Raw genomic sequence first — 53,581 nt, forward strand, 5'->3', positions numbered from 1 at the left:
GCGCTGCAATCCGCATATCGCTTCACATACCTGCACTACGGCTTCCACGCCTGGGCGATCTACGTGGTAACCGGGCTGTCGCTGGCGTATTACGCCTATACGCGCAACATGCCCCTGACGATCCGCTCGGCGCTGACGCCTCTGTTTGGCCGCCTGATGAACGGGTTTCTGGGCCACACCGTGGACGTTCTGGGTGTTGTGGCGACTATTCTGGGTGTCTCGGTCACCATCGGCTACGGCGTCAGCCAGTTCATCGACGGTCTTTATGCCATCACCGGCATGCAGTGGATCATGGATATGGGCGGCGAGGTGCCGACCCCCAGCAAGGTCGGTCTGATTTCGGGCCTGGTCGTCATCATGGGCCTGTCGATCATTTCGGCGGTTTCCGGTGTTGGCCGGGGCGTCAAGTACCTGTCGAACCTGAACCTTGTGCTGTCGATCATCCTGCTGGGCACGTTCATCGTCTTCGGCTCGTTTGTCTTCGCCATGACCACCTACGGCTCGGCGATGGTGGACTACATCCTGCACTTCCTGTCGCTCAGCTTTAATGCCTATGGCCCGCTGTCGGCCGAAGCTTTTGCAGCAGCTCTGCCCGTCGAGGCGCAGGCGCATGCGGCTGACCTGATGGGCGGCGCAACCAATGCCTGGGGCAGCTTTGACGGCTTCAAGGGCGGTCTGGAAGGTGCAGCCGCCGAACTGGACGAAGCCACGCTGACTGCGGCCTATGCAGCAGGCGAGCAGGGCCGTCAGTTCGGCTGGCAGGCAGGCTGGACCACGTTCTACTGGGCCTGGTGGATCGCGTTCTCGCCCTTCGTGGGCCTGTTCCTGGCGCGCATCTCCAAGGGTCGCACCGTGCGGGAGTTCATCCTGGGTTGCGTCTTCGCACCGGCACTGGTCTGCTTTGCATGGATGACCGTTCTGGGCGGCACCGCGATCGATCTGGAACTGGCAGGCGCAGCGGAAGGCGCGATCATCGGGGCGTCGAATACGAACAAACTGTTCGTGACGCTGTCCTACATGATCGACGGCGGGCTGCTGTCCATGCTGAACGTCATGTGCGTGATCCTGATCATGACCTTCCTGGTGACATCTGCGGATTCGGGCATTCTGGTGATGAACACCATCATGTCGGGTGGCAGCCAGGAAACCGGTATCAAGCACCGCATCATCTGGGGTGTGATCCTAACGGCAGTGATCGGTGCGCTGGTCCTCGCTGCGGGGGAAAACAACCCGATGGATGCGCTGCGCAATGCGATGATCATCGGTGCGCTGCCCTTTACCATGGTGATGGGCCTGATGTGCATCGCGCTGGGCAAGGCGTTGTTCCGCGACGGACAGCGTGAAAAGCACGGTGTCTCTACCCAAGCCGCCGAATAATCGGATAGCGACAGACAAGATCAGGCGCCGCCCCGACAGGGGCGGCGCTTTTGGTTTTGAAACGGTGTCGGTTCCTGCAAACAGATTTCGGAATCAGTGAGGTGCGCGACCTGCGAATCCCCCATTCTGTCTAACAAGATTGGAGGATTGCCCCATGAACATTCGTACCGCAACGCGCTCGGGCGGACGCTCGGCCCGCCGCGCCAAGCGAACCGCGCCAAACTTTGAGATGTTGCCCGGACTGACCCGGGGCATCCCGCTATGCGAGGTGATGGACGGCGCCCAGGTTGAGCGCATCGACAACGCCTCGATGGACATTCTGGAAAATGTCGGAGTGCAGTTCCGCGACCCCATTGCGCTGGAAGACTGGAAAAAGGCCGGTGCCAGGGTCGAGGGAGAGCTGGTCTATCTGGATCGCGGATTGGTTCGTGAACTGATTGCCACGATCCCTTCGGATTTCACCTATCACGCCCGCAACCCGCAAAAGAACGTGCGGCTGGGTGGCCGACACTCGATCTTCGTGCCGATGACCGGCGCGCCGTTCCTGCGTGATCTCGACGACGTGCGCCGCAATCCGACGCTGGACGATCTGGCCATGTTCCACAAGCTGAGCCACATGATGCCCGCGTTGCATTCGTCGGCCCATCATATCGTGGAACCCTACGATCACCCGATCAGTCAGCGCCACCTGCGCATCACCTATTCGTCGATGAAACATTCGGACAAGACGTTCATGGGCATGACCACCAGCCCCAAGAACGCCGAGGACGTGATGGACATGTGCGCAATCCTGTTCGGGGAAGAATTCCTTGAGGATCACCCCGTCACCACCGGCAACTGCAACGGCAACTCGCCACTGGTCTGGGACGAAACCATGCTGGGCGCGATGCGTGCCTTCTGCCGCCGCAAGCAGCCGGTACTGTGCTCGCCCTTCGTGTTGGGCGGTGCCAACACGCCCGCCAGCGTACCCGCGACCGTCGCGCAGCTGAACGCCGAGGCGCTGAGCGCGTTGGCCTACACACAGGTGATCCGCAAGGGCGCGCCCGCGATTTACGGCCACTACCTGTCAACCGTGTCGATGAAATCCGGCGCACCGATGGCGGGCACGCCCGAAATCAGCCTGATGAATTTCATGATTGGTCAGATGGCGCGGTACTACAACGTGCCGTGGCGTACCTCAAACACGCTTGGCGGGGCCAAGACCTTCGATGCACAGGCCGGTTACGAATCTGCCACGACCCTGCAGGCTGTGATCCATGCCGGGGCCAATTACATCTGGCATTCGGCAGGCTGGAACGAGGCCGGGATGCACTGTTCGGTCGCCAAGTTCATCGTGGATGCTGAACAATGCGCCATGGCCTATCGCATGGCCGAAGGTCCGAAATGGCACGATTTCGATCAGGCTCTGGCCGCGGTGCCGGATGTGGGGCCGGGCGGTCACTATCTGGGTCATCCGCACACACAGGACAATTTTCAGACCGCGTTCTTCATGCCCGAAATGTTCGACAACAATTCGATCGAGCAATGGACGGCTGAGGGCGAGGTTGAGATCACCGAACGCGCCCTGAACCACGCCCGCAAGCTGCTGGCCGAATATCAGGAGCCCACGCTGGATCTGGCCAAGAACGAGGAACTGCTGGACTACATCGCGCGCCGCGAACGGGAAATACCGGCAGCGGACGAACTGAACCAGACGTATTGATGATCTCTCCCCCCACTGGCCCGCCTGAAATTGGCGGGTCTTTTTTTGATCGGGAAATTGAAATGGAAATGAATGGAAGAAAGGCGCTGGTTACTGGCGCTGCCGGAGGGATCGGCGCAGCAATTGTCCGCCAATTGCGGCAGGCCGGCGCGCATGTTGCCGTGGCGGACAGATCAGTTGACGGGATCGAGGCCGAAGCCCACCTGCCCGGTGATCTCAGGGACGCTTCGTACAGCGACGCGCTTCCCCAAGCGGCCGCGGACCTTCTGGGCGGGCTGGACATCGTGATCAACAATGCGGGCGTGATAACGCGGGGCACCGTCACCGAAACCACGGATGATGACTGGTCACTGTCCCTGGGTGTCAATGTCGAAGCACCGTTCAGAATCTGCCGGGCCGCGATTCCGATCCTGGCCCAATCCGGGGGCGGGGCAATCGTCAATACGGCATCGTGCTGGGGCTTGCGGCCGGGGCCAAACCATGCGGTTTATTGTATGACCAAGGCGGCCATCGCCTCGCTGACGCAGTGCATGGGAATGGACCACGCGCATCAGGGCATTCGCATCAACGCGGTGTGCCCGAATGAAGTGAACACGCCCATGCTGAGGTCCGGTTTTGCAAAACGCGGGTTCGATCCGGATACTGCCGTGGCCGAATTGGGGGCGACGGTCCCCCTGGGACGGATTGCCGAGCCTGATGACATCGCAGATGTCGTTCTGTTTCTTGTCTCGGACGCGGCGCGTTATGTCTGCGGCACATTGATTGAGGTCAACGGAGGTAAGCCAGTCACATGAACCGATTCCAAGGCAAGGTTGCCCTCGTCACCGGCGGCCGCAGCGGTATCGGCCGTGCCATCGCGGTCAGGCTGCAGCAAGAAGGCGCGCGCGTCTTCACGGCCCAGCGTGGGGCGGATACAGAATTTGAAGGCATCGCTGCGGATTTCACCAGACCTGACAGCCCGGCGCAGGTGATCGATGAACTGATTGCGAAGGCCGGGCGCCTTGATGTTTTGGTCAACAATGCAGGGATGATGCAGGAAGCCTCGGTCGAGGACATAAGCCTGGACGACTGGCAGCGGACCCTGACGGTCAACCTGACGGCACCGTTTCTCATGATCAAGGCCGCCTTGCCGCACCTGCGTGAAAGGCGCGGCAATATCGTCAATACCGGTTCGATCGAAGGTTTGGGCAGCAACCCCGGACATGCGGCCTATGGGGCGTCCAAGGCCGGACTGCACGGGCTGACCCGCGCGGTCGCGGTCGATCACGGGCCCGAAGGCATCCGGTGCAACGCAGTCGCGCCGGGTTGGATCGACACGGACCTGAACGAGGATTTCATCGCCTCGATGCCGGATCCCGAAGCATTTCGCCGGAATATCGGGCGCATCCACCCCGTGTCCAGAACCGGAGCACCGGAAGAGGTTGCGGCCCTTGTCGCATTTCTGGCATCAGATGACGCGGCTTTTGTCACCGGACAGGTTTATACCATCGACGGCGGACGCATGGCAAAGCTCAGCCTGCCGGGATAGGGCAGATCATTCCTTGCCTGACCGCCATTCCTTCCACATCAGGTAGGTGTTGGCGCCCAGCGAGGCGAAGGGTTCGGGCGGCAGGCGCGGAAGCTCCGGTTGGGCCAGAAAATGACTGGCAATGTCCGACCCGCCCTGCAGGATCAGCTCGGCAATGCCCATTCCCTGCAATGTCCCGCGGGCAATGCCCAGCCCGTTTTGGCAACAGGCGGAATAAACCCCGTCGTCCAGTTCGCCAAAAGCGGCCGCGCCATTGCGGCTGAGGCACAGCATTCCGGCCCAGCGGTGTTCCATTTTCACGTCCGGCAAATGCGGAAATCTCTCGCGGAACTTGCGGTCATGCACCCAGCCCGCATTGCGCAGGCGCATGTTTGTCGTCTCGATCGAAGGATGAAAGCTGGAACAGGTCCGGATCAGGATCCGGTCGCCATAACTACCCGAGATGCGCCGCACGGATGTTCCCATCGGATCCGCCGGTGTAACCGACCAGCGCGATAGCCCACCCAGTGTTTTGATCTGAGCGTCGGTCAGAGGCGCTGACAGTGACGCGTAAAGGCAAATATGCATCAGCCGACGTTGGTAGAACCCAAAGCTTTCGACATGCCCATTGTTGGCCAACACAATCCGTCCGGTCGTCACCCGGGCTTTTGGGGTCGTGACAACCCAGCCGTTTCCCTGTTTTTCAAAGCCTGTAACCGGCGAGTTTTCGAACACATCAACCTGCCCGGCCAGATGTGCTGACAAGGCCCGGACATAGGCTGCGGGTTGGATCATGACAGTCCCCGGCGCAAACAGGCCCGAGGTGTAATGTGGACTGCCAGTGAGTTCCTGCATCTGTTGCTGATCGAAAAGGGTGCAGGGTTCGCCCAACCGTTCCAGATGCGCGGCATATTCGCGGTTGTGCAGATCGCCTGACGGGGTGGCAGCGGCGTTGAATTTGCCGCAGGGATCGAACACCTCATCGGACAGGACACAGTCCTCGGCCACCTGCTGCGCAAAAGCTATGGCCTTTCGGTTCAGCGCGATGGTGGCCCTGTCGGCCTCAAGCCCGTCGCCCGCGTAATTGTCCGAGGCCAGATCATGCGGCAAATCGATCATGAAGCCCGAATTCCGCCCGGCTGACCCTTCCGCGAACCGCGCGGCCTCAAGCACGGCAATCTTCAGGGAAGGATCAAGCTGGTGCAGGCGTCGCGCCGTGCTGAGGCCCGCAAACCCGCCGCCAACGATGGTGAAGTCGGTGCTCAGGTCCTGATGCAGCTCAGGGTGCGGTGTCTGAGCGGGCAGAATGGCATTCCACCCCGCCGCGCCGGTTTGGCGCGGCAGCCGTTTTGCTTCGTACCGGCTCAATCCACTGCCTCGTCCGCATCGTCGGCCAGATCGATCCAGATTGTTTTTAACTGAGTGTACTGGTCGTGTGCGTGGACCGAGTTGTCGCGGCCGCCAAAGCCCGACTGCTTGTATCCCCCGAATGGTGTGGTGATATCGCCTTCGCCAAAGCTGTTCACCGTGACTGTTCCCGCCCGGATTGCCCGCGCGCCACGAATGGCGCGTTTGGCATTGGCTGTGAAGATCGAGGCGCACAAACCATAATCGGTGTCGTTGGCGATCTTGATGGCCTCATCAAAGCCCGACACTTCGATTACCGACAGAACCGGGCCAAAGATTTCTTCCCGTGCCAGGGTGGCGTCGTTGCCGGGGACTTCGACGACCGTGGCTTCGACAAAACCCTTGTCCGCCTTGCCGCCAATCACGACGCTCTCGGCCTGATCCAGATAGCTGCAAACCTTGTTGTAATGGCCTTCGCTGACCAGCGCACCCATGCGGGTTTCCGGGTCCAGCGGGTCGCCGATGTTCCATTGTTTGGCGTGATGGGCGATGCGCTCCAGCAGCTCGGCCTTCACGTCCTTGTGCACGATCAGGCGGGACGAGGCCGAGCAGTTCTCGCCCATATTCCAGAACGCGCCATTGACCACGTGCGCCGCCACGCGGTCGAGGTTTTCGGCATCCTCCATCACGATAGCGGGGTTTTTGCCGCCCATCTCCAGCACCACTTCCTTGGCGTTGCTTTCGGCCGAATAAGTCAGGAACCGCTTGCCGGTGGCGGTGGAGCCGGTGAAAGACACCATGTCGATATCCATATGCCGCCCGATGGGCTCGCCCACGTCGGCGCCACCACCCGGAACGATGTTCAGAACACCGCGTGGCAGTCCGGCCTCCATCGCCAGTTCGGCCAGGCGCAGCGCGGTCAGCGTGGTTTCTACCGCCGGTTTCACCACGACCGAACAGCCCGCCGCCAAAGCAGGCCCGATCTTCCACGCCAACATCAGCAGCGGGAAGTTCCACGGCAGCACCAAGCCCACAACACCGATCGGCTCACGCACGACCATGGCAATGTGATCGTCGCTGGCAGGGCTGACCTGATCGTAAATCTTGTCGATCGCCTCGGCATGCCATTTCAGGCAGTGGATGGTTTCAGGCACGTCCACGGTTTCGCAGTCATAGATGGTCTTGCCGCTGTCGATGCTCTCCATCACCGCCAGTTCGCGGGCGTTGCGCGTCATCAGCTTGCAAAGCCGGATCAGCACGTCCTTGCGCTGGGACGGGTGCAGTTTCGACCAGCGCCCATCGTCAAACGCCGCGCGCGCCTTTTCGACGGCGAAATCCACATCCTCGGTTCCGCAGGCCGCGATATCGGTCAGCTTATCGCCGGTGGCCGGGTTTACGGTCTCAAACGTCTTGCCGGACATCGCCGGGCGGAATGCGCCATCAATGAACGCGCCGGTCGGCAGCTCCAGATTGGCAGCAATGGATTTGTATTCGTCCCTAGTGTGCAATCCCATGCGTTAACCCTCCGCCACAATGTCTGCGATTTTTTGTCTGAGAACGCGCGTCACCTGTTCCAGCGCGCGCTTGTCGTCCTTGTTGAGACCCTTCAGCGGAGGCCGCATCGCGCCCGCGTCGATCCCGTTCATGGTCACGCCATGCTTGATGGTTTGGATAAACTTGCCACCCTGTTCCAGCACTCGCATCAGCGGCATCATCGCGGACATGATCCGGCGGCCCTTGGCAAAGTTGCCTTCGATCACACAGGCGTTGTAGAGCGCAACATGCTCGGCAGGCAGGAAATTCGACCCACCACAGACCCAGAACGGTGCACCCCAGGCAAAGAACTCGAGCGCCTGATCGTCCATGCCGCATCCTAGCTGGATATGCGGATAGTCCCGCGCCAGCAGGTGGACCCGGTTGATATCGCCCGAACTTTCCTTGATGCCGCAGAAATTCCGGCTGCGGCCGACGCGGTCGAGGAACTCTTCGCCCATCATCGTGCCGGTGCGATGCGGATAGTTGTACAGCATCACCGGCAGGTCTGCCGCCTTGTCGATGGCCAGTGCGTTCAGCGCGTTTTCGCGGTCGGTCGGTACCGAATAGGGCGGGCTGGCCAACAGGATGGCGTCTGCGCCAATCTCGCGCGCGCCCTCGGCCAACGCAATGGAATCCGGTGTCAGCATCGCACCGGTGCCGACCACAAGCGGCAACCGGCCTTTCAACTGCTCATTCGTGAACTTCGCCAGTTCCAGCCGTTCCTCGACAGTCTGCGCATAGTTCTCGCCGGTCGAGCCGCCCGAGATCAGCCCGTGCACGCCATGGGCGATCAGGTATTCGATCACGTCGGACAGGGCGTCCCAGTTGACCCGGCAATCTGGGTGGTAGGGGGTTACGACAGGGGTGTAGATCCCCTCAAATCTGAAAATCGGGTTCATTCCGTCCTCATGCAGGTTTCGACAGGGGCGGGGCACCCATCGGGACATTCAGCGCCTCAGGCATCACAAACAGTTCGATCTGATCGCGCGACAGGTTCCAGTGATCGGTCGCCAGCTGCGAAGCAGCCGCTTCATCGCGCGCTTCGATGGCGGCGATGATGGCGTCATGCTGGCGGCTCGCCTCGGACAGGTTTTCCGTCATTTCAACACCTTGGGGGCGATAAAAGGTCATACCGATGCGGGCATGATCGATCAGCAGCCGGTTGAACGACGGCAGCAGATAGACATTCGCCGACATCTCGCCGGTCACTTCGTGAAAGCGGTTGTTGGCCAGGGCACGATCTTCGGGCGACCCGGTCCGCAATGCCTCTTTGAACTTTTGCTGCGCCACCTTCAGGTCATCGATCTGCCGGGGCGTTGCGTTCAGGGCCGCCAGACGCAGAATTGCCCCATAGACCATCGGCGCGGCCAGAAAGAAGTCGCGCAGGGTGGTACAGGACATCTCGGACACGCGCGCGCTGCGGTTGGTGCGCAGATCCAAATACCCTTCGCCCGCCAATTGCCTGAACACCTCGCGCAGCGGGGTCCGGGACAGGCCAAAGGCATCCGACAGATGCGCCTCGTCAAGATCGGCACCTGGACGCAGGCGCAGGGTCAGAATGGACACCTTCAGGTGCTCCCTCAGGTCTGCCTTGCGTGATTTGCCGTCTTCTTTCATCCCAAATCCTTTGCCAAGCCCCGATGCATACCCTTGCGAATCGCGTGGGCGCCGAGTAGCCGGCCGATTTGTATTCGATAAAAATACAACTTGTATACAGTAAAAAATAGTGCAGCATCACCTAAACTTCGCCACGGGGTCGCAGGCCGACGCCCAGCAAACGGAAACCGACATGCAGCAGACGCAGCACATCACCTTCATATTGGTTGAGGAATTTTCGCATCTGGCGTTTTCATGTGCCGTCGAGCCATTGAGAATCGCCAATCTGGAAAGCGGGAAAGACCTGTACGAATGGTCCTTTGCCTCGGAACATGGCGAACAGGCGGTATGTTCAAACGGGTCGGTGACGCTGGTCCATTCCGGGCTGGATAAACTGCCTAAGACTGATCAGTTGTTCGTCTTGTCCGGTATTCACATGCGCAAACACGTCACGCGCCCGTTGCTGGCTGCATTGCGTCGCGAGCGTGCCCGGGGAACGCGGATCGGCGCGCTGTGTTCAGGCGCCTGGGTGCTGGCCGAGGCCGGATTCCTGGACGGAATGCAGGCCGCCATTCACTGGGAATATCACGACGCTTTCATGGAAGCCTTTCCCGAGGTGAATCTGGTGCGTAGCGTATTTACGGCTGACGAAAAGCACATCACGGCATCGGGTGGCACCGCCACTGCGGACCTGATGCTGCACCTGATCGAAAAGGAACATGGCCGGGAACTGTCAGTCGCCGTTGCCGATCAGATGGTCTACAACGCAGTGCGTAATGCCACCGCAAGACAGCGCGTTTCGCTCCAGTCCCGCAACGGGATGCGAAACGCCCATCTGGCCAGAGCAATACGGATCATGCGCGACAGCATCGATGCACCGGTTTCGCCCTCGCAAATCGCCGGAGAAATCGGGATTTCCGCACGCCAGCTGGAGCGGTTGTTCGGGAAATACCTGAACACGTCCCCCAAGAAGTACTACATGGAGCTGCGCCTGGAACGGGCCCAGAACCTGCTGCTTCAGACCGAGGCCTCGGTCACCGAGGTTGCGCTGGCCTGCGGGTTCGAAAGCCCCGGGCATTTTTCGCGCGTGTACCGATCCAGTTTTGGCGTAACCCCGCATATGCAAAAGACAAAAATCAACTGATTACAAACAACGGCCGCTGCGCCTCGGACGGAATGGAGAGGATAATTGGGCGGGGGGAGCCTCATGACCAGATGACAATCAGACCGGTCAGGCGCTCACCCCCTGACCCTGCCCAGTTACCCCCTCGTTAAAACTGTACTGGTCAAATGGCAGGCAGGATTGATTGTTTTTGTCTCAGGAAAGGGGCGCAACTATTGCCAGATCGTGTCAGTTCTATGTAATTTTTTGTCGTATTTCTTCGAACTGTGGCATCTTCTTAAGAAATGCAGTCAGAAATTGAACAAGTGGCCTTCGTTTCGTGCAAGCAGTTGGGTGAGACGGGTCACTCCGCTTCAGAATCGCCACTCTTGGATTTGCTGTAGCTCTCCCAGATTTCCGGACGCCTATCCCGGGTCAACTTCTCGGCCATGCTGTGACGCCATTCAGCGATTCGGCCGTGGTGCCCTGACATCAGAACGTCGGGGATCGGCCGCCCCTTCCATTCGGCTGGGCGGGTATATTGCGGATGTTCCAGCAGCCCCGACGAAAAACTCTCATCCTCGGTCGAAGCCTGATTGCCCAGCACGCCGGGGATCAGCCGGACAGTCGCGTCAATCAGGGCCTGTGCTGCAATCTCGCCCCCGGTCATGACGAAATCACCAAGCGAAACCTCCTGAACGCCGTAATGCTCCAGCACCCGTTCATCGACACCTTCGAAGCGGCCACACAGCAAGGTCATGCCATCACATCGCGCCAGCGACTGCATCATGGCCTGGTTCATCGGCCGGCCGCGCGGGCTGAGGTAGATCAGGGGCCAGTTGCCCTGAACGCCCGCCATCGCGTGTTCAATCGCATCGCCCAGAACATCCGGGCGCAGGACCATTCCGGCCCCGCCGCCGGCCGGCGTGTCATCGACATTGCGGTGCTTGCCGACCCCAAACCGGCGCAGATCTATCGTTTCCAGCTGCCACAACCCCTCTTGCAGGGCTTTGCCGGTCAGGCTTTCGCCCAACACGCCGGGGAAGGCCGACGGGAACAGCGTGATGATCCTGGCCTTCCACACGCCATGCAGATCGGGTGTCGGCGTTATCAATTCGCGCGGTTTCAGCGTGGGCCGGATCGCCTTGCGACCATGGGATTTGTTGGGCTTGTCAGTCATTGGGTCCCGTAGATCTCGTCCTGCACAGATTGGATGATCGCCGCTTTCTGACGGGTCAGCGCGGCCTCGTCCAGTCGTGACCGGTTCAACGCCAGAAGCTCGGTCAATGTGTCTTCCGGCAGGCTGGGATTGACCTTGTTCGGCGGTACAATCCGGGCGGTTTTGTCTCGTGACAACCTGAGGAACTCTGCAAATGGCGCACCGGGGCCAAAACGGCGCTGTAGCATGTCTTCTAGCCATTCCGACTGCACGGTGACCGATGGCAGCTTGTCCCGAATGCTGTTCACCGTGTCCTCAAGCGAAGGCAGTTGATCAAGGTTGGAACGGAAGGTTTCGAAATCCTGCACCATCCGCGTGCGTTGCAAATCATGCGCCCACAGGCTGCGCAGCCACGCGCCGCGCTGGCGCAGCGACAGATAGAGCGTTATGTCCAGATCCTCTCCGACCAGCCGCTGTCGGATCGAGTCGACGATACACGCGGCCAGATCCGGGGCCGCAGCGTAGCCCTGGCTCAGGTTGCGACTGGGGCGCAGGCCGCTGAAGTTCTCTTCGCTCAGGATCAGCCCGCGTTTGGTTCCGAATTCCAGTGTATCCAGATATTCGCGCATCTGGCCGCCAAACTCGGCCAGCGTTCCCACTGTCCCATAGACCGAGTGACGGGTGGCCGCACCGGACAGCCCTGTCTTGCGGGTCTTGTAAGGCAGCACCAGCGCGAAATGGGGCCAGATCAACTCGCGGTTTTCATACAGGAAGGACTGCGCCGCAGTGGTGCCTGTTTTATGCAGACCCAGATGCAGCATTATCCGCCGCATTACAGCAGACCCTCCGGCGGGTCGGCGATGATACGCCCCTGATCCAGATCGACCGTCGGCACGACCTCAAGCGTGAAGGGCAGCAGAACCGTGGTGTTCATCCCCGACCCCTGCAGTTCCAGCAGGTCTGCCGCGCCATGGTTCTGCACCGATTTCACCCGGCCCAGAAGCGTGCCGCCGGTGTCATAGACCTCAAGCCCGATCAGGTCCGTATGATAAAACTCGTCATCCGGCAGCGAGGGCAACTGATCACGTCGCGCAAACAGGCGCAGACCTTTGATCGCGTCGGCCTGCTCCTTTGTTTCAATTCCGCCCAGCCGCGCGGCAAAGCCGTTCTTGATCGTCCGGGTCAGCACAAGCGGATACCGTTCCGCGCCGCTTTCGTCGGTCAGCGGAGAATATGATTCGATGTCTTCAGGGGTCGCGCAGTAGCTTTTCAGCCGCACTTCGCCCCGCACGCCGTAAGACCCGGCGATACTGCCTACACAGATCAGATCAGTCATTGGACCCTTCCACCGTCACACAAACTCCGTCCTGCCAGTCTCCGCGCGTGGCACAGGCGTCGCGCTGATTGCTGCGTTCGAAAAACACGCCGACAATAAAAGCGATCATCAGCAGGATGGGAAGCCGCATCAGCCCAAACATAAGTCTATCGCACCTCGACGGTCAGACTGTCCTGACGGTTTTCCCAACCTGCACGCTCCAGTTCCGGCGTGTCTGACAACGTCTCGGGCCAGCCGATGCAGAAATACCCGATCAGGCGCCAGCTGTCCGGCACTTTCAGGTCCTGCGTCAACCGGTCGGGGTCCAGAATGGACACCCATCCCAGCCCCAGCCCCTCGGCCCGAAGGGACAGCCAGAACAGTGTGATCGCGGTGACCACGGAATACCGACGCATTTCGGGCATCGTGCCTGCGCCCAGCCCCAGACCCTTGTCCGTGGCATCGTCGCAGAAGACAGCCAGTTGCACAGGGGCCTCGCGCATGCCCGACAACTTGAGGCTGCTGTAAAGCTGCGCCTTCTCGCCGGAATATCCGGCAAGGGCCTCGGCATTCGCGGTCTGGAAATTCTCAAGCGCCGCAGTGCGGGCTTTATCGCTTTCGACACGGATCACGCGCCAGGGTTCGCTCAGCCCCACCGATGGGGCCAGCCGAAACGTGTCGAGGCAGCGCGTCAGCACTGCCTCGTCCACGGCATCGGTGCGGAACCGGCGCACATCGCGCCGGAGCCGCATCAGCAGATCGAACTGCGTGCGGAAATCATCACTGAAGGTCTGATCCTGCACGCGCCCGCCTTGCTTATTCTTCAGCAGCAGCTTCTTCAGCCGGTGCGGCAGCGGCTTCGGCAGCTTCAGCAGCCTTTGCAGCTTTCTCTTCCGCGCGCTCCTGGGCTTTCTTGCCCGGGGTACCCTTATTGGGGTTGTTGCGCTCGGCCTTGTCGCGTGCGCCGGCTGCTTCCAGCATGCGTGCAATACGGTCGGTGGGCTGAGCACCCTGGTCCAGCCAGTACTGAATGCGCTCCATGTCCATTTTCACGCGCTCTTCGCTGTCTTTCGGCAGCAGCGGGTTGTAGGTGCCCAGTTTCTCGATGAAACGGCCGTCGCGGGGCATGCGGCTGTCAGCAGCCACGATGCGGTAGAAAGGACGCTTTTTCGAGCCGCCGCGGGCGAGACGAATTTTCATTGCCATGGTGGTATCTCCTTTGAATGGCATCACGCCAAAGGCGTGTCTTGTGAAAGCCGGGACAATCCCGGTTTAGTTCTGGTGTTTCTTATGGTGTCGGATGACTTCCTGAATGATGAAGTTCAGGAAAGCCTTGGCGAAATCGGGGTCCAGATCGGCCTCTTTCGCCAGGTCTTCTAACCGTGCGATCTGCGCAGCCTCGCGCGAGGGATCGGACGGGGGAAGGTCGTGTGCGGCCTTGAGCTTGCCAACGGCCTGCGTGTGCTTGAACCGCTCGCCCAGCGTATAGACAAGGATCGCGTCCAGCCGGTCGATGCTCTCGCGGTGATCCTTCAGCAACGCAGCAGCCTGTGTCACGGGGTTGGTCATTGGCCGGTCCTTTCGGAGGTCATTGGGTCAATCTGCGGGTGGCGCCAGATCTGGGCCTTTTTGCCCAGCAATTCACCGTCGCGCTCGTAGGTGGCCCCAAGCCGCCCGGCCAGGGCGCGCGAGCGGTCGTTCGCGTGGGCAATGTACGAAATGACGCCGTTCAGGCCCTGGTGCCGCGCCGCATAGGCACGGGCGGCCGACGCAGCCTCATAACCCAGACCTTTGCCTTCGGCCTCGGCCATCAGGGTCCAACCCAGTTCGGGTTCGGCCCAGCCGGGGACATCGATCATACCGGCCCATCCCACGAAGGCGTCACTGGCCTTTTCGGTCAGATGCCACAGGCCATAGCCTCTCAGTGCCCAGTGCCCCAGCCGGTGTGCCAATGAGCTCCAGCAGGCAAATTCATCCTTGGGTCCGCCAACCATATGGCTGCGTTCGGTCGCAAAGAATGCGGTCATTGCGGGCAGATCACCCAATTCGGGCGCGCGCAGGATCAGGCGCTCGGTTTCAATCGAAGGGATGGTGAATGTCGTCATGCGAGCCCCTCTGAAATCTGGTCGGGGCCGGGATGGCGGTACACCAGTTCGGTGCCGTGCGAGACGTTTTCGAAACTGCGCTCGTACTGCGCGCCCAGCCGTTCGGCCAGCGCGATCGAGCGTTCGTTGCCCGGAAAGATGTTCGAGCTCAGCGTTTCGAACCCCAGAACCTCATAGGCATAGAGGCGCGCCTCTTGAGCGGCCTCACGGGCATAGCCTTTGCCTTCGCTTCCGGCGAACATGACCCAGCCCAGTTCCGGTTCGGGCCAGCCCTCCGGCGACCACAGTCCGACAAAGCCCACGGGCTGGCCGTCATGCGTTTCAACGGTCCAGAAGCCGTAGCCGTGCAGAACCCAATGGCCGATCATGCTGGCAAACCAGCGCCACGCCTGATTGCGGTCCAGCGGGCCGCCAAAGCCCCAGCTGCGGTCCTTGTCGGCAAAGAAATCCGCGACATTGTCGAAATCCCGCGCCTCGGGTCCGCGCAGGATCAGGCGTTCGGTTTTCAGGGTAGGAATGCAGAGGTCTATCATGCGTAGGCCTCCATCCCGCCATTCACCAGATCAGCCGGGGCAGGGTGCCGCCAGATTTCGGTTTTGCCGAACTTGGGGTGGTCATAGTGATATTCGAACTGCGCCCCCAGACGTTGGGCCACCGCCTTGCTAGCGTGATTGTCCAGATCGATCAGCGAAATCGCCGTTTCCCATCCCAGCACGTCATAGGCATATGCCCGAGCAGTCAGCGCGGCTTCGGTCGCATAGCCCTTGCCGGTGGCGTGGTTCATCAGCGTCCAGCCGACCTCGGGCTCGGGCCAGCCTTCCGGACACCAAAGCCCGATACGCCCGACATAGGTGCCGGAGTCCTTTTCATCGACACTCCAGTACCCGTAGCCGCGCAACGCCCAATGGCCCAGAAGCGAGGCGACCAGACGCCATGTCTCATCCCGGCGCAGCGGGCCGCCGACATATCGCGCGGCATCGCTGGCGAAAAACGCTGTATCGGCGTCAAGATCCGCTTCCGACGGCGCACGCATAATCAGGCGCTCAGTCTCAAGGGTGGGTATGGCCAACGCAAGTGTCATGCCTGCACCTCGCCATAACGCCAGACATGCTGATCCGCGCCAAACGCGTGCTCTGCATTCACGTCCCGCACAGCGCCCAGCCGTTTGGCAAGTGCATTTGATCTGGTGTTGGATGCCGACACATAGCTAACGAAACAACCCGATCCGAGAAGATCAAAGCCGAAATCGCGAACCGCGGCACAAGCTTCGGTCGCATAGCCTTGCATGCGATGATCGGCTGAAAACAGATAGCCAAGCTCGGGTTCCTGATCGTCCCATTCGAGACCCAGAACGACAAAGCCAATGGCCACTTCCTGATCTCTCAATGCGGCCGTGAACAGGCCATGGCCATGCAGAAGCCAACCGGATGAATAGTACGAGAACTCGGTCCAGGCTTCCTGGTCGGTATCGCCAAAGCTTTCCTTGCAGATCGCTGTCCATACCGGCAGATCATTCAGGGTAGGAGTACGCAGAACCAGCCGCCGGGTCTCAAGGACCGGCAGAGCCGCGCGATACTGCGCTGCTGCCATCGCCGCCTTTCCGGACGGGGGCTGGGTGCAGCGTGCTGGCGTCACTTTTTCTTTCCGAACCCGCTCAGGCCCGGGGGCAGAGCCATGCCGCCACCCATTCCAGGCATTCCGGGCATCTTGCCGCCCATTGCCTTGGCGGCCTGTTCCAGCGCCTTGGGGTCCATGCCAGCGGCCATTTCTTCGGGCGAGGGGCCACCTTTGCCGAACATGCCCTTCATGGCTTGTTTCAGCATCTTGCCTTTGCCCATCTTACCCATCTTCTTCATCATGTCCGACATCTGCCGGTGCATTTTGAGCAGCTTGTTGAGGTCGCTGACCTCCATCCCCGAACCGGCGGCGATGCGCTTTTTGCGGCTGGCCTGCAGCAATTGCGGGTTAGCGCGTTCGCGTTTGGTCATCGACTGGATCATGGCGATCTGCTGGCGCAGGATCTTGTCGTCCAGACCGGCCTGATCCATCTGCTTGGCCATCTTGCCCATGCCCGGCATCATGCCCATCATGCCCTGCATGCCGCCCATCTGGATCATCTGTTCCAGCTGCATCTTCAGGTCGTTCATATTGAACTGACCTTTGACCATGCGCTTCATCATGCGCTCGGTCTGTTCCATCTCCATCGTTTCCTGGGCCTTTTCGACCAGGGCAACGATGTCGCCCATGCCCAGAATTCGACCGGCGATCCGGTCCGGCTCGAAGGTTTCGAGCGCGTCCATCTTTTCGCCCAGGCCGACAAAGCGGATCGGCTTGCCGGTGACCGCCCGCATCGACAGCGCCGCACCGCCGCGCCCGTCGCCGTCCATCCGGGTCAGAACCACGCCCGAGATGCCGACCTTGGCGTCAAATTCTTCCGCCACTTCAACAGCGACCTGACCGGTCAGACCGTCGACAACCAGCAGCGTCTCACGCGGGTCGACCACGTTGCGGACTTGCTCGACCTCGTCCATCAGCACTTCGTCGATATGCAGACGGCCCGCAGTGTCGAGCATGTAGACGTCATAGCCGCCCAGCGTTGCCTGCTGTTTGGCGCGCTTGGCGATATCGACGGGTTTCTGACCGGGAACGATCGGCAGGGTATCGACGCCGACCTGCGTGCCCAGAACCGCAAGCTGATCCATCGCCGCCGGGCGATAGACGTCCAGCGAGGCCATCAGGACCTTCTTGCCCTCTTTCTCTTTCAGGCGTTTGGCGAGCTTACCGGTGGTGGTCGTTTTACCCGAGCCCTGCAGACCTACCATCAGGATCGGGGCGGGCGGGTTGTCGATCTTCAGCTTGCCGGGGTCTTCCTCGCCGCGCAGGGTATCGACCAGCGCGTCATGCACGATCTTGACGACCTGCTGGCCGGGGGTGATCGACTTGGTCACCGCCTGCCCGGTCGCCTGTTCCTGCACCTTCTTGACGAATTCGCGGGCCACCGGCAGCGAGACGTCGGCCTCAAGCAGCGCAACTCGGACCTCACGCAGGGCGGTCTTGACGTCTTCTTCGGACAGAGCACCTTGTTTCGTCAGCCGATCAAAGACGCCAGAGAGGCGTTCGGATAGATTTTCAAACATGCCTTCGGCCTCCTTAGCCGGTTATCTGGTGGCGTCTCCTAGATAGGATGCGCCGGTTAAATGCACAAACGCCCCCACGGGCGAAACTCGCTGGTGGGGGGCGATCCCTGATCGACTCAAGGGACCGGAAGATCGAGAGGCTTCCGGATGTTTGAGGGGGCTTTAGGCCGATTGGCTGGCAGAGTCAACCTTGCGGGTCGGCAACCAATCGTTGACGGCGTCAACCATTCGGTGTGATCCGCGCCCGCTGGCATAGGCTTCGACAATCGGGTGGCGTCCAGCGCTCATTCCTTGGTTCAAAATCAGCACCGGTCGGTGAAGGTTGGAAGACCCGTTTTTGCCGGATGATCGCGTGGTTTCGATCTCTGCGTGGGACAGGTCCGACAGCTTGTGCTCGACAGTGTCATAGCCAAAGACGGACTGACGGCGGATCAGGATACTGTTGGTGCGGCGGTCCAGTATGACCTGTACGCGGCGGACAAACGCGCAAAAGGCACCGAACCCCATCCCGCCACCGAACAGGGCGAAGAAGATACCGAATATGATCCCCTCGCCGCCTTCGCTGACCATGAACAGGCCGGCGCCGACAAAGGCGAGGATGAAGAAGACCAGCATAACACCAATAAACCAGGGCGTGTTGGACAGGATCAATTGGTCCGGGGTATTGCGCGTCACCTTCATGGCGGCACGCTAACACCGAATTCTGGCACTGTCGTGGCTTGAATTTGCCCTCGTGTTGCGCGATGAGCGCCAAACAGGAGGTTCCCATGGACGCATCATCCGCCTTTCAGGACACGCTACCGCTCAGCTCTGACGCGTTGCTGGCGCAGTTGGATGATTGGGGGCTGTCCTACCGCCTGCATACCCATGTGCCACTGCGCACGGTCGAGGAGTCTCAGGCGGTCGAGGACCAGTTCATGATGCCGGGTGAAAATGCACTGCGGCTCAAAAACCTCTATCTGCGCGACAAGAAAAAGCGGAACTATCTGGTGACGCTGGAACAAAGCCGCGAGATTGATCTCAAGGAGCTGGGCGCCGAGCTTGGTATCGGGAACCTGTCCTTTGGCTCGGCGGATCGCCTGATGCAGAACCTAGGCATCCGCCCCGGCGCGGTCAGCCCGCTGGCGATGATCAATGGCGTTCAGAACAACGTTCGGTTTTTCATGGATGGCGCCGCGCAGCAGGCCGATGTGATCTACCTGCACCCGCTGGTGAACGACCGGACTGTGGCAATGGAGCGCGCCGACCTGATGGCGTTCTTCGACAGGATCGGCTGCCAGGTCACCTGGCTGCCCTGAGCGCAGGCCCGACGGCGCGGGCTTCCGGCAAAGGAACTAGGGAACAGAAAAAGCTAAGGGCTTCTTGCGGCGGGCTCGCGGTTTCTGCCCATCAAAAAATGTCCGGCCTACGCTTTTTGGACGAAGGCCGGACGTCTCGTTTGCGGCGGGCGACGGCCGGTCAGGCTGCCAGTTCCTGAACCGCCTTGTGGGCGTTGCTAAGCGATGTTTCGGCGTCCAGAGCCAGTTGGTCGGCAGCAACGACATCGACGTCATGGATGCCGACAAAGCCCAGCACATGCTTGGCGTAGTCGGTGGCAAAGTCGATCTCGGAGCCGACGGCAGTACCGCCCGAAGCAATGGCCAGAATGGCGCGCTTACCGTCCAGCAGGCCTTTTGGACCGTTTTCGGAGTACGAGAAAGTAAGCCCGGCTCTGGCAACCAGATCGATCCAGGCTTTGAAAGCGGCCGGAACCGAAAAGTTGTAGATCGGCAGGCCAATCACGATGATGTCGGACTGCTGAAGTTCGTTCACCAGTTCGTCCGACAGGGCCAGTTGGTCACGCTGGACCGCGTCACGCTGATCGGCGGGGGTGAAGTTGGCATTGATCCAGTCTTCGGTCAGCAGCGGCAGCGGCGAGGCCAGGTCGCGGCGGATGATGCGGCCGGCCTTCAGGTGGTTGACGATCCGGTTTGACAGGTCGCGGGTGGCGGATCCTTCGCGGCGGGCCGAGGCGTCGATATGCAGGATGGTCTTGGTCATGTCAGGGTGTCCTATTGATGTGGAATTCGCGTCTGACGCCAATATGAGCGTTGCGTGGGTGAACAAAACTCTGATAAGCCAACAGTCATTGTTGGAATTTGCACAGTGGATTTGATGCAGTGGACAATTGGGACGAAGTCAGAACCGCCTATCAGGTGGCACGCATGGGCACCGTCAGTGGCGCGGCCGAAGTTTTGGGTGTGCATCATGCGACCGTCATCCGTCACATCGACGCGATCGAGGCGCGGCTGGGTGTAAAACTGTTCCAGCGTCACGCGCGCGGCTATACGGCAACGGACGCGGGCGAGGATCTTCTGCGCGTCGCACAGGCGACCGAAGATCAGTTCAATCAGCTGGTCGGGCGGATGAAGGGACGTGGCGACGACGTATCTGGCGAACTGGTGGTGACGTCACTGGCCTCGCTGGCGCCGCTGGTCGTTCCCGCCTTGACCGAGTTTCAGACTGCGCATCCGGGCCTGATCGTGCGTTACCTCACCGGCGACCGGCTGTTTCGGCTGGAATACGGCGAAGCGCACGTGGCCATTCGTGCCGGCGCCGCCCCGGATCAGCCAGACAATGTGGTGCAGCCCTTCATAACGCAGGAGGTGGGGCTTTATGCCAGCAAGTCTTACGTAGAGCGGCATGGCAAACCGGCAGGTATCGAGGATTTCGCTGACCACTTTTTTGTCAGCACCGACGATGAAAACAGCCGTGCTCCGTTTTCGAAATGGTTGCGCGCGACAGCTCCAGCGCAAGCGATCACCTTTCGCTGCACCAACAACTTCTGCATGCGCGAGGCGGTTCTGTCCGGTGCCGGTATCGGCTTTATGGCCCGGTGGGAAGCTTCGCGCGATTCGGAACTGGTCGAAGTTATGGAACCGCTGCCCGAATGGTCGGGCAAGCTGTGGCTGGTCACGCATGTCGACCTGCATCGCACAACGAAGGTGCAGGCGTTTTTGTCCTTCCTCAAGGAGCAGGCCAAAGGCTGGCAGCCGTGACGTTTCAGGCCCGCGGCCATCTGGCGATGCTTGTGTTTTCCATGCTGGTGGCCGGCAGTTTCTCGCTGGGCTCACTCATAGCCAACCAGATTGCGCCTTCGGCGATCACGGCGGCCAGGTTCGCTATTGCGGCACTGGTGATCGGTGCCGTGGCGATGGCGACAACCGGCCTGCCACGCAGCGCCGCGCGGGCACCCTGGCGGTATTTCGTGCTGGGCGGGCTGTTCGCCACCTATTTCGTGCTGATGTTTTACGGCCTGAAAACCGCACCGCCGGTCAGTGCTGCTGCGGTGTTCACCCTGACACCGGTATTGTCCGCGATCGCGGGCTGGTTTCTGTTGCGCCAGATCACCACGCCCCGCATGGCGCTGGCCCTGGCGGTTGGGGCCGTCGGGGCGCTTTGGGTGATTTTCCGGGCTGACTGGCAGGCGTTCCGGGCCTTCGAGATCGGCGGCGGAGAGATCATCTATTTCTGGGGCTGCGTCGCACATGCGGTTTACACCCCGATGATACGCCGCCTCAACAGGGGTGAACCCGCCGTGGTCTTCACCTTTGGCACCCTTGTTGCGGGTTGCCTGATCCTGACGGTCTACGGCTGGTCCGACATACGGGCGACCGACTGGGCAAACCTGCCTGCCATTGTGTGGATCGGGTTGCTCTATGTCTCGCTTTTTGCCACTGCTGCCAGTTTTGTGCTGGTGCAGTTTGCCACGCTGCATCTGCCCTCGGCCAAGGTAATGGCCTATACTTATCTGACACCCAGCTGGGTCATCCTGTGGGAGATCGCGCTGGGCAACGGCGCCCCGGTGGCACTGATCCTTGTGGGCGTGGTTATGACATGTGTTGCGCTTTTGATGTTGCTGAGGCCGGAAGAACCCGCTGGCGCGGTGCCTGCGACGGACACGGACGCAAATCCGGGCAAAACCGGCCCTTGAGGTAGATCAAGGTACATATATTCGAATTTCTCCATGCTTTTGGGCAAGGAGGAAATCATCATGTACAACCACATCATGTTCCCCGTCGATCTGCATCTGCCGCCCGAGGTCCGCAAGGCGGCTGACGTCGCCGCGCAGGTCGCCCAGTGGCAAGGGGCCAGGATCACCATCGTCAGCGTGACCGGAACCCAACCGGGCGAACCCGGTCAGTCCGAGGCGGCCATCAATCAGGACCTGCAGGATTTCGCCAGTGAACTGGCCGAGAAAAGCGGTGCCGAAGTGGCGTTCCGCAATATTCATTCCGTTGATGTCGGCGCTGAACTTGACGGTGATCTGACCCGTGCAGCCGACGAGATCTGCGCGGACCTGATTGTGGTGGGTACCCATGCCCCCCGGATCATGGACTATATCTTTTCAAGCCACGCCGGCTATCTGGCAAAACATGCCAGCGTGTCGGTGTTTGTCGTCCGGTAAGCTGGTTTAGTCCTCGGGCGTGGGCAGTTCAATCTCCAGAAATCGTTCGAACGCATCCAGGTTGACCGGTTCGAACTGCCCGAAGCCCTGCATCCAGACGGATGCCGCCCGCAGCGCATCGGGTTCCAGCTTGCACCATTTCACGCGGCCCCGTTTTTCCTGCGAGATCAGCCCGGCCCTGGTCAGGATGACCAGATGCTTCGAGATCGCGGCCAGCGACATCTCGAACGGCTCAGCCACGTCTGTGACCGCCATATCATCCTCCAGCAGCATCGCCAGAATGGCGCGCCTGGTCGGGTCGGCGAGGGCAGCAAATACGGTGTCGAGTTGGTCGGACATTTGTCTTTCCTAATACGCCGCATCCGGTTTGACAATTTCCGCCAAACCGTCACTGTGCCCCGGCGACCGGACGGGGGAATGCAATGGCACTCAGATACTGGCTGGTGATCAGCATCCTTGGCATCGGCTGGGGCATGTCCTTCATGTTCAACGCCATATTGCTGCGGGAACTGGGGCCGCTTTCGGTGTCGATGGGCCGGGTCGCCTTCGGTGCGCTGGGGTGCTGGGTTTACGTCGCGGGCGCCCGCCTGCCGGTGCATCTGACCGCAAGGAGGGCGCTTGGGCTGTTGGGCTTTGGTGCGCTCAGCTATGCCGGACCATTCGCGTTTTACGCACTGGCGCAACAGCATATCGCCTCAGGCGTTGCCGGGATCGTCAACGCGACGACACCTGCCTTTGCGGTCATCGTCTCGCATTACTGGCCGGGTGGTGAACGCGCGACATGGCTGAAATCTCTCGGGGTCGTCTGCGGCTTTTCTGGCATTGTGCTGCTGTCATTGCCTGTACTGCGCGCCGGGGCGACGTCCGAGTTCTGGGCCATCCTGCTGACCGTTTGCGCCCCGATCTGTTATGCGTTCTCCTTCAATCTCGCGCGGGCTTTCCGCGACATGCAACCCGTGGTGCTGGTTGCGCTGGCCCTGACAGGTGCGACGCTGGCCATCACACCGCTTGCGCTGTGGCAGGAAGGGCTGCCACATGTGACGCGGACCGAGACATGGCTGTCGCTGATGATGATCGGATTTGTTCTGACCTCGGCCGCCTTTATTACCTTCTACTGGCTGTTGCCCAAGGTCGGGCCTACCAACATGTCGACCGTGACACTGGTTGCACCGGTCTCGGCGCTGGTGCTGGGAACATGGGTGCTGGGAGAGGTGCTGCTCCCTGAGCATCTGATGGGCATGGTGGCGATCCTGCTGGGCCTGTTGCTGATCGACGGGCGTATTGTTCGGCGCTGGCGGTCCGGGGTGCAGGACAAAGATCAACCAACAGGTTGAATATGCGGAATCCGGCATTTTGCCCGGGATTGAGCAATTCGCGACGATCATGCGGGATTCTAATTTGAAAATATTATTAATAATAACAGCAGCTTGATTGGCAAAATGCTGACCCTTCAAGATCGTTGACTCTGCGCCCCGTGCGCCTTAGCACCATGCCCAAGACTGTGCGAGGAAAACGCCCGTGATCGATGACGACCAAAAGCAGCGTATGGCGCAGCTGGAGGCCAAGATCGATGCGGCGAAAAAGGCCAAACAGCCAAAGGCCCGCGCAGATGCTGACATATCCGGGGGCGAGCTTGCCTGGAGGATGGTCATCGAAATGGTATCCGGTCTGGGGATCGGATTTGGCATCGGATACGGGCTGGACAGCCTGCTCGGGACGATCCCGATCTTTCTGGTGCTGTTCACATTGCTGGGCCTTGTCGCGGGCGTGAAGGTTATGCTCCGCAGCGCGAAAGAGGCTCAAGAGAAACAAGCGGCGGCGACGGCTGCCGAGAAGGACGAGAGGGACTGAACGTGGCGACTGAGACCACCGCAGCAGAAGGCAGCAGCCTGGTATTCCACCCGATGGACCAGTTCATCGTCAAGCCGTTGTTCGGCGACGGTGCGGTGGGCATGTTCACAGTCACCAACGTGACCCTGTGGCTGTTCTTCGCGGTGCTTGCTGTTGCGGCTCTGCTGGTTCTGCCTACATCGAAACGCGCGATTGTGCCCAGCCGGATGCAGTCGATCGCCGAGCTGACCTACGGCTTCATCTACAAGATGCTGGAAGACATCTGCGGCAAGGAAGGCGTCAAGTTCTTCCCCTATGTCATGACCTTGTTCATGTTCATCGTCTCCGCGAACTTCCTGGGCCTGATCCCGACCTCGTTTACAACCACGTCACACTTCGCGGTCACCATCCCGCTGGCGCTGGCCGTGTTCCTGACCGTGACCATTCTGGGTTTCGTCAAGAACGGTGCCGGGTTCCTAGGCCTGTTCTGGGTCTCGAGCGCGCCACTGGCACTGCGCCCCATTCTGGCGATCATCGAGCTGATTTCGTACTTCGTGCGCCCCGTCAGCCACTCCATTCGTCTTGCCGGTAACGTCATGGCCGGCCACGCGGTTATCAAGGTGTTCGCGGGCTTTGCCGCGGTTGCCGTGATCTCGCCCGTGTCCGTTCTGGCGATCACCGCAATGTACGGCCTCGAGGTCCTGGTGGCCTTCATCCAGGCCTACGTATTCACCATTCTGACCTGTGTTTATCTGAAAGATGCGCTGCATCCTTCGCACTAAGGTCCGATACCCCAACATCGAAACTTCCAATTCGTAAGGAGATACATCATGGAAGGCGATCTCGCACACATCGGCGCAGGCCTGGCAGCAATCGGTTCCGGCGCAGCCGCAATCGGGGTGGGCAACGTTGCAGGCAACTTCCTGGCCGGCGCCCTGCGCAACCCTTCGGCGGCTGCATCGCAGACCGCAACCCTGTTCATCGGTATCGCATTCGCAGAAGCCCTGGGGATCTTCGCATTCCTGGTCTCGCTGCTGCTGATGTTCGCCGTCTAATCTGCGGAACCTGATCCTTACGCGCAGGTGGGTCCAAGCCATAGCGGCCCACCTGTTGTAAAGACAACGTTCCGACGGAGGACATCATGGCGACTGAACCCATTAGCGAAGAAGTAGTTGGCTCGTGCGTCGACTCCTATGGCTCAGCCATCGGGATGCCGCAGCTCTGCTTCGATTGGTTCCCCAACCAGATTTTCTGGCTGGTCATTACGCTGGTCGTCATCTTTCTGGTCCTGTCCCGCGTGGCCTTGCCGCGCATCGCGGCAATCCTGGCTGAACGCCAGGGGACCATTACAAATGACCTGGCTGCGGCCGAAGATCTGAAGGCCAAAGCGGTCGAGGCTGAAGAGGCCTATAACAAGGCGCTGGCCGATGCCCGTGCCGAAGCGCAGCGTATCGCTGCCGAAGCACGCGCGGAAATCCAGGCCGATCTGGATGACGCGATTGCCAAGGCGGACGCGGAAATCGCTGCAAAGGCGGCTGAATCGGAAAAGGCAATTGCCGACATCCGTGCCGGTGCGCTGGAAAGCATTCAAGTGGTTGCCAAGGATACGGCAGCTGAACTGGTTACCGCACTGGGCGGCGAGGCGGATGCCAAAGCCATCGACGGTGCAGTTGACGCACAGATGAAAGGATAAGTGACATGCGCAACACTCTTGCTCTTATCCTGACCCTCGGTGCCGCCAGCCCGGCTCTGGCCGCGAGCGGCCCGTTCTTCTCGCTTGGCAATACCGACTTTGTCGTCCTTCTGGGCTTTATCGTCTTCATTGCGGTCCTGTTCTACTTCAAGGTTCCCGGCCTGATCGGCGGTGCCCTGGACAAACGGGCCGAAGGCATCAAGTCGGAACTCGACGAAGCCCGCGCCCTGCACGAAGAAGCCCGCAGCCTGCTGGCCTCGTACGAGCGCAAGCAGCGCGAGGTGCAGACTCAGGCAGACGCGATTGTGGCGGCTGCGAAAGACGATGCGGCACTGGCGGCGGAACAGGCCAAGGTCGATCTGGAGAAATCCATTGCCCGTCGTCTGGCGGCTGCACAGGATCAGATCGCATCGGCCGAAGCTTCGGCCGTGAAGGAAGTCCGTGATCAGGCCATTACGATTGCGGTTTCCGCCGCGAACGCCGTTCTGGCCAAGCAGATGACTGCGACGCAGGCCAACAAGCTGATCGACGCATCCATTGCCGACGTTGGTGAAAAGCTTCACTAACCGTATCACATTGTGATCAAGGAAAACCCGAAAGCCGCTTGCCTTCGGGTTTTTTGTTTCCGTACAGTCCCGAGTTAAGCCGTCAGGGCTTGCCGGTTTCATGCTCCAGTCGCTGTTGGGCGATTGCCTCGTTCCGCAGCGCTTTCTGCTGATCCGCCAGACATTGTTCAACAAAGCTCAGATGCTGCTCGACCGCCTGCCGCGCGCCCTGCGGATCGCGGTCCTGCAGCGCGGTATTGATGGCGCGGTGCTGTTCCAGAATGGCCTCTCGGTTGGTGCGTTGCTGGAACATCACCTGCCGGTTGTAGAAGACGCCCTGACGCAGCAGATCGTACATCGACCGCATCATGTGCAGCATGACCACGTTGTGGCTGGCTTCGATGATCGCCATGTGGAACTGCGCGTCCAGATTTGCCTCTTCCTCGGCGGCGTTGCGGGCATGGGCGGCTTCCATCTTGTCGATGATCGCCTGCACCACCTTCAGGTCGCTTTCTGACCCCAGCCGGGCCGCGCGCTCGGCCGCCAGCCCCTCCATATCCCGCCGAAACGACAGATAGTCGAACACGGCCTCGTCATGGCTGCCGAACAGACGGATCAGACCCGGCGAGAAGGCCGAGCCCAGAACATCGGCAACATAAATGCCGGACCCGGCTTTGGCCGTCAGCAACCCCTGATCCTGCAATTCCGATATCGCGTCACGCAAAGACGGGCGCGAGACACCCATCCGGTCTGCCAGTTCCCTCTCCGCCGGCAGGCGCTCTCCGGGGCGCAGGATTCCGCGCAATATCAGCAATTCGATCTGCCGGACCACGGCCAGAGACAGCTTTTCGCTTTGAACTTTGTGAAAGGGCATCGGTCATCACGTGAAATTGGTCAACTAACATGACCACGTATTCGGCCCATGTGCAAGAATGTGCCATCACGATGATTGAAATAATAGGTCAGCAATATTGACTTTAATGCAAACGTGAATAGCGTGCCGCCGTAACAGGGCTGAGGAGGTCGATTGCCATGGACAAGCTTTATGCCACCCGCGCATCCCGGATGAAGGCATCCGAGATCCGCGAATTGCTGAAACTGCTGGATCAGCCGGACATCATTTCCTTTGCCGGCGGCATACCGGACCCGGCGCTGTTCCCGGCGGACGCCTTTGCACAAGCCTTTCAGGCAGCGTTGTCCCCCGCACAAAGGGCGCAGGCCCTGCAGTATTCGGTCAGCGAAGGCTACGTGCCGCTGCGCAAGTGGCTGGCGGATCATATGCGTGCAATCGGGGTCGAATGCGGCATCGACAACATCCTGATCACCTCGGGGTCGCAGCAGGCGCTGGATTATCTGGGTAAGCTGTTCCTGTCGCCCGGGGATACGGCCCTCGTCGGGTGGCCCACCTATCTGGGCGCGCTGGCGGCCTTTAATGCCTACGAGCCGCGTTTTGACCAACTCAGCATCAATGGCAACCGCGGGGCCGACGAATATGCAGCGGCAGCAGGTCAGGGCGCGGTCAAGTTTGCCTACCTGTCCCCGGATTTTGCCAACCCCACCGGCGAAACGGTCGACCTGCGTGGGCGCGAAACCCTGCTGGATCTGGCCGAGGATCTGGACTGCGCGATAGTCGAGGACGGCGCCTATCAGGCCCTGCGCTATGACGGCGATCCGATCCCGCCCGTTCTGGCGCTGGAACTGGCCCGCAAAAGGTCGATCGAAGCGTGCCGCACCATCTATTGCGGAAGCTTCTCGAAAACCCTGTCGCCGGGCCTGCGCATGGGTTGGGTGGTGGCGGCCAAACCGGTGATTTCACGGCTGGTGCTGATGAAACAGGCCGCAGATCTGCATTCGGCCACGATCAACCAGATGGCGGTGCACCAGGTGGCACAAGCCTGTTTCGACACGCATATCCCCTTGCTGCGCCGCGTCTATGGCGCGCGTCGCGATGCGATGCTGGCGGCGCTGAAGGAGCACATGCCTGAGGGTGTCGCATGGACCCGCCCCGAAGGCGGCATGTTCATCTGGCTGACCCTGCCGAAAGAGATCAACGGCGCCGACCTGCTGGCGCGGGCATTGGAGACGGTGAAGGTTGCCTTTGTGCCGGGGCACGCGTTTTTCCCCGACGGCTCTGGCACAAACACCATCCGCCTCAGCTTCTCGAACTCGGACGAAGAGACCATCCGTGAAGGCGTACGCCGGTTGGGCGAGGCCCTGCGCGCCTGATCCGGAAAGGAAACGTTAACCAGATTGCCGCAAGACTGCGGCATGATCCGTTTGCTTGCCCTGTTGCTGCTGGCGGCCTGTTCGGCTGGCACGCCCTATTTTCGCAACCTCCCGGCCACCCGTGTTGCCGTCAATGGCAGCGTGTTCGATGTGCGTGTGCGCAACGAACTGGCCGAGGCGGTGCGGGTGAACACGCAATACGCCCCGCGTCTGGGACCGATCCGCGATCGCGCGGCGCTGGCCATGGCGCAGGTATCGGGCTGCCCGATCCTGGACGTGCTGGGCGATGCCGCAGTGACGGTCGGCGTTCTGGGCTGCGACCGGGAAATGGGCGAGCGGCTATTGCTGACGGCGATCTCGCGTCCGAACTATGAGTGTATCAGCTATGGGGGATTCGACTATGCGGTGTATGAATGCACCCCTAATTGAAACGCGCGGATTGTTGCGAGATTTGGCAAGATATTGTGGATAACTCGGATCATTGGTCCATATACTGCGTATCTCCGTTGACACCTCCCCCTTCGGTTGCGCAGACTTCCTACTCATAGGAATCACGGGACCCAGCGGCCATTGCGCTTTAGCAAACTCAAACTGACCGGCTTCAAAAGCTTTGTTGATCCGACCGATCTGATCATCGCGGACGGGTTGACCGGTGTGGTGGGTCCGAATGGATGCGGCAAGTCCAATCTGCTCGAGGCACTGCGCTGGGTCATGGGGGAAAACCGCCCGAAATCCATGCGCGGCGGCGCTATGGAGGATGTGATTTTTGCCGGCGCTGCCACGCGCCCCGCCCGCAATTTCGCCGAAGTGGTCCTGACCATGGACAACTCGGAACGTCTGGCGCCATCCGGGTTCAACGAGAGCGACCAGCTTGAGATCGTCCGCCGCATCACCCGCGATGTGGGCAGCGCCTACAAGACCAACGGCAAGGACGTGCGCGCCCGTGACGTGCAGATGCTGTTCGCCGATGCCTCGACCGGTGCACATTCACCGGCGCTGGTCGGCCAAAACCGCATCGCCGAACTGATCAACGCCAAACCCCGCGCGCGCCGCCGCATTCTTGAAGAGGCGGCGGGTATCTCGGGCCTGTATCAGCGCCGGCACGAGGCCGAGCTGAAATTGAAAGGCACCGAAGCCAACCTGACCCGGGTCGATGATGTGCTGGAACAATTGGGCACCCAACTGGCGCAACTCGCCCGTCAGGCCCGCCAGGCCGCCCGCTATCGCGAGATCGGCGAACAACTGCGGCAGGCTGAAGGGATGTTGCTGTATCGTCGTTGGAAAGAGGCCGACATGGCCCGCCAGCAGGCCGAGGAAAAACTGCGCGACCGCATCACCGAAGCCTCGCGCGCCGAGGCCGAAGCCCGCGCGGCTGCCGCCAAACGCGCCGAGATCGAAGAAACCCTGCCACCGCTGCGCGAGGAAGAAGCCATCGCCGCCGCCGTCCTGCAGCGCCAGCAGGTTCAGCGCGACCAGCTTTCCGATCAGGAATCCCGCGCACGCCAAACCATCGAAACCCTGACCAACCGCATCAAGCAACTTGGCAACGATATCGAACGCGAAGCCGGGCTGAACCGCGACGCGGGCGAGATGATCGAGCGTCTGGAATGGGAAGCCCGTGAGCTGGCCAAAGCGGCCGAAGGTCATGACGACAAAGTCTCCGAGGCTGCCGAAATCGCGCGCGAAGCCGCATCCGTGCTGCAGGACCGCGAGGATCACCTGTCGCAGGAAACCGAGGACATGGCCCGCCTTGTTGCCCGCCACCAGTCGGCGCAGCGTTTGGTCGAGGACAGCCGCAAGACGTTGGCCCGGTCCGAGGGCGAAGAAGACAAGGCGCGCGCCGCCGTGGATGAGGCTAAAGCCGCACTGACCCGTGCCAGCGAAGCCTTTGAGGCCGCGCAGGACGGTGAGGAAGAAGCCCGCGAAGCCGCCGAAGCCGCCGAGGAAGCTCTGGCCGCCGCTGACGAACTGCGCAACGACACGCAGGCCCGCGAGGCGGAAGCCCGCGCGCAAAGGTCCGAAGCCGAAGGGGAGTTGGGGGCCATTCGCGCGGAAACCATGGCGCTGGCCAAACTGGTCGAACGGGATACGGCCGAAGGCGGGCAGGTGCTTGATCTGCTGCGCGTGGCGCCGGGCTATGAAAAGGCGCTGGGGGCTGCGTTGGCCGACGATCTGCGCGCGCCCCTGGTCGAAGGCGACGGTCCTTCCGGCTGGGTTCAGGTTGCGGGATATGACAATGATCAGCCCTTGCCCGACGGTGCGGAACCGCTGGCGCTGCATGTCTCGGGGCCGGATCGCCTCAGCCGCCGGATTGCGCAAATCGGGTTGGTGGATGCCGATCTGGGCGCGCGACTGCAAGCTTCTCTGAAGCCCGGCCAGCGGTTGGTGTCGCGGTCCGGCGATTTGTGGCGCTGGGACGGTTTCAGGGCCTGGGCCGAGGATGCGCCAAGCGCGGCGGCCCTGCGGCTTGAACAGCTCAACAAGCTGGAAGCGCTTAAGCAGGAACTGACCCGTACCGAAGCGCAGGCCGATGGTGCCCGCGCCGCGCACGAGGCGCTGTCTCGGAAACTGGCGGATGTGACCGAAGCCGATCGCCGCGCGCGCGAAGCCCGCCGTGCTGCCGATCAGCGCATGGCCGAAACCGCCCGCCTGCTGAGCCGGGCCGAGGCCGATCGCAACCTGGCGCAGGGTAAGCTGGAAACCCTGTCCCTTGCAGTGGATCGCCATAAAGAGGACGCCATGTCCGCCCGGGTCCAGCTGCGCGAGGCCGAGGGTGCATTGAGCGGTCTGGGCGACCTCGACAGTGCCCGAGCGCAGGTCGAGGACATCAAGCAGACGGTCGAGGCGGCGCGGATCACCATGCTGACCCACCGCTCGACCCATGACGAATTGCGCCGAGAGGGCGAGGCGCGGACCCGACGCTCGCAAGAAGTGACGAAAGACCTCAGCGGCTGGAAGCACCGTCTGGAGACGGCGGAAAAGCGTATCTCGGAACTGGCTGAACGCAAGGAAAGCTCGGAAGAGGAACTGTCCGATGCTATGGCCGCCCCCGGCGAGATTGCCGAGGCCCGCGAGGAGTTAAACGAACTGATCGAGGCGGCCGAGGCCCGCCGGGCCGAGGCCGCCGACAAACTGGCTGAGGCCGAGACCCAGCAGCGCGAGGTGGTCCTGGCCGAGCGCGAGGCGGAACGCCATGCCTCGGAAGCTCGCGAATCCCGCGCTGCCGCCGAAGCGCGCTGTGATGCGGCGAAAGAAAGCGTCGTTGCCGCAGCCGAACGCATTGCCGAGGATCAGCAACTGACCCCGAACCAGTTGCTGAACCAGTTGGACACGAACCCCGACCAGATGCCCGCCGCAGATGCGCTGGAGGCCGAAGTGAATCGCCACAAGCGTCAGCGCGACGCCATGGGTGCGGTGAACCTGCGTGCCGAAGAGGACAGCAAGGAGGTTCAGGAGGAGTTCGACACCCTGAACAGCGAAAAGGCCGATCTGGAAGAGGCGATCAAGGCCTTGCGCAGCGGCATCGCCAGCCTCAACCGCGAAGGACGCGAACGGCTGCTGACCGCATTCGAACAGGTGAACGCGAACTTTGCCATGCTGTTCAAGCACCTGTTTGGCGGCGGTGAGGCCAATCTGGTCATGGTCGAAAGCGACGATCCGCTGGACGCGGGGCTTGAGATCATGTGCCAGCCGCCGGGCAAGAAACTCTCGACCCTCAGCCTGCTTTCTGGGGGTGAACAGACGCTGACGGCGACGGCGCTGATCTTCGGCGTCTTCCTTGCCAACCCCGCACCGATCTGCGTGCTGGACGAAGTTGACGCGCCGCTGGATGACGCCAACGTCACGCGCTTCTGCGATCTGCTGGACGAGATGTGCCGCCAGACCGACACGCGCTTCCTGATCATCACCCACCATGCGGTGACCATGGCGCGGATGGACCGGCTGTTTGGTGTCACCATGCAGGAGCAGGGCGTCAGCCAACTGGTCTCGGTCGACCTCAAGAAGGCCGAGCAGATGGTCGCCTGATCCATCACTGCAATGTCATGCCCATTTCAGACCCGCGCAGGGTAGGGTGGGGCATGACCCGTTTTCTGTTCATTGCCCTGCTGACCGCCAGCCCGCTTGCGGCTGCAGAATGGACCACCAAACCCGGAGACGTCCCCCTGAGCGCGCAGGAATTGGACGCATTGGCGGGCCGCACGCTGACATTCTACGACGATGGAAAATCGAAATACTCGGTGGGAGGGGCCTATTCCTACACCTACGCCAGCGGCGAATCCGCGTTCGGCACCTATTCCATCGCCGAGGACGGCAGCGTTTGCATCGCCTATCGCAACGGCTTCAGCCGCTGTGATCTGTATGTCCGCAGTGGTGAGCGGCTGATCCTGATTGATCAGAAAGGGAACCGCTATCCGGTGCGGCCGGAGTGAGAGCGAGGCGTGCACCGTCGATCATTTCATCCACTGGCTGCAAGCGGGGCTAAGCTGCCTTGCGCTTTATTTGCTATCGCGTTGCAAGCAGCTGATCTTGGAGTTCCCGTAGCAGCTTTCTCTTCATGGCCCGCGCGTAGTCCGCATAGCCGTTCGCGATTTCTACAAATGCGCCGGGCCCAGAAATTACATGGTTCGCATAGTAGGCTTGAACCTCTGTCTCGGCACCTTCGATCACTAGCCCGTTGACAGTCACGCGCTCGAAAGGAAAGTGTCTGTAAGCGCTTTCTGGCGGGTAGCGGTGGTTGTGGATGCCATCACCGGACACATCGAGAACAAGCCGGTCGCACCAAGACACCTCGCTAAGTCTAGTCGCTCCGAAACTAAGCGCAGCGCCTATTGCGGTCGGATATTCGGCCGCACCGCGCTGATGGACGAACAAGCGCTCAATGAACCCGGACAAATCCTGTTCGTTGCGGATAAATTTCCAGGGAGAGATGATCGTTTGCTGGTGGTAACCACTCCATTCGTAGGCCATCAGCGCAACCGCATCAGGTCTGGACAGGATCACGCTTCGTACTGATGGGTCGGACAGTGCGGCAGCCAGGCCTTCACGCTGCATTTTGTATTCGGCATCGTCCACGCTGACCGAAACATCGAGTGCAAAAGCAAGGGCAGTCGAGCATTCTGGTTCTTCTGCTGTTGCCGGGCAGGTCGGCAGCAGCGCCAATAGGGCAATGCGTGCCAAAGGGATCATCGTGAAGCGCTCCTTTGCAACGGGTTTGATGAAAGAACGATAGCATATCGCCCGGGATTCGTCAGAATCGGCGTTGCCAGAACACTTGAAGCTTCGGAACATCCTTCTGTGATATGTTCCGGTCTGGGCTCAAAGCAGAGATTTGATCACAACCGCCCCAACAACTCCGCTGTTGGCCACGCATCCGCAGGCAGCCCCAACCGGACCTGTTCGGCCTGCACCGCAGCGCGTGTCCCAGCGCCCAGAATGCCATCGATAATGCCCACGTCATGCCCGCGCGCCTTCCAGGCGCTTGCAGAAAAAGGCTATTTGCGACCAACAGCCAGTTCAGCCCGGATCGCCGTGTCTGAGTCTAAAAAAGCTGCTTCGGGGGAAGCGCCGACAGCATCGAAGTAGCGGCTCAAGAAGTTCCGGAATGAAGCTGCGAGTGCGATGTCAGCGATGTTGAGGTCGCTGAAACCTAACGCTCTGAGCTTGTCGATGTCCTGCTCCGAGACCATTGACGAGTTTCTGGTTATCTTCTCGGCATACTCTAACATCGCAACCTGTCGCTCGCTCAATCCGGCATTTCGATAATCCCGATGAACCGCAATCGCAGTCTCACGATCAAGCATCTCCGAAAGAACCTTGAAATATACGTGCGAACAATAGCTTGAAGGAACGTGGCGCGCCGCGACAAAGGTAATGAGACGGAAATCGATCAGGTCGAGAGAGAAACCATCCCGGATCTGGTGCAAGAGAGCCTCGACCGGGACGATGATGTCGGGTCGGGCCGACCAACACTGGGTCGCCTCCATGACACGTCCCATCGATGCAATTTCTGCATTGTAGAGCTCCGCGATTTCTCCAGTTGCCTCGTTTGGCTCGATTGTCTTGATGTACATGCACAGCTCCCGGCAGCCGCAGTCAGAAAAACTCTACTACCCACCTCTGTTTTCTGGCAATCCTGAAAGCGCTTATCGGTCTAATCGATAAGCGCCCGGTCCGGCCAAAGAACGTCTCTTGCGAAACAACCTCGTCGACAATTGAGGTCAAACCATGGGGACATTCGATTCCATTAGTAGCATCGTCAGAATGGGCTCAAAGCAGAGATTTCATCACAACCGCCCCAGCAATTCCGCTGTTGGCCACGCATCCGCAGGCAGCCCCAACCGGACCTGTTCGGCCTGCACCGCAGCGCGTGTCCCAGCGCCCAGAATGCCATCGATCTTGCCCACGTCATGCCCGCGCGCCTGCAGCTTGCCCTGCAACTGCTTCATTTGCGCACCGGACAGCCCCTGCGCCGGATTGCCCGCATTGTAGATCTGCGCGCCTTCCAGGCGGGTGCCGAAATAGGCGGCGGTCAGAACATAGACAAAGCTCTGGTTCCATTCGAAATAAACGTCGAAATTCGGATAGGCAAGAAAGGCCGGGCCGTTGTGACCCTGCGGCAGGATCAGCGAGGTGGGCAAATCCGCCAACGCCCCATCGCGCGCCTGAACGCCCATCGCCTGCCATTCTGACATGGGCCGCGGTTTGCCGGGGCCGGACAGCGACCAATCCATCTGCGCAGGTACCGTGACTTCCTGCAGCCACGGCTGACCCGGTTGCCAGCCCAGATGCGACAGCATCTTTGCCCCCGACATCAGCGCATCGGGCGCGGATGTCTTCAATGAGACCTTGCCGTCGCCGTCCCCATCGACACCGTTTTCTAGAATGTCACGCGGCAGCATCTGCACCATTCCGATCTCGCCCGCCCATGCCCCGGTGGTGCGGGCCGGGTCGAAATTGCCTTGTTGGTACAGCTCGATTGCCGCGAAGATTTGCGGCCGGAACAGTTCGGGGCGGCGGCAGTCATGGGCCAGCGTCACCAGCGCGTTGCGGGTGTTGAAATCGCCCTGAAACGCGCCGTAGTCGGTTTCGAACGCCCAGAACGCCAGCAACACGCCGCGCGAGACGCCGTATTCCCGTTCGATCCGGTCGAACACAGCATCGTATTTGCCTGACATGGCCTTGCCCCGGTCGATCCGGTTCTGCGAGATCAGGCGACGGGAAAACTCGATGAAGGGTTTCTGGAACACGCCCTGCGCCCGGTCGGCTTTCAGCACAGCGCCATCCTGCTGAACACCATTGAAAAAGCCGTCCACGGTGGATGTGTCGAATCCCTGCTCAATGGCTTCGTCTTTCAGGCCCGTTACAAAGGAATTGAACCCGCCGCCGCATTGGGCAAAGGCAGGGGCGGCAAACAGGGTGGCGGCGATCAGGCCGGAAAGAAAACGCATGAGTGTGTCCGTCAGAAAATAAAGTTAAGCCCAACCCACACTGACACGAGGCCCAGTGCAAGCCCCCAAACCCGCCAAAGCATGTCACATGCGCGGAAAACCTCTGTCGCGCCGATCTCGCGCGGGGCTTCGCCATTGACCCAGGCCAGATCGCGCACCTGCCCGTCGTAGCTGCGCGGTCCGGCCAGTGCCACGTTCAGCGCCCGCGCCATAGCAGCTTCGGGCCAGCCTGCATTGGGCGAGATGTGTCGGTGTGCATCCCCTGTAATTTCAGGCCAGCGGTTCCATTGTCCCGACAACGCCACGATCATCAGACCGGTCAGCCGGGCCGGGATCAGGTTCAGCAGATCGTCGAACCGGGCCGCGGCCCAGCCGAATTCCCGATATTTGTCGTTGCGATAGCCGATCATGCTGTCGGCGGTGTTCACGGCCTTGTAGATCAGCAGGCCCGGAAGCCCCGCGACCAGAAACCAGAAGGCCGGCGCGATCACCCCGTCGCTCAGGTTCTCGGCGGCGCTTTCGATGGCCGAGCGTGCAACCTGCGCCTCGCTCATGTCGCGCGTATCACGCGACACGATCATCGCGACCTTCGCGCGCCCTTCGGGCAGGGATACTCGCAACCCGTCCGCCACGTCCTTTACATGCGACACAAGCGATTTCTGCGCCAGCAGGATGGCGCAGATCACGACCTCGGCCATCCATCCCAGAAGCGAGAGCGCCCAGCCAATCAGGACCGACGCAACAACCAGCAGGGCGACAACCCCGACACCCTTGAGCCGTCTTCCGGCCCCATGGTTCAGGCGCTTGTCCAGCCAGCCGATTGCATTGCCGATTACCACTGCAGGGTGACGCAACCGCGACCACAGCCAGTCCGGTTCACCCAGCGCAGCGTCCAGGGACATGGCGCAGATCAGCACGAACGCGCCAGTCACAGCGCGGCCTCAAGCCTGTCCCAGCCGTTGGCGGGCGGCAGGCCAAGACGCAGATAGGTTTCGGAATAGGGAAAGATGCGGCTCCAGATATGGGCGTGGGCCAGACGGTCCTGCCAGGCGGCGGCATTGTCCACCTCGTAGAAGCGGAACAGGGTCGTTCCACCGACCAGCCTTGCGCCCTTGTGCGTGACCAGCCTGTCCAGCTGTGCGGCTTCGTCACTCAATCTTGCACGGGTGGCCTCGGCCCAGCCGGTGTCCTGCAGCGCCCGGGTTCCGATACGCAGGGCCGGACCCGATACCGCCCATGGTCCGGTCAGATCGTTCAGTCGGGCGATCATTTCCTTCGGACCGACGGCAAAGCCCAGCCGCAACCCCGCCAGCCCCCAGAACTTGCCAAAACTTTTCAGAACGATTGTGCCGGGACGGTCCGACAGACGGATCAGTGAGGCGCCGGGTGTGACGTCGCAAAAGCTCTCGTCAATCACAGTCAGCGGAGAATCGGCGTCGCGCTCGGCCCAGATCCGGCCATCCGGGTTGTTGGGGTGCACGATCACCCGGGCCTCGGCCGCGCCGTCCCCGGTGACTGACCAGCCCTGTGCGGCAAAGGCCGCCGCGTGTTCATTATAGGTGGGCATCGTGATCCGGACCCGCCCCGTTGCTGCAAGCGCGGGAATGCGGGCGATCAGGGCCGACGCGCCGGGCGCGGGCAGAATCGCGGCCTCATCGGGAACCGACCAGAACTGGCGCGCAGCCTGGGTCAGACGCTCGAACGCGCCGTGATCGGGCAATTCCGTCCAGTCAGATGGCACCAGCCCGGAAACATCGTAGGGATGAGGGTTGATCCCGGTCGACAGATCAATCCAGTCGCTGCGCGTGCCACCATAGCACCGGATGGCCCCGTCCAGCCCGCCGCCGTGATCCCGGGTGCTGCGCGGGTTCAGGTTGTTATCGCCGCCGATCATGTGAATTCTGCCCCAAAACGCCCGATTCAGCCCGCTTCAAGCGGATTTTTGCCATTTTGACAAGCAAATCCGCGTGATCGGGGTCCCTCAAGGCCGTCATTAACACTTTGTTAAGGAAATCGCGTGATCACGAATTACGGGGGTCGGCACCGTTCACCTTATCAAGTGCCGAGGTTGTTGCAAATGAATGTTCTGATTGTTGAGAGTAACCCCGACCTTGGTCGGGTCTGGAAAAGGCATCTGGAAAGACAAGGCGCGATCGTTACGCTCGTCGCCGGCCAGGAGGCTGCGATCCTTGCGCTTTACGGAACGGCCTTTGACGTTATCGTTCTTGACTTGGTTCTGGAAACCGGCAGCGCGCTGGCGGTCGCGGATTTTGCCAGCTATCGCCGCCCCGAGGCGCGGGTGATCTTTGTCACCAACACAACGTTCTTCTCGGACGGTTCGATCTTTGCCCACAGTCCCAATGCCTGCGCTTATGTGCAAAGCGAAACGCCGCCAGAGGATCTGGCGGCGATGATCGAGCATTACGCGGCGGGTCGCTGATCGCGCCGGTGCGGTTCTGAATAATCCAGCACCGGGTTCACGGGAATGATGCGATGCGGGTTTATGCTGTCGTGGCTATAGTGATAGTGGCGCACGATGTGGTTCATGTTCACCGTCTGCGCGACGCCCGGCCACTGATACAGTTCGCGCGTATAGGCCCAGAGGTTCGGGTAATCGATCAGCCGCCGTTTGTTGCACTTGAAATGCAGATGATAGACTGGATCGAACCGGATCAGGGTGGTGAACAGCCGCCAGTCGGCCTCGGTCACGCGGTCCCCCATTAGGTAGCGGTTCCGGGCCAGCCTCTCCTCCAGCCAGTCCAGCGTGTCGAACAACGGATGCACGGCCGCGTCGTAAGCTTCCTGTGTGGTGGCAAAGCCTGATTTGTAGACACCGTTGTTGACGTCGGAATAGATGCGGGCGTTGACTGCTTCGATCTCATCCCGCATTGCCTCGGGCCAATAGTCATCGGTATTGCCGGTGATCCCGTTGAAGGCGCTGTTAAACATCCGGATGATTTCCGAGCTTTCGTTCGACACGATCGTCTCCTGCGCCTTGTCCCAAAGGATCGGCACGGTCACACGGCCCGAATAGGCAGGATCGGCTTTGGTGTAGATCTGATGGGCATGGGTCAGACCATAAAGCGTGTCGCCCGTGGCACCTTGCGCGCCCGGTTCGAATGTCCACCCCTGATCCAGCATGTCCGGGTTGACCACCGACACGGAGACATGATCGCGAAGACCCTTCAGTTCCCGAAAGATCAGCGTGCGGTGCGCCCAGGGGCAGGCAAAACTGACATACAGGTGATAGCGCCCGCTTTCCGCCGCGAACCCGCCTCTGCCCGACGGGCCGGGGCTGCCATCGGCGGTCAGCCAGTTCCGAAACTGCGCGGCCGAGCGTTTGAAAGCTCCGCCGGTTGATTTGGTGTCATACCAGGTGTCATGCCACGTGCCGTCGATCAGCAGGCCCATATCGGCTCCTCCGTTTGCAGTTCCCCAAAACATATGATGCCGCGCCGGACCTTCCTACGTCACCAAGCGCGCAACCGGTCTGCGCCCGTGCACATCCGGCGCTGGGATTTTCGTGCAACAGATCATTGGCAAGCCGCGCCATGTGACCCGGTTCACTGGATTTTTACATCCATGCCCTCACAATAAAGGGCACCGAAGGGGAATTTTTGTATGAGTACGTATGTTTCAAAGGAAATGCGCGCCGAGTTGGACGCCGCGCGAATCGCCACATTGAAGAAAACCAGCCGTTTGCGGGTGGAGATGGGCGACAATTACTTCAAGATCCTCAAATTGTGGAAAGACGGTTTCTCGGTCGAGGCCGCGACGACCCCGCGCTTGCGCGGGCTGGTCGACATATATGACGGAGCAACCCACCTGTACCAATGCCTGATCATCGCCGATGAAGAGGAAGCGGGCGAAATGCGTTATGAATTCAAGCGCAACACCGTTGCCGCCGACAGCGCTCCGCTGGATTTCTACCGATCCCCCGATGCGCCGATCGCACTTCTGGGGCATGAGGACTAGGGGCGGATTTCCACCGTCCTACCGTGTTCCGTAAGGCTCCAAAACTGTGCTATCTCGATATTGGAAGTCGTAATGCAGCCTGCTGTCCAATCGCCGGGCAAGGTCGGTCCGACAATGCCGATGGGTTGCCAGTGGATGAAAATATCGCCACGGGGATCAACCCCTATTGCCGCGCAAGGGCGATGCCCTTCGGTTGCGGATAATCAATCCCAATGGACAGGTGAAATGCGCTTTGCGGATTGTCGCGATTGACGGCGAAAATACCCTCGGGCGTATTGCCGTCGCCTCCCCGTACCTTATTGCCATCCGCTGCAAACCCCAGCGCGATATCGGGCTGCATCACCACCGCGCCGTTCAGAGTAGCGGTCAGGCGCCGGGCAGATTTCTTGATCAGAAAGGCCCGGCGCACCTGTTACTGCAAGTCGCCAAACGCCCGTTTCAGCCGGGCGCAGGCGTCTTCGACCCGCGATCGCTGGGTCGCCAGATTGAACCGCTCAAACGTCTCGCCGCCCGTGCCGAAACCGGGGCCCCATGAGGTCGCGATCTTTGCATCCTCGCGCAGGCGGCGGACAAATTCGGCGTGATCCATCCCAGTGCCCGAGAAATCGACCCAGGCCAGATAGGTCGCCTGCAACGGCATCGACCACAGTCCGGGAATTTCGGCGATGGCGGCATCGAACAGTTTCCGGTTGTCGATCAGATGCGCGATCTGCGCATCGACCCATTGCGCCCCCGCCGGGGAATAGGCGGCGGTAACCATGGCAACACCCAGAGCGGATGGATCATAGTCCAGCGTGTAAAGCCGGTGCCGCATCGTGGCGCGCAGCTTGTCGTCAGGGATGATCAGGTTGCCGGTGCGTTGACCCGCGATGTTGAACGTCTTGGACGCCGCCGTCAGCGTCACCGTCCGGGGCCGTGCCTCGGGGGCGGCGACATCCATCGGCACGAAGGTGTTTCCAGGATAGACCAGATCGTGGTGAACTTCGTCTGAAACCAGAAGCAGCCCGTTGCGTTCTGCAAAGGCGGCAACAGCCCGCAGTTCATCCGGCTTCCAGACCCGGCCCGACGGGTTCTGCGGCGAACACCAAAGCAGCAGCTTCTCGGACCCGTCCAGCCGCGACTGCGCATCTTCCAGATCCAGCGCGTATGTATCACCGTCGCGCACCAACGGGCATTCCACGACGCGCCGCCCGGTCTTGTTCACCTTATGGGCAAACTCGTGGTAAACCGGCGGGAAAATGACCACGCCATCACCCGGTTCGCTCCAGACATCCAGACACAGTGCAATGGCATTACCCAGGCCTTGCGCAGACAGCACCCAGTCAGTGTCGATTTGCCAGTTGTGCCGGGTTTTCATCCACCAGGCGATGGCCTCAAGGTATTGCGGGTGCTGCCAGGAATACCCGAAAGTCCCTTGATCGGCCGCCGCGCGCACCGCTTCGATCACGCAAGGCGCAGTGGCATAATCGGAATCCGCCGTCCACATCGCCAAACCGTCCCGGGGTGAAACCCCGTACAACTGTTCCATCTTGTCCCACTTGGTACAGTTGGTTTCGCGGCGGTCGATCGGGTCGTTGAAAGTCATGTCTGCTCCATTTGTCACGCCGAAAGCTAGCCACTATTGACACAAGCGCAAGGGGGGGCGTTGCGGCTGGGCGCGCGTTGCCCTAAATCAGCCTCATGAAACGTGATATTCTGATCCATCCCGACCCCCGCCTGAAAAAGGTCTGCGCGCCTGTGGCCGACCTGACGGACGCGCTGCGCACGCTGGCCGACGACATGCTGGAGACGATGTATGATGCGCCCGGCATTGGCCTTGCCGCGCCGCAGATCGGCGTGCTCGAGCGGCTGATCGTGCTGGATTGCGTCAAGGAAGAGGGCGAAGCGCCGCGCCCGCTGATCATGTTCAACCCGGAAGTCATCGCCGCCTCGGAAGAAACCAATGTCTATGAGGAAGGCTGCCTGTCGATCCCTGAACAGTATGCCGAAGTGACCCGCCCCAAGGTGGTGGACGTGGCCTGGATGGACGAGAACGGCAATGCACGCACCGAAACATTTGACGGTTTGTGGGCAACCTGCGTTCAGCATGAGATCGACCACCTGAACGGCAAGTTGTTCATCGACTATCTCAAACCGCTCAAACGCCAGATGATCACCCGCAAGATGCAGAAGCTCAAACGTGAACGGGCCCGGACATGACCGTCCGCACCTGCCTGCCCTGGCCGGACAAGCGCCTGCGCACAAAGGCCGATGACGTCACCGAGATTACCGACGAAATTCGCGCCATCTGGAACGACATGATCGACACGATGGAGGCGATGCCGGGCGTTGGCCTCGCTGCGCCTCAGATCGGCGTCATGCTGCGGCTGGCCGTAGTCGATGGCTCGACCGAGCGGGGCCGGGCGATCCGGCTGGCAAACCCGGAAATCCTGCACAGTTCCATTGAGCTGCGCGAGCATGATGAGGCCAGCCCGAACCTGCCCGGTGTGTCGGCCAACGTGAAGCGTCCGCGCGCGGTGACGGTGAAATACATCAATGAACAGGGCGTCGTCGACCGCCGCGACTTTGTCGGGATCGAGGCGACAAGCGTTCAGCATCAGATCGACCACCTGAACGGACGGATGTATTTCGACCGCCTCAGCAAGGTCAAACGCGACATGCTGCTGCGCAAGGCCAAGAAAATCACGTAGGCCGGGCTTCAGCCCGGCACCCCAGTACTTCCGGAGCCGACGATGCGCATAATCTTCATGGGAACCCCTGATTTCTCGGTCCCGGTGCTGGATGCGCTGGTCGAGGCCGGGCACGAGATCGCCGCCGTCTATTGCCAGCCGCCGCGCCCGGCCGGACGTGGAAAAAAAGACCGTCCGACCCCCGTACATGCCCGCGCCGAGGCGCTGGGCCTGACCGTCCGCCATCCCGTTTCGCTGAAATCAACCGAAGAACAGGCCAAATTCGCGGCACTGAAGGCAGATGTGGCCGTTGTTGTCGCCTATGGGCTGCTCCTGCCGCAACCCGTTCTGGATGCGCCCGCGCGGGGGTGTCTGAACATCCATGCCAGCCTGCTGCCGCGATGGCGCGGCGCCGCCCCGATCCACCGGGCGATCATGTCGGGGGACGCGCAGACTGGTATCTGCATCATGCAGATGGAGGCCGGACTGGATACAGGCCCGGTCCTGCTGCGTCAGGCAACTGATATCGGGCCCGAGGAGACGACGGTCCAATTGCACGACCGGCTGTCTGACATGGGTGCCGGGCTGATCGTCAAAGCGCTTGCCAAACTGCCTGATCTGACACCCGAGCCGCAGCCCGATGATGGCGTGACCTATGCCACCAAGATTGACAAGGCCGAGGCGCGCATCGACTGGGCACGGCCCGCCGTCGAGGTTGATCGCCAGATCCGCGGCCTGTCACCGTTTCCCGGCGCATGGACGGATATCAGCGGCGAGCGCATCAAGCTGCTGGGGTCGCGTCTGGCCGAAGGGCAGGGCGCACCGGGCGAAGTTCTGGATGCAACCCTGCGCGTGGCCTGCGGTGACGGGGCGGTCGAACTGCTGCGCTTGCAAAGGGCGGGCAAAGGCGCGCAGGATAGGGAAACCTTTCTGCGGGGCTGGCCGATCCCAACCGGCACCCGGATGTCTGCGGAGTAAGCTGAATGTTCATGATCCTGATGGGCACCGTCGTGATCGCCGGAATTGTGGGGTATCTGGCTGAAAAGACGGGCTTTACGCATAACGGATATCTGCCCTCGATCATCATCTGCGTTGGCGGGGCTTTTCTGTTCTATTTCGTCCGTATCATGTTCGGCATCAGCTTTGGCCCGCCCGGTCTGGACGCAATGCTGTCCTCCATCGGGGCCCTGATCATCGTGCCGACGCATTGGAGGAAATGACATGCCGGTTGTCGCCTTGATCGTGATCGGAGCCGCCGCAGGTTTCCTCGCCACGCGATTGATGCGGATCGAGGCCGATATTCCTACCACCATGCTGATTGGCATCGTTGGCGCTCTGATTGGCGGCTTTGTGTTGCGGATGCTGGTGACTGTGATGGGCTGGCTTTCCGGCTTCGTCGGCGCTGTTTTGGGCGCGCTTCTGGTGATCTGGCTGTGGCAGAATTACCTGCGGCGCTGATGTCTTGACCTTTCGGTGCGTTAAGGGCCAGATCACGGCCGATCCGCAACGTAAGGAAGTCCAATGCCGCATGATCTGAAACCGGATCTGAAACCGGGTGACGTCGCCCTGATGGGTGTCCCGCTGGACCTGCATTCCTCATTCCTGCAAGGTCCGGCCTTTGCCCCGGGCCGCATCCGCGAGGCGTTGCATTCCGGTGCCGCCAATCTGACCGCCGAAGACGGCACCGATCTGGGCGCGACCGACCGGTTCAGGGACACGGGCGATCTGGACGTGTTCGAGATGCGCGGCCAGGAACCCATTGACCGGATCGAAACAGGGGCAGCCGAGCGCATCGCCACAGGCGCGCGGTTGTTGTCGCTGGGCGGCGATCATTCGGTCGCCTTTCCACTGATCAAGGCGCATTCCGAACGGTACGAAGGGCTGAACATCCTGCATATCGATTCACACCCCGATCTGTATGACGAACAGGATATCGGCCCGCTTGGCCATGGATGCCCCTTTGCCCGCGTGATGGAAAGCTGCCGGATCAACCGTCTGGTGCAAGTTGGCATCCGGACGATGAACACCCATCAGCGAGAGCAGGCCGAAAAGTTCGGGGTCGAGGTCATCGACATGCGCAACTGGCGATCCGACCTGCAGATTTCTTTCGAAGGTCCGGTCTACCTGTCGCTGGATCTGGATGCGCTGGACCCGGCCTTTGCGCCCGGTGTCTCGCATCACGAACCCGGTGGACTCAGCACGCGCGAGGTCATTGATCTGATTAACCGGTTTCAGGGCCAGCTGGTCGGTGCGGATATCGTGGAACTGAACCCGCATCGCGACCCTTATGGCATGACGGCCATGGTCGCGGCCAAGTTTGTCAAGGAAATCGGCGCGCGCCTGCTGCGCCGCTAGCGGTTGTCACAAACCTCGGCTGATCCAAGCCGCGGGGCGGTGTCGGTTGTCATGCCAAACAGTTCAGTCTCGGCCGCGGTCATCCAATGCATGCCCTCGGCCGGGGCTGCGGCCAGCGTGAACCAATAGAACTCCTCGGGCGCGCCGATATCGCGGAAATAGTCCAGATAGCGGTCGTGTTCGGGGTCGGTGGTTGGAATTTCGGTCGCAACGATACCTGCCCCGCTCCAGCTGTGAACGCCGACGCAGGCGCCCGGCTGCAAAATGCGCCGCTTGCCGGCCAGGAACAGATCCGTTCCGCCAGACGCAATCAGCCCGTTTGACGGAACGATGATGTCGAACCCTGCATCATGCACCGCGCGGCTGAACACCACATTGGCGTCATCGTCCGCCGACCCTTCGATATTCAACAACACCAGCGTCCGGATGTCCGGGTTGCGCGCGACGACCTTTTCAAAGGCGGCAAGCGTGGTGTCATCGATTGTGCCGGTAGCGATGATCTGATCATCCCGGGCGACAAACTGCACAGGCTGGTAGAACGTGCCGCATGACGCCAGCAGGCTCAGGCAGGTGCAAATAATGGCTGGGCTGGTTTTCATCCGGATACTCGCACTGTGACGACCGTGAGGTATCAGCGCGAAGATGGCCCGTCCACTGGTCAGGGCGACACTGCGGCTCAGGCCTGCGCCTTCTTGGGTTTGAACGGGGCCATTCCGGCACGGGCCAGTTCATCGGCACGCTCGTTCTCGGGGTGTCCGGCATGGCCTTTGACCCATTCCCAGGTCACGTCATGGTGCGACTGTGCTTCGTCCAGCCGCTGCCACAGATCGACATTCTTGACCGGTTTCTTGTTCGAGGTCTTCCAGCCGTTTTTCTTCCAGCCGAATATCCAGCCGGTGACACCGTTTTTGACATAGGCGCTGTCGGTCACGATGGTAATCGCGGACGAACGCTCCAGTGTTTCCAGCGCACTGATCGCGGCCAGCAATTCCATCCGGTTGTTGGTGGTTTCGGCCTCTCCGCCGTTCAGTTCACGCTCTTTCAGAATGCGTTCGCCATCCACCGCGCGCAAAAGAACACCCCATCCGCCGGGACCGGGATTTCCCGAACAGGCACCATCGGTGTAGGCAAACAGATCAGGCATGGGCGAAAACCAGAACGAACCCGTCATAGGACCCGGCCAGCCCTTTTCCCATCCCGGTCACGCAACGACCCAGCGTGAAACCGGCATCGGCAAGAGCCGTTTCGATCTCGGGTTGCGAATAATAGGTGTAGTACCGGTCCAGATCGTCGCGATGTTCGCCTGTACCCAGCTTCAAGCCCAGAAACAGCTGGCCGCCGGGTTTCAGCGCCCGGTGGATCGCGCTCAGATGCCGGGGGAAATCGGCGCGTGGGGCGTGCAGCAGGGAAAAGCTGGCATATATGCCGTCATATTCAGCCTCTTCGGTGACGTCCTCGAACGTACCCAGATGCGCATCCACCCCGTTTTCGCGGGCATGGTCCACAAAGGCTGGCGTGGCATCCAGCGCCCTGACCTTCAGGCCCTGCCGCATCAGAAACGCACTGTCCGACCCGGGGCCCGAGCCCAGATCCAGCACGTATCCGCCTGCGCCGACCGCGTCGGCAAAAGCCTGTCGTGCCTCAAGCTGTTCGGCAGGCAGCGGCATCTGCAGATAGTCCGATACCCGGCTGGTATAGGCGTCGATCGTTTTCCGGTCCGGCATCACGCAGGTTCCCTCAGTACGCGCGGCACTTTGAACTCCACGTTTTCCACGGCGGTCTCAACCAGTTCGACGGTCACGTTGTAATGATCGCGGAAGGCATCAATCACCTCGTTGACCAGCACTTCGGGGGCCGAGGCTCCGGCGGTGATAGCGATGCTGGAAATCCCCTCAAGCGCACGCCAGTCGATCTCGGTCGCGCGCTGCACCAGCTGTGCATAATTGCACCCGGCGCGCGACGCGACCTCGACCAGACGGCGCGAGTTGGACGAGTTCGGCGCGCCCACCACCAGCAGGGCGTCGGATTTCGGTGCCACCGACTTGACCGCTTCCTGCCGGTTAGTGGTGGCGTAACAGATGTCTTCCTTGTGCGGACCGACAATGGCGGGGAACCGCGCCTCAAGGGCCGCTACGATATCCCGCGTGTCATCCACCGACAGGGTGGTCTGCGTGACAAAGGCCAGCTTGCCCGGGTCGCGCACCTGTACCTGCGCCACATCGTCGACGGTTTCCACCAGCAGCACCTCGCCATCGGGCAGTTGCCCCATGGTGCCGACAGTCTCGGGATGGCCCTTGTGGCCGATCATGATCATCTGCAGCCCGGCATCCGCGTGGCGCTGTGCCTCGACATGGACCTTGGACACCAGCGGGCAGGTGGCGTCGACATAGATCATCTCGCGCTGGGCGGCCGTCGCGGGAACCGATTTCGGCACACCATGGGCGGAAAAGATCACCGGCCGGTCGTCGGGGCATTCGTCCAGCTCCTCGACAAAGACCGCGCCCTTGTCACGCAACCCGTCGACCACGAATTTGTTGTGCACGATCTCGTGGCGCACATAGACAGGCGCGCCCCATTTCTGCAGCGCCATTTCCACGATCTTGATCGCACGGTCCACACCGGCGCAGAAGCCCCGCGGGGCAGCAAGGTAGAGTGTCAGGGGCGGCTTGGTCATTGGGCGGTCTCCTTACGGCACAGGTATTTCTTTTCCTGGCCTTGGTCCAGACAGAACCGCGTCATCGATCTGACATGAATCGGTGTTACCAAGATGGTGTTTCAGCACCTGTTCCTAGTTAAAGAAAGCGCGGCCAGGATCCAGATCCTGACCGCGCATATTTTTTCCCCATCAAGAAAACGTTGGCCGGGTCAGTGCCCGCCAGCGACCGCGACACTCCGCGTCTCAGCGGGCATCTCGCGCGGAGGGCGGCCGATCACGTCGCGCAGGTCCTCGAGTTCGATAAAGTTGTCGGCCTGGCGGCGCAGCTCGTCCGAGATCATCGGCGGCTGGCTACGGATGGTCGAGACGACCGAAACGCGCACGCCCTGGCGTTGCAGGCTGGCAATCAGCGGGCGGAAATCCCCATCGCCCGAGAACAGCACGATATGATCCACGCGCGGTGCCAGTTCCATGGCATCGACGGTAAGCTCGATATCCATGTTCCCTTTGACTTTCCGACGCCCCATGCTGTCGGTGTATTCCTTGGCCGGCTTCGTCACCATGGTGAAACCGTTATAGTGCAGCCAGTCGACCAGCGGGCGGATGGGTGAGTATTCGTCGTTTTCCAGTAGCGCCGTGTAATAAAAAGCTCTAAGCAGTTTGCCTCTGCGCATGAATTCCTGACGCAGCAACTTGTAGTCGATATCAAAGCCGAGTGCTTTTGCGGCCGCATAAAGATTCGAGCCGTCGATGAACAGCGCCAGCCGTTCGTCCTTGTAAAACATAAATAGGTCCTTCCGGTATAATCCAGAGCGCCGCTTGTTACGTGAGTGAGCGAGTGAGAAAAATTATGGGCACCCCGATACCCCATAATTTAGTGCTTTTAATGTGTATCGCAAGTATGCAATTCGCCGAATATAGGGGGTGTAATGGTTAATTCTTCGTTAATCGCGGTTGTAGCGCTGGGCGCCAATCTCAGTCTGAGAGGAGCCGCACCGGAAATGACCCTACGTCAATCTCTGGATGCGCTGGCGCACCGGGGTGTGGTGATTCGCTCTGTCAGCCGCTTTTTTGCGACCCCCTGTTTTCCCGCAGGTGCGGGTCCGGATTACGTCAATGCCGCAGCTTTGATCGAAACAGATTTGGCACCGGAGGACCTGCTTCAGATCCTGCACGAGGTCGAGCATGAGTTCGGGCGCGAACGCGCGCAGAGGTGGGGGATGCGGACGCTGGATCTGGATCTGATCTGTTACGGCGACCAGGTGCATCCGGACCGGGCGGAACATGACCGCTGGCGCACGCTGCCGACGCAGGACCAGGCCCGTCAGGCCCCTGACCAATTGATTCTGCCGCACCCACGCCTTCAGGACCGGGCTTTCGTGCTGGTTCCGATGGCGGACGTGGTGCCCGACTGGCAGCATCCCGTACTGGACCGGACGGTGACCGAGATGGTCGCAGCTCTGCCGCCTGAAGATGTTGCGCAGGTTACGCCGCTGTGATCCGCGCATTTTCGGTATTTCCCGCTTGTCAATGCCGGGATTCGCGCTTAGATAATCCCCTTCCTGACATGGATTCAGTAACGGAGAGCGCTCAATGGCCCGCGTGACGGTTGAAGACTGCGTAGACAAGGTACCGAACCGGTTCGAACTGGTAATGCTTGCCGCCCATCGTGCGCGCGAGATTTCCGCCGGTGCGTCGATCACCGTGGACCGTGACAACGACAAGAACCCCGTCGTGTCGCTGCGCGAGATTGCCGACGAAACCCAAAGCGCGGATGACTTGCGCGAGCGTCTGATCGAAGCCAACCAGACCCAGATCGAGGTTGATGAGCCGGAAGAAGATCAGATGGCGCTGCTGATGGGTGCGGAATCGGACAAGCCTGCCGATGACGACATGTCGGAAGAAAAGCTCCTGCGCGCTCTGATGGAGGCACAGGGTCAGGGGTAAGCCCAAAGAATGAGGGTGCGGACCGGATGATTTCTGCTGACGACCTGATTGCGCTGGTCCGCAACTACAACCCAAAGACAAATGCTGATCGCATCGCCCGCGCCTATGAGTTCGGGATGCAGATGCACGAAGGGCAGTTCCGCCATTCCGGTGAGCCCTATTTTTCCCATCCCGTTGCCGTTGCCGCCATCCTGACCGAACAGCGTCTGGATGATGCAACGATCATCACGGCGCTGCTGCACGACACGATCGAAGACACCAAAGCCAGCTATGGCAAGGTCTCGGAACTGTTCGGCGACGAGGTCGCCAAATTGGTCGACGGCGTCACCAAGCTGACCAACCTGCAGCTTTCCAGCCGCGAAACCAAGCAGGCCGAGAATTTCCGCAAGCTTTTCATGGCCATGTCCAAGGACCTGCGGGTCATTCTGGTCAAGCTGGCTGACCGTCTGCACAACATGCGCACAATCAAGGCGATGCGCCCCGAAAAACAGGTGCAAAAAGCGCGCGAGACGATGGATATCTATGCGCCGCTCGCAGGCCGCATGGGGATGCAGTGGATGCGTGAGGAACTCGAAGACCTCGCCTTCCGCGTCCTGAACCCGGAAGGCCGCCAGTCGATCATCCGTCGCTTCATCACCCTGCAACGCGAAACCGGCGACGTGATCCACCGCATCACCGGCGACATGCGGCATGAGCTGGAAAAGGCGGGCATCGAGGCCGAGGTCTTTGGCCGCGCCAAGAAACCCTATTCGATCTGGCGCAAGATGCAGGAAAAGGATCAGGGCTTCTCGCGCCTCTCGGACATCTACGGATTCCGCATCATCACGCCCAGCGAGGAAGATTGCTATCGCACCCTCGGGGCCATTCACCAGCGCTGGCGCGCGGTGCCCGGTCGGTTCAAGGATTATATCAGCCAGCCGAAATCGAACGGCTATCGCTCGATCCACACCACGGTTTCGGGGCGTGACGGCAAACGGGTAGAAGTTCAGATTCGCACCCGCCAGATGCATGACGTTGCCGAAACCGGTGTCGCCGCGCACTGGTCCTATCGCGATGGGGTGCGCTCGGAAAACCCGTTTGCAGTCGACCCGGCCAAATGGATCGCCAATCTGACCGAACAGTTCGACAACGAGGACGATCACGAAGACTTCCTCGAAGCGGTCAAGTTGGAGATGTATTCCGACCAGGTGTTCTGCTTCACCCCCAAGGGTGACGTGGTGAAACTGCCGCGCGGCGCGACACCGATCGACTTTGCCTATGCCATCCATACCCGCATCGGCCATGCCTGCGTGGGGGCAAAGGTCGATGGTATCCGGGTGCCGCTGTGGACCCGGCTCAAGAACGGACAGTCGGTGGACATCATCACCGCCGATGGCCAGACGCCGCAGGTCACATGGCTGGAGATTGCCGTCACCGGCAAGGCGCGCACTTCGATCCGTCGTGCCCTGCGCGAGGTTGACCGCGAGCGGTTCATCAAACTGGGCAAGGAACTGGCCCGCGCCGGGTTCGAACATGTGGGCCGCAAGGCCACCGACAAGGCGCTGGACACCGCCGCCAAGCACCTGCGCCTGAAGGATCGTCATGAATTGCTGGCCCGTCTCGGCAGCGCCGAACTGACCGCGCACGAGGTGGTCAGCGCCGTCTATCCCGAACTGACCCAGGACGACGGCGATGCCATCCCGCTGCGCCGCGCGGTCATCGGGCTTGAGGCGGGGCAGAAATTCGACCGCGCGCCCTGTTGCCAGCCGCTGCCGGGTGAACGCATCGTTGGCATCACCTATCGCGGCAAGGGCGTGGTGGTCCATGCCATCGACTGCGACCGCCTGTCCGAATTCGAGGATGAGCCCGAGCGTTGGGTTGATCTGCACTGGCATCACGGCACCCATCAGGCGGTTTATGGCGCGACACTTGATCTGACCATCGGCAATGATGCCGGTGTGCTGGGGCGAATCTGCACATTGATCGGCGAGAAAAAGGCCAATATCTCGAACCTGGAATTTGTCGACCGAAAACCGGATTTTTACCGCCTGCTGATCAATGTCGAACTGCGTGATCTGGAGCAGTTGCATTCGCTGATGCTGATGCTCGAAGCGGAAAGCGACGTTGCAGCGGTGGAGCGTTTCAGGGATCGGACTAAAACCGCAGTGGCGGCTGGTTGAGAGAGGGTGATCACGAGTGGTTTTCAAGCGCCGAGACCGACGCTCGCCTGCCCGGATCGCTTCGGAATTTGTCTATCCCCGTGGGGGCTGGACCCGTGCCTTTCACTATGTCAAACACCGCGTCCGTCGCCTGCCTGACACGCCCGAACGCATTGCGCGCGGTATCGGGGCAGGTGTCTTTGCCGCATTTACCCCTTTCTATGGTCTGCACTTTCTGGTCGCGGCGGTCGGCGCGCGGCTGATCAACGGCAATATCCTGGCCTCACTCAGCGGTACGTTTTTCGGCAATCCTCTGACTTATGTCCCCATCGGTGTGATCTGTCTGCAAACCGGGCATTTCCTGCTGGGAACCGAGTTCGAAAAAAGCGAAACCCGGGGTCTGATGGGCAAGTTCGCCGATGCCATGGGCGATCTGAAGGACAATTTCTTCGCGATGTTCACCGACCGGGTCGCAGACTGGGACGGACTGAGTATCTTCTATAGCGAGGTATTTTATCCCTACATGATCGGCGGCGTCCTGCCGGGCCTTCTGGCCGGGATAATCTGCGGGTATCTCAGCCTGCCGCTGATCCGCAAATACCAGCAGCGCCGCCGGGCGAAGATCAAGGCGAAGTTTGAAGAAATCAAACGGCTGGCCGGCGCAAAGACTGCCGTTCCCGAAACAAAGCCTCTAGGCTCGGGCCAAAACCAGAAAAAGGAATCGCGTAATGTCTGACAACTATCTGCGTCTGGGCGTGAATATCGACCACGTGGCCACCGTGCGCAACGCCCGTGGTGGGGACTATCCCGACCCTCTGCGCGCCGCAAGGATCGCGGAAGAGGCGGGCGCGGACGGCATCACCGCGCATTTGCGCGAAGATCGCCGCCATATCTCGGACGCCGATATCGACGGGCTGATGGAGGTTCTGACCGTGCCCCTGAATTTCGAAATGGCCGCGACCGACGAGATGCAGAAAATTGCCCTGCGCCACAAACCGCACGCAGTGTGCATTGTCCCGGAAAAGCGCGAGGAACGCACCACCGAAGGCGGGCTCGAAGTCGCGCGCGAGGAAAACAAGCTGGCCCATTTCATCGCCCCCCTGCGCGATGTCGGCTGCCGCGTGTCGATCTTCATCGCCGCCGACAAGCGCCAGATCGACGCCGCCCACCGCATCGGTGCCGAGGTGATCGAACTGCATACCGGCGCCTATTGCGATTTCCACGCCGAAGGCCGCATGGAAGACGCCGCGCGCGAGCTGGAAGCGCTGCGCGAGATGTCCACATACGCCCATTCGCTGGGGCTTGAAGTTCACGCGGGCCATGGCCTGACCTATGAATCGGTCAAACCCGTTGCCGCTTTCCCCGAGGTGCGCGAACTCAATATCGGCCATTTCCTGATCGGCGAGGCGATTTTCCGGGGCCTAACACCAGCGATTGCCGAGATGCGCCGCCTGATGGATGAGGCGCGCGCATGATCACGCCCGCCTTTGTCGCCATCTGGTTTGCCTGGCTGATGGCCGGCGGCTCTCCGGGTCCGGCGACGATGGGCATCGCGGGCACCGCGATGAACGAAGGCCGCCGCGCGGGCTTGGTGTTTGCATTGGGCATCTGCGCCGGGTCCGCTGCATGGGGCATCGCCGCCGCGCTGGGGCTGTCGGCGATCATGCTGGCCAATGTCTGGGTATTCGAGGTAATCCGTTATGTCGGCGTGGCCTATCTGGGCTGGCTGGCCCTAAAGGCCCTGCGCCGCGCCTTGTCCGCGGATGAGG

67 protein-coding genes and 1 pseudogene (2 of these 68 cut by a window edge) are annotated in these 53,581 nt (G+C 60.9%); 33 read left to right on the forward strand and 35 right to left on the reverse strand.

From position 1 onward, the window contains the following. The 4 genes from ACR0J2_RS09910 to ACR0J2_RS09925 form a co-directional block, all read left to right on the forward strand. A protein-coding gene (locus tag ACR0J2_RS09910; RefSeq protein ID WP_480812466.1) for a BCCT family transporter crosses the window boundary here: on the forward strand, nt 1-1,377 show its 3' portion. 447 nt of this gene lie to the left of the window's left edge; the window shows 1,377 of its 1,824 coding nt (coding positions 448-1,824); its start codon lies beyond the left edge, outside the window; the stop codon is at nt 1,375-1,377. A 154-nt stretch (nt 1,378-1,531) separates the two neighbouring features. Continuing rightward, the gene (locus tag ACR0J2_RS09915; protein WP_480812467.1) at nt 1,532-3,079 is read left to right on the forward strand and encodes a trimethylamine methyltransferase family protein; all 1,548 of its coding nucleotides are present in this window, start codon (nt 1,532-1,534) and stop codon (nt 3,077-3,079) included. 62 nt (nt 3,080-3,141) lie between these two features. After that, nucleotides 3,142-3,873: an SDR family NAD(P)-dependent oxidoreductase gene (locus ACR0J2_RS09920; RefSeq protein WP_480812468.1), complete on the forward strand. Its 732-nt coding sequence runs from the start codon at nt 3,142-3,144 to the stop codon at nt 3,871-3,873. After that, nucleotides 3,870-4,607 (forward strand): SDR family NAD(P)-dependent oxidoreductase, encoded by a 738-nt coding sequence (locus tag ACR0J2_RS09925; protein WP_480812469.1) that lies wholly within the window; start codon nt 3,870-3,872, stop codon nt 4,605-4,607. Before ACR0J2_RS09920 ends, ACR0J2_RS09925 begins: the two co-directional genes overlap by 4 nt. A 6-nt stretch (nt 4,608-4,613) precedes the next feature. Here ACR0J2_RS09925 and ACR0J2_RS09930 read toward each other — a convergent pair whose 3' ends face one another. From ACR0J2_RS09930 to ACR0J2_RS09945, 4 genes are read right to left on the reverse strand one after another with little or no spacing between them, the layout of a single operon-like run. Further along, nucleotides 4,614-5,954: an NAD(P)/FAD-dependent oxidoreductase gene (locus tag ACR0J2_RS09930; RefSeq protein ID WP_480812470.1), complete on the reverse strand. Its 1,341-nt coding sequence runs from the start codon at nt 5,952-5,954 to the stop codon at nt 4,614-4,616. Continuing rightward, nucleotides 5,951-7,447, reverse strand: a complete 1,497-nt coding sequence (locus ACR0J2_RS09935; protein WP_480812471.1) for an aldehyde dehydrogenase — start codon at nt 7,445-7,447, stop codon at nt 5,951-5,953. The genes ACR0J2_RS09930 and ACR0J2_RS09935 overlap by 4 nt, the downstream gene beginning before the upstream one ends. Nucleotides 7,448-7,450: 3 nt before the next feature. Next, complete coding sequence (locus tag ACR0J2_RS09940; protein WP_480812472.1) at nt 7,451-8,368, reverse strand: dihydrodipicolinate synthase family protein; 918 nt, start codon at nt 8,366-8,368, stop codon at nt 7,451-7,453. 7 nt (nt 8,369-8,375) lie between these two features. Next, complete coding sequence (locus ACR0J2_RS09945; RefSeq protein WP_480812473.1) at nt 8,376-9,086, reverse strand: GntR family transcriptional regulator; 711 nt, start codon at nt 9,084-9,086, stop codon at nt 8,376-8,378. A gap of 172 nt (nt 9,087-9,258) precedes the next feature. On the opposite strand from ACR0J2_RS09945, the gene ACR0J2_RS09950 reads away from it, so the two are divergent. Further along, nucleotides 9,259-10,209: a GlxA family transcriptional regulator gene (locus ACR0J2_RS09950; RefSeq protein WP_170805929.1), complete on the forward strand. Its 951-nt coding sequence runs from the start codon at nt 9,259-9,261 to the stop codon at nt 10,207-10,209. Between the two features lie 322 nt (nt 10,210-10,531). Here the strand turns inward: ACR0J2_RS09950 and trmD are convergent, their stop codons facing one another. The 13 genes from trmD to ACR0J2_RS10015 form a co-directional block, all read right to left on the reverse strand. After that, a complete protein-coding gene (gene trmD, locus ACR0J2_RS09955; RefSeq protein WP_480812474.1) occupies nt 10,532-11,347 on the reverse strand; it encodes a tRNA (guanosine(37)-N1)-methyltransferase TrmD in 816 nt (271 codons plus the stop codon). Further along, nucleotides 11,344-12,159 carry a hypothetical protein gene (locus ACR0J2_RS09960; RefSeq protein WP_480812475.1) on the reverse strand — a complete coding sequence of 272 codons (816 nt, stop codon included), beginning with the start codon at nt 12,157-12,159 and terminating at the stop codon, nt 11,344-11,346. The genes trmD and ACR0J2_RS09960 overlap by 4 nt, the downstream gene beginning before the upstream one ends. Further along, on the reverse strand, nt 12,159-12,662 hold the full coding sequence (gene rimM, locus ACR0J2_RS09965) for a ribosome maturation factor RimM (protein ID WP_170681611.1): 504 nt from the start codon (nt 12,660-12,662) through the stop codon (nt 12,159-12,161). The genes ACR0J2_RS09960 and rimM overlap by 1 nt, the downstream gene beginning before the upstream one ends. Then, nucleotides 12,655-12,792: a hypothetical protein gene (locus ACR0J2_RS09970; protein WP_170805713.1), complete on the reverse strand. Its 138-nt coding sequence runs from the start codon at nt 12,790-12,792 to the stop codon at nt 12,655-12,657. The genes rimM and ACR0J2_RS09970 overlap by 8 nt, the downstream gene beginning before the upstream one ends. Before the next feature lie 16 nt (nt 12,793-12,808). Further along, nucleotides 12,809-13,444: a 5,6-dimethylbenzimidazole synthase gene (gene bluB / locus ACR0J2_RS09975; protein WP_480812476.1), complete on the reverse strand. Its 636-nt coding sequence runs from the start codon at nt 13,442-13,444 to the stop codon at nt 12,809-12,811. Between the two features lie 13 nt (nt 13,445-13,457). Beyond that, nucleotides 13,458-13,847: a 30S ribosomal protein S16 gene (rpsP, locus tag ACR0J2_RS09980; RefSeq protein WP_170681598.1), complete on the reverse strand. Its 390-nt coding sequence runs from the start codon at nt 13,845-13,847 to the stop codon at nt 13,458-13,460. 66 nt (nt 13,848-13,913) lie between these two features. Continuing rightward, nucleotides 13,914-14,210 (reverse strand): chorismate mutase, encoded by a 297-nt coding sequence (locus ACR0J2_RS09985; RefSeq protein ID WP_039541590.1) that lies wholly within the window; start codon nt 14,208-14,210, stop codon nt 13,914-13,916. Then, entirely contained in the window at nt 14,207-14,746 is a 540-nt protein-coding gene (locus tag ACR0J2_RS09990; protein WP_480812477.1) for a GNAT family N-acetyltransferase, read from the reverse strand. The genes ACR0J2_RS09985 and ACR0J2_RS09990 overlap by 4 nt, the downstream gene beginning before the upstream one ends. Next, nucleotides 14,743-15,279: a GNAT family N-acetyltransferase gene (locus ACR0J2_RS09995; RefSeq protein WP_480812478.1), complete on the reverse strand. Its 537-nt coding sequence runs from the start codon at nt 15,277-15,279 to the stop codon at nt 14,743-14,745. Before ACR0J2_RS09995 ends, ACR0J2_RS09990 begins: the two co-directional genes overlap by 4 nt. Next, a complete protein-coding gene (locus ACR0J2_RS10000; protein ID WP_480812479.1) occupies nt 15,276-15,827 on the reverse strand; it encodes a GNAT family N-acetyltransferase in 552 nt (183 codons plus the stop codon). Before ACR0J2_RS10000 ends, ACR0J2_RS09995 begins: the two co-directional genes overlap by 4 nt. Next, nucleotides 15,824-16,336: a GNAT family N-acetyltransferase gene (locus ACR0J2_RS10005; RefSeq protein WP_480812480.1), complete on the reverse strand. Its 513-nt coding sequence runs from the start codon at nt 16,334-16,336 to the stop codon at nt 15,824-15,826. Before ACR0J2_RS10005 ends, ACR0J2_RS10000 begins: the two co-directional genes overlap by 4 nt. 41 nt (nt 16,337-16,377) lie before the next feature. Further along, nucleotides 16,378-17,883, reverse strand: coding sequence for a signal recognition particle protein (gene ffh, locus ACR0J2_RS10010; RefSeq protein WP_480812481.1), 1,506 nt, complete (start codon nt 17,881-17,883; stop codon nt 16,378-16,380). 162 nt (nt 17,884-18,045) lie between these two features. Continuing rightward, the gene (locus ACR0J2_RS10015) at nt 18,046-18,564 is read right to left on the reverse strand and encodes a hypothetical protein (protein ID WP_480812482.1); all 519 of its coding nucleotides are present in this window, start codon (nt 18,562-18,564) and stop codon (nt 18,046-18,048) included. An 86-nt stretch (nt 18,565-18,650) separates the two neighbouring features. On the opposite strand from ACR0J2_RS10015, the gene ACR0J2_RS10020 reads away from it, so the two are divergent. Beyond that, the gene (locus ACR0J2_RS10020; RefSeq protein ID WP_480812483.1) at nt 18,651-19,181 is read left to right on the forward strand and encodes a prolyl-tRNA synthetase associated domain-containing protein; all 531 of its coding nucleotides are present in this window, start codon (nt 18,651-18,653) and stop codon (nt 19,179-19,181) included. Nucleotides 19,182-19,341: 160 nt separating this feature from the next. Here ACR0J2_RS10020 and ACR0J2_RS10025 read toward each other — a convergent pair whose 3' ends face one another. Further along, on the reverse strand, nt 19,342-19,923 hold the full coding sequence (locus ACR0J2_RS10025; RefSeq protein ID WP_170825217.1) for an FMN-dependent NADH-azoreductase: 582 nt from the start codon (nt 19,921-19,923) through the stop codon (nt 19,342-19,344). Nucleotides 19,924-20,042: 119 nt separating this feature from the next. On the opposite strand from ACR0J2_RS10025, the gene ACR0J2_RS10030 reads away from it, so the two are divergent. From ACR0J2_RS10030 to ACR0J2_RS10040, 3 genes are read left to right on the forward strand one after another with little or no spacing between them, the layout of a single operon-like run. Continuing rightward, nucleotides 20,043-20,921: a LysR family transcriptional regulator gene (locus tag ACR0J2_RS10030; RefSeq protein ID WP_170825216.1), complete on the forward strand. Its 879-nt coding sequence runs from the start codon at nt 20,043-20,045 to the stop codon at nt 20,919-20,921. Beyond that, nucleotides 20,918-21,856 (forward strand): DMT family transporter, encoded by a 939-nt coding sequence (locus ACR0J2_RS10035; RefSeq protein ID WP_480440581.1) that lies wholly within the window; start codon nt 20,918-20,920, stop codon nt 21,854-21,856. Before ACR0J2_RS10030 ends, ACR0J2_RS10035 begins: the two co-directional genes overlap by 4 nt. A 33-nt stretch (nt 21,857-21,889) precedes the next feature. Next, on the forward strand, nt 21,890-22,330 hold the full coding sequence (locus ACR0J2_RS10040) for a universal stress protein (protein WP_480812484.1): 441 nt from the start codon (nt 21,890-21,892) through the stop codon (nt 22,328-22,330). 6 nt (nt 22,331-22,336) lie between these two features. Here ACR0J2_RS10040 and ACR0J2_RS10045 read toward each other — a convergent pair whose 3' ends face one another. Next, nucleotides 22,337-22,669: an ArsR/SmtB family transcription factor gene (locus ACR0J2_RS10045; RefSeq protein WP_170619201.1), complete on the reverse strand. Its 333-nt coding sequence runs from the start codon at nt 22,667-22,669 to the stop codon at nt 22,337-22,339. Between the two features lie 83 nt (nt 22,670-22,752). Here ACR0J2_RS10045 and ACR0J2_RS10050 point away from each other — a divergent pair, with 83 nt between their 5' ends. The 6 genes from ACR0J2_RS10050 to ACR0J2_RS10075 all read left to right on the forward strand — a co-directional run bounded on the left by ACR0J2_RS10050 (nt 22,753) and on the right by ACR0J2_RS10075 (nt 26,419). After that, entirely contained in the window at nt 22,753-23,664 is a 912-nt protein-coding gene (locus ACR0J2_RS10050; protein ID WP_480812485.1) for a DMT family transporter, read from the forward strand. Nucleotides 23,665-23,848: 184 nt separating this feature from the next. Continuing rightward, nucleotides 23,849-24,181 carry an AtpZ/AtpI family protein gene (locus ACR0J2_RS10055; RefSeq protein WP_480812486.1) on the forward strand — a complete coding sequence of 111 codons (333 nt, stop codon included), beginning with the start codon at nt 23,849-23,851 and terminating at the stop codon, nt 24,179-24,181. Nucleotides 24,182-24,183: 2 nt separating this feature from the next. After that, a complete protein-coding gene (locus ACR0J2_RS10060; protein WP_170611993.1) occupies nt 24,184-24,942 on the forward strand; it encodes a F0F1 ATP synthase subunit A in 759 nt (252 codons plus the stop codon). Nucleotides 24,943-24,990: 48 nt separating this feature from the next. After that, nucleotides 24,991-25,215 (forward strand): F0F1 ATP synthase subunit C, encoded by a 225-nt coding sequence (locus tag ACR0J2_RS10065; RefSeq protein ID WP_005981269.1) that lies wholly within the window; start codon nt 24,991-24,993, stop codon nt 25,213-25,215. A gap of 86 nt (nt 25,216-25,301) precedes the next feature. After that, nucleotides 25,302-25,853, forward strand: a complete 552-nt coding sequence (locus ACR0J2_RS10070) for a F0F1 ATP synthase subunit B' (RefSeq protein WP_170611991.1) — start codon at nt 25,302-25,304, stop codon at nt 25,851-25,853. A 5-nt stretch (nt 25,854-25,858) separates the two neighbouring features. Then, complete coding sequence (locus ACR0J2_RS10075) at nt 25,859-26,419, forward strand: F0F1 ATP synthase subunit B (protein WP_170611989.1); 561 nt, start codon at nt 25,859-25,861, stop codon at nt 26,417-26,419. An 82-nt stretch (nt 26,420-26,501) separates the two neighbouring features. Here ACR0J2_RS10075 and ACR0J2_RS10080 read toward each other — a convergent pair whose 3' ends face one another. Continuing rightward, a complete protein-coding gene (locus ACR0J2_RS10080; protein ID WP_170611988.1) occupies nt 26,502-27,272 on the reverse strand; it encodes an FCD domain-containing protein in 771 nt (256 codons plus the stop codon). Between the two features lie 158 nt (nt 27,273-27,430). Here ACR0J2_RS10080 and ACR0J2_RS10085 point away from each other — a divergent pair, with 158 nt between their 5' ends. From ACR0J2_RS10085 to ACR0J2_RS10100, 4 genes are all read left to right on the forward strand, one after another. Further along, complete coding sequence (locus ACR0J2_RS10085) at nt 27,431-28,624, forward strand: aminotransferase-like domain-containing protein (protein ID WP_480812487.1); 1,194 nt, start codon at nt 27,431-27,433, stop codon at nt 28,622-28,624. Between the two features lie 42 nt (nt 28,625-28,666). Next, nucleotides 28,667-29,053: a hypothetical protein gene (locus ACR0J2_RS10090; protein ID WP_480812488.1), complete on the forward strand. Its 387-nt coding sequence runs from the start codon at nt 28,667-28,669 to the stop codon at nt 29,051-29,053. A 141-nt stretch (nt 29,054-29,194) separates the two neighbouring features. Next, the gene (locus tag ACR0J2_RS10095) at nt 29,195-32,650 is read left to right on the forward strand and encodes a chromosome segregation SMC family protein (protein WP_480812489.1); all 3,456 of its coding nucleotides are present in this window, start codon (nt 29,195-29,197) and stop codon (nt 32,648-32,650) included. Between the two features lie 53 nt (nt 32,651-32,703). Continuing rightward, nucleotides 32,704-33,054: a hypothetical protein gene (locus ACR0J2_RS10100; RefSeq protein WP_480812490.1), complete on the forward strand. Its 351-nt coding sequence runs from the start codon at nt 32,704-32,706 to the stop codon at nt 33,052-33,054. Between the two features lie 73 nt (nt 33,055-33,127). Here ACR0J2_RS10100 and ACR0J2_RS10105 read toward each other — a convergent pair whose 3' ends face one another. From ACR0J2_RS10105 to ACR0J2_RS10130, 6 genes and pseudogenes are all read right to left on the reverse strand, one after another. Further along, on the reverse strand, nt 33,128-33,913 hold the full coding sequence (locus tag ACR0J2_RS10105) for a DUF1194 domain-containing protein (RefSeq protein WP_480812491.1): 786 nt from the start codon (nt 33,911-33,913) through the stop codon (nt 33,128-33,130). A 44-nt stretch (nt 33,914-33,957) separates the two neighbouring features. After that, nucleotides 33,958-34,095: pseudogene (locus ACR0J2_RS10110) on the reverse strand (peptidoglycan-binding domain-containing protein); the annotation flags it as partial. Between the two features lie 21 nt (nt 34,096-34,116). Then, the gene (locus ACR0J2_RS10115) at nt 34,117-34,695 is read right to left on the reverse strand and encodes a carboxymuconolactone decarboxylase family protein (RefSeq protein WP_480812492.1); all 579 of its coding nucleotides are present in this window, start codon (nt 34,693-34,695) and stop codon (nt 34,117-34,119) included. A gap of 213 nt (nt 34,696-34,908) precedes the next feature. After that, complete coding sequence (locus ACR0J2_RS10120) at nt 34,909-36,072, reverse strand: lytic murein transglycosylase (protein WP_480812493.1); 1,164 nt, start codon at nt 36,070-36,072, stop codon at nt 34,909-34,911. 11 nt (nt 36,073-36,083) lie between these two features. Continuing rightward, nucleotides 36,084-37,004 (reverse strand): adenosylcobinamide-phosphate synthase CbiB, encoded by a 921-nt coding sequence (cbiB, locus tag ACR0J2_RS10125; RefSeq protein ID WP_480812494.1) that lies wholly within the window; start codon nt 37,002-37,004, stop codon nt 36,084-36,086. Next, a complete protein-coding gene (locus tag ACR0J2_RS10130; RefSeq protein ID WP_480812495.1) occupies nt 37,001-37,966 on the reverse strand; it encodes a threonine-phosphate decarboxylase in 966 nt (321 codons plus the stop codon). Before ACR0J2_RS10130 ends, cbiB begins: the two co-directional genes overlap by 4 nt. Nucleotides 37,967-38,149: 183 nt before the next feature. Here ACR0J2_RS10130 and ACR0J2_RS10135 point away from each other — a divergent pair, with 183 nt between their 5' ends. Next, complete coding sequence (locus tag ACR0J2_RS10135; RefSeq protein ID WP_170611970.1) at nt 38,150-38,512, forward strand: response regulator transcription factor; 363 nt, start codon at nt 38,150-38,152, stop codon at nt 38,510-38,512. On the opposite strand, the gene ACR0J2_RS10140 is transcribed toward ACR0J2_RS10135, so the two are convergent. After that, nucleotides 38,494-39,483, reverse strand: a complete 990-nt coding sequence (locus ACR0J2_RS10140) for a glutathione S-transferase family protein (RefSeq protein ID WP_480812496.1) — start codon at nt 39,481-39,483, stop codon at nt 38,494-38,496. The genes ACR0J2_RS10135 and ACR0J2_RS10140 overlap by 19 nt on opposite strands. Before the next feature lie 210 nt (nt 39,484-39,693). Between ACR0J2_RS10140 and ACR0J2_RS10145 the strand changes: the two genes are divergently transcribed. Continuing rightward, nucleotides 39,694-40,047, forward strand: coding sequence for a hypothetical protein (locus ACR0J2_RS10145; RefSeq protein WP_170681560.1), 354 nt, complete (start codon nt 39,694-39,696; stop codon nt 40,045-40,047). On the opposite strand, the gene ACR0J2_RS10150 is transcribed toward ACR0J2_RS10145, so the two are convergent. From ACR0J2_RS10150 to ACR0J2_RS10160, 3 genes are read right to left on the reverse strand one after another with little or no spacing between them, the layout of a single operon-like run. Further along, nucleotides 40,044-40,214: a L,D-transpeptidase family protein gene (locus ACR0J2_RS10150; RefSeq protein WP_480812725.1), complete on the reverse strand. Its 171-nt coding sequence runs from the start codon at nt 40,212-40,214 to the stop codon at nt 40,044-40,046. The genes ACR0J2_RS10145 and ACR0J2_RS10150 overlap by 4 nt on opposite strands. Further along, entirely contained in the window at nt 40,211-40,456 is a 246-nt protein-coding gene (locus ACR0J2_RS10155) for a hypothetical protein (RefSeq protein WP_480812497.1), read from the reverse strand. The genes ACR0J2_RS10150 and ACR0J2_RS10155 overlap by 4 nt, the downstream gene beginning before the upstream one ends. A gap of 3 nt (nt 40,457-40,459) precedes the next feature. Beyond that, nucleotides 40,460-41,632, reverse strand: coding sequence for a MalY/PatB family protein (locus tag ACR0J2_RS10160; RefSeq protein ID WP_480812498.1), 1,173 nt, complete (start codon nt 41,630-41,632; stop codon nt 40,460-40,462). 95 nt (nt 41,633-41,727) lie between these two features. On the opposite strand from ACR0J2_RS10160, the gene def (ACR0J2_RS10165) reads away from it, so the two are divergent. From def (ACR0J2_RS10165) to speB, 6 genes are all read left to right on the forward strand, one after another. After that, a complete protein-coding gene (def, locus tag ACR0J2_RS10165) occupies nt 41,728-42,246 on the forward strand; it encodes a peptide deformylase (RefSeq protein WP_170611959.1) in 519 nt (172 codons plus the stop codon). Next, nucleotides 42,243-42,737: a peptide deformylase gene (def, locus tag ACR0J2_RS10170; RefSeq protein WP_480812499.1), complete on the forward strand. Its 495-nt coding sequence runs from the start codon at nt 42,243-42,245 to the stop codon at nt 42,735-42,737. The genes def (ACR0J2_RS10165) and def (ACR0J2_RS10170) overlap by 4 nt, the downstream gene beginning before the upstream one ends. Nucleotides 42,738-42,779: 42 nt before the next feature. Continuing rightward, a complete protein-coding gene (gene fmt / locus ACR0J2_RS10175) occupies nt 42,780-43,694 on the forward strand; it encodes a methionyl-tRNA formyltransferase (RefSeq protein ID WP_480812500.1) in 915 nt (304 codons plus the stop codon). A gap of 5 nt (nt 43,695-43,699) precedes the next feature. Then, on the forward strand, nt 43,700-43,936 hold the full coding sequence (locus ACR0J2_RS10180) for a hypothetical protein (protein WP_170611953.1): 237 nt from the start codon (nt 43,700-43,702) through the stop codon (nt 43,934-43,936). A gap of 1 nt (nt 43,937) precedes the next feature. Next, nucleotides 43,938-44,174 (forward strand): GlsB/YeaQ/YmgE family stress response membrane protein, encoded by a 237-nt coding sequence (locus tag ACR0J2_RS10185; protein WP_170611951.1) that lies wholly within the window; start codon nt 43,938-43,940, stop codon nt 44,172-44,174. Between the two features lie 63 nt (nt 44,175-44,237). Then, nucleotides 44,238-45,071 (forward strand): agmatinase, encoded by an 834-nt coding sequence (speB, locus tag ACR0J2_RS10190; protein WP_170619196.1) that lies wholly within the window; start codon nt 44,238-44,240, stop codon nt 45,069-45,071. On the opposite strand, the gene ACR0J2_RS10195 is transcribed toward speB, so the two are convergent. The 5 genes from ACR0J2_RS10195 to ACR0J2_RS10215 form a co-directional block, all read right to left on the reverse strand. Beyond that, nucleotides 45,068-45,670 (reverse strand): COG3904 family protein, encoded by a 603-nt coding sequence (locus ACR0J2_RS10195; RefSeq protein ID WP_480812501.1) that lies wholly within the window; start codon nt 45,668-45,670, stop codon nt 45,068-45,070. The two genes, speB and ACR0J2_RS10195, sit on opposite strands and share 4 nt — an antisense overlap. 77 nt (nt 45,671-45,747) lie before the next feature. Further along, complete coding sequence (rnhA, locus tag ACR0J2_RS10200; RefSeq protein ID WP_170611945.1) at nt 45,748-46,215, reverse strand: ribonuclease HI; 468 nt, start codon at nt 46,213-46,215, stop codon at nt 45,748-45,750. Then, on the reverse strand, nt 46,208-46,795 hold the full coding sequence (locus tag ACR0J2_RS10205; RefSeq protein WP_480812502.1) for a class I SAM-dependent methyltransferase: 588 nt from the start codon (nt 46,793-46,795) through the stop codon (nt 46,208-46,210). Before ACR0J2_RS10205 ends, rnhA begins: the two co-directional genes overlap by 8 nt. After that, entirely contained in the window at nt 46,795-47,745 is a 951-nt protein-coding gene (gene ispH, locus ACR0J2_RS10210) for a 4-hydroxy-3-methylbut-2-enyl diphosphate reductase (protein ID WP_170619192.1), read from the reverse strand. The genes ACR0J2_RS10205 and ispH overlap by 1 nt, the downstream gene beginning before the upstream one ends. A 191-nt stretch (nt 47,746-47,936) precedes the next feature. Continuing rightward, a complete protein-coding gene (locus ACR0J2_RS10215; RefSeq protein ID WP_170611939.1) occupies nt 47,937-48,512 on the reverse strand; it encodes a LabA-like NYN domain-containing protein in 576 nt (191 codons plus the stop codon). A 144-nt stretch (nt 48,513-48,656) separates the two neighbouring features. On the opposite strand from ACR0J2_RS10215, the gene folK reads away from it, so the two are divergent. The 6 genes from folK to ACR0J2_RS10245 all read left to right on the forward strand — a co-directional run. Then, a complete protein-coding gene (gene folK, locus ACR0J2_RS10220; protein WP_480812503.1) occupies nt 48,657-49,226 on the forward strand; it encodes a 2-amino-4-hydroxy-6-hydroxymethyldihydropteridine diphosphokinase in 570 nt (189 codons plus the stop codon). A 94-nt stretch (nt 49,227-49,320) separates the two neighbouring features. After that, nucleotides 49,321-49,674 carry a DNA-directed RNA polymerase subunit omega gene (gene rpoZ, locus ACR0J2_RS10225; protein WP_170611935.1) on the forward strand — a complete coding sequence of 118 codons (354 nt, stop codon included), beginning with the start codon at nt 49,321-49,323 and terminating at the stop codon, nt 49,672-49,674. 26 nt (nt 49,675-49,700) lie between these two features. Further along, a complete protein-coding gene (locus ACR0J2_RS10230) occupies nt 49,701-51,833 on the forward strand; it encodes a RelA/SpoT family protein (RefSeq protein ID WP_170611933.1) in 2,133 nt (710 codons plus the stop codon). Nucleotides 51,834-51,849: 16 nt separating this feature from the next. After that, nucleotides 51,850-52,548, forward strand: a complete 699-nt coding sequence (locus tag ACR0J2_RS10235) for a DUF2062 domain-containing protein (protein WP_480812504.1) — start codon at nt 51,850-51,852, stop codon at nt 52,546-52,548. After that, nucleotides 52,541-53,287, forward strand: coding sequence for a pyridoxine 5'-phosphate synthase (locus ACR0J2_RS10240; protein WP_480812505.1), 747 nt, complete (start codon nt 52,541-52,543; stop codon nt 53,285-53,287). Before ACR0J2_RS10235 ends, ACR0J2_RS10240 begins: the two co-directional genes overlap by 8 nt. Further along, nucleotides 53,284-53,581: the start of a LysE family translocator gene (locus ACR0J2_RS10245; RefSeq protein WP_480812506.1), read on the forward strand. The gene runs 326 nt beyond the window's last position; the window shows 298 of its 624 coding nt (coding positions 1-298); its start codon is at nt 53,284-53,286; the stop codon falls past the right edge of the window. The genes ACR0J2_RS10240 and ACR0J2_RS10245 overlap by 4 nt, the downstream gene beginning before the upstream one ends.

The organism is Ruegeria sp. CG4 (genome assembly GCF_056537185.1).

Coding starts and splice junctions, on each gene's coding strand:
- ACR0J2_RS10180 (WP_170611953.1), top strand. CDS start 43,700: ATGTTCATGATCCTGATGGGCACCGTCGTGATCGCCGGAATTGTGGGG.
- ACR0J2_RS09950 (WP_170805929.1), top strand. CDS start 9,259: ATGCAGCAGACGCAGCACATCACCTTCATATTGGTTGAGGAATTTTCG.
- ACR0J2_RS10065 (WP_005981269.1), top strand. CDS start 24,991: ATGGAAGGCGATCTCGCACACATCGGCGCAGGCCTGGCAGCAATCGGT.
- ACR0J2_RS09940 (WP_480812472.1), bottom strand. CDS start 8,368: ATGAACCCGATTTTCAGATTTGAGGGGATCTACACCCCTGTCGTAACC.
- ACR0J2_RS10145 (WP_170681560.1), top strand. CDS start 39,694: ATGAGTACGTATGTTTCAAAGGAAATGCGCGCCGAGTTGGACGCCGCG.
- rpoZ (WP_170611935.1), top strand. CDS start 49,321: ATGGCCCGCGTGACGGTTGAAGACTGCGTAGACAAGGTACCGAACCGG.
- ACR0J2_RS10120 (WP_480812493.1), bottom strand. CDS start 36,072: ATGCGTTTTCTTTCCGGCCTGATCGCCGCCACCCTGTTTGCCGCCCCT.
- ACR0J2_RS09960 (WP_480812475.1), bottom strand. CDS start 12,159: ATGCGGCGGATAATGCTGCATCTGGGTCTGCATAAAACAGGCACCACT.
- ACR0J2_RS09990 (WP_480812477.1), bottom strand. CDS start 14,746: ATGACGACATTCACCATCCCTTCGATTGAAACCGAGCGCCTGATCCTG.
- ACR0J2_RS10000 (WP_480812479.1), bottom strand. CDS start 15,827: ATGACACTTGCGTTGGCCATACCCACCCTTGAGACTGAGCGCCTGATT.
- ACR0J2_RS10160 (WP_480812498.1), bottom strand. CDS start 41,632: ATGACTTTCAACGACCCGATCGACCGCCGCGAAACCAACTGTACCAAG.
- def (WP_480812499.1), top strand. CDS start 42,243: ATGACCGTCCGCACCTGCCTGCCCTGGCCGGACAAGCGCCTGCGCACA.
- trmD (WP_480812474.1), bottom strand. CDS start 11,347: ATGACTGACAAGCCCAACAAATCCCATGGTCGCAAGGCGATCCGGCCC.
- ACR0J2_RS10080 (WP_170611988.1), bottom strand. CDS start 27,272: ATGCCCTTTCACAAAGTTCAAAGCGAAAAGCTGTCTCTGGCCGTGGTC.
- ffh (WP_480812481.1), bottom strand. CDS start 17,883: ATGTTTGAAAATCTATCCGAACGCCTCTCTGGCGTCTTTGATCGGCTG.
- ACR0J2_RS10025 (WP_170825217.1), bottom strand. CDS start 19,923: ATGACCAAGACCATCCTGCATATCGACGCCTCGGCCCGCCGCGAAGGA.
- ACR0J2_RS10085 (WP_480812487.1), top strand. CDS start 27,431: ATGGACAAGCTTTATGCCACCCGCGCATCCCGGATGAAGGCATCCGAG.
- folK (WP_480812503.1), top strand. CDS start 48,657: ATGGTTAATTCTTCGTTAATCGCGGTTGTAGCGCTGGGCGCCAATCTC.
- ACR0J2_RS09995 (WP_480812478.1), bottom strand. CDS start 15,279: ATGATAGACCTCTGCATTCCTACCCTGAAAACCGAACGCCTGATCCTG.
- ispH (WP_170619192.1), bottom strand. CDS start 47,745: ATGACCAAGCCGCCCCTGACACTCTACCTTGCTGCCCCGCGGGGCTTC.
- ACR0J2_RS09925 (WP_480812469.1), top strand. CDS start 3,870: ATGAACCGATTCCAAGGCAAGGTTGCCCTCGTCACCGGCGGCCGCAGC.
- ACR0J2_RS10115 (WP_480812492.1), bottom strand. CDS start 34,695: ATGTACATCAAGACAATCGAGCCAAACGAGGCAACTGGAGAAATCGCG.
- ACR0J2_RS09945 (WP_480812473.1), bottom strand. CDS start 9,086: ATGAAAGAAGACGGCAAATCACGCAAGGCAGACCTGAGGGAGCACCTG.
- ACR0J2_RS10205 (WP_480812502.1), bottom strand. CDS start 46,795: ATGCCGGACCGGAAAACGATCGACGCCTATACCAGCCGGGTATCGGAC.
- ACR0J2_RS09970 (WP_170805713.1), bottom strand. CDS start 12,792: ATGCGGCTTCCCATCCTGCTGATGATCGCTTTTATTGTCGGCGTGTTT.
- ACR0J2_RS10050 (WP_480812485.1), top strand. CDS start 22,753: ATGGCACTCAGATACTGGCTGGTGATCAGCATCCTTGGCATCGGCTGG.
- ACR0J2_RS09935 (WP_480812471.1), bottom strand. CDS start 7,447: ATGGGATTGCACACTAGGGACGAATACAAATCCATTGCTGCCAATCTG.
- ACR0J2_RS10045 (WP_170619201.1), bottom strand. CDS start 22,669: ATGTCCGACCAACTCGACACCGTATTTGCTGCCCTCGCCGACCCGACC.
- ACR0J2_RS09985 (WP_039541590.1), bottom strand. CDS start 14,210: ATGACCAACCCCGTGACACAGGCTGCTGCGTTGCTGAAGGATCACCGC.
- ACR0J2_RS09915 (WP_480812467.1), top strand. CDS start 1,532: ATGAACATTCGTACCGCAACGCGCTCGGGCGGACGCTCGGCCCGCCGC.
- ACR0J2_RS10090 (WP_480812488.1), top strand. CDS start 28,667: ATGATCCGTTTGCTTGCCCTGTTGCTGCTGGCGGCCTGTTCGGCTGGC.
- ACR0J2_RS09920 (WP_480812468.1), top strand. CDS start 3,142: ATGGAAATGAATGGAAGAAAGGCGCTGGTTACTGGCGCTGCCGGAGGG.
- def (WP_170611959.1), top strand. CDS start 41,728: ATGAAACGTGATATTCTGATCCATCCCGACCCCCGCCTGAAAAAGGTC.
- ACR0J2_RS10100 (WP_480812490.1), top strand. CDS start 32,704: ATGACCCGTTTTCTGTTCATTGCCCTGCTGACCGCCAGCCCGCTTGCG.
- ACR0J2_RS10070 (WP_170611991.1), top strand. CDS start 25,302: ATGGCGACTGAACCCATTAGCGAAGAAGTAGTTGGCTCGTGCGTCGAC.
- ACR0J2_RS10215 (WP_170611939.1), bottom strand. CDS start 48,512: ATGTTTTACAAGGACGAACGGCTGGCGCTGTTCATCGACGGCTCGAAT.
- ACR0J2_RS10240 (WP_480812505.1), top strand. CDS start 52,541: ATGTCTGACAACTATCTGCGTCTGGGCGTGAATATCGACCACGTGGCC.
- speB (WP_170619196.1), top strand. CDS start 44,238: ATGCCGCATGATCTGAAACCGGATCTGAAACCGGGTGACGTCGCCCTG.
- ACR0J2_RS10005 (WP_480812480.1), bottom strand. CDS start 16,336: ATGGCAGCAGCGCAGTATCGCGCGGCTCTGCCGGTCCTTGAGACCCGG.
- fmt (WP_480812500.1), top strand. CDS start 42,780: ATGCGCATAATCTTCATGGGAACCCCTGATTTCTCGGTCCCGGTGCTG.
- rpsP (WP_170681598.1), bottom strand. CDS start 13,847: ATGGCAATGAAAATTCGTCTCGCCCGCGGCGGCTCGAAAAAGCGTCCT.
- ACR0J2_RS10230 (WP_170611933.1), top strand. CDS start 49,701: ATGATTTCTGCTGACGACCTGATTGCGCTGGTCCGCAACTACAACCCA.
- ACR0J2_RS10105 (WP_480812491.1), bottom strand. CDS start 33,913: ATGTTCCGAAGCTTCAAGTGTTCTGGCAACGCCGATTCTGACGAATCC.
- rimM (WP_170681611.1), bottom strand. CDS start 12,662: ATGACTGATCTGATCTGTGTAGGCAGTATCGCCGGGTCTTACGGCGTG.
- ACR0J2_RS10130 (WP_480812495.1), bottom strand. CDS start 37,966: ATGATCGGCGGCGATAACAACCTGAACCCGCGCAGCACCCGGGATCAC.
- ACR0J2_RS10075 (WP_170611989.1), top strand. CDS start 25,859: ATGCGCAACACTCTTGCTCTTATCCTGACCCTCGGTGCCGCCAGCCCG.
- ACR0J2_RS10135 (WP_170611970.1), top strand. CDS start 38,150: ATGAATGTTCTGATTGTTGAGAGTAACCCCGACCTTGGTCGGGTCTGG.
- ACR0J2_RS10140 (WP_480812496.1), bottom strand. CDS start 39,483: ATGGGCCTGCTGATCGACGGCACGTGGCATGACACCTGGTATGACACC.
- ACR0J2_RS10185 (WP_170611951.1), top strand. CDS start 43,938: ATGCCGGTTGTCGCCTTGATCGTGATCGGAGCCGCCGCAGGTTTCCTC.
- ACR0J2_RS10015 (WP_480812482.1), bottom strand. CDS start 18,564: ATGAAGGTGACGCGCAATACCCCGGACCAATTGATCCTGTCCAACACG.
- ACR0J2_RS10040 (WP_480812484.1), top strand. CDS start 21,890: ATGCTTTTGGGCAAGGAGGAAATCATCATGTACAACCACATCATGTTC.
- rnhA (WP_170611945.1), bottom strand. CDS start 46,215: ATGCCTGATCTGTTTGCCTACACCGATGGTGCCTGTTCGGGAAATCCC.
- ACR0J2_RS10020 (WP_480812483.1), top strand. CDS start 18,651: ATGGACGCATCATCCGCCTTTCAGGACACGCTACCGCTCAGCTCTGAC.
- ACR0J2_RS10195 (WP_480812501.1), bottom strand. CDS start 45,670: ATGAAAACCAGCCCAGCCATTATTTGCACCTGCCTGAGCCTGCTGGCG.